Here is a 48245-nt window from a genome sequence, read left to right on the forward strand (position 1 = left end):
GCCGCGGCGGCCGACGCCGCCGCGCAGGCGCGCCGCATTGTGCGCCAACCGTGACGCGTCCGTGTTACCGCGGTGACTATTGCGCCTCACTGTTTCCGAAAGTGACTTCGCTCGGGGCTTGGAGGCTGCATGCGTATCCGCCCTTCGCGTGCGGCCCGGCTGCTCGCGGCCGGTTTGCTGATAGCTGCGCTGACGACTGACGCGTCGTCGGTCGTCGCCCCGCCCCGCGCGATGGCGGCGCCCACCGGGCCGACGCTGCCGCTGGGCCACGCCGGCCGCTGGATGACCGACGCCGACGGGCGCGTGGTGATCCTGCACGGGCTCAACCAGGTGTACAAGATTCCGCCGTACACGCCGTCGGCCGACGGGTTCGGCGACGACGACGCGGCCTTCCTGCAGGCCAACGGCTTCAACGCGATGCGGGTCGGTGTCATCTGGGCCGCCGTGGAGCCGCAGCCGCTCGTCTACGACGACAACTACCTCAACTCGATCGCCCAGACCGTGGCGACCCTGGCGTCGCATGGCATCGTCAGCCTGCTCGACTTCCATCAGGACCTCTACAACGAGGCGTTCCAGGGCGAGGGCGCCCCCGCGTGGGCCGTGGCGCAGGCGGGCCTGCCCAACCCGCAACTCGGCTTTCCCGGCAACTACTTCCTCAACCCCGCCGAGGAGTACGCCTGGAATGCCTTCTGGCGCAATGCCCCCGCGCCCGACGGAATCGGGCTGCAGGATCATTACGCGCGGGCGTGGGCGCACGTCGCGGGCTTCTTCCACGGCAACCCGGGGGTGTTCGGCTACGAGGTGTTGAACGAGCCGTGGCCCGGCTTCATCTGGGAGGGCTGCTTCGACTTCGTTCTGGGCTGCCCGGTGCAGGACCACAAGCTGACCGTGTTCTACCGGAAGGTGGTGCCGGTCATCCGCGCGGCCGACCCCACCACGCTCGTGTTCTTCGAGCCGAACACGCTGTCCGACGAGGGCGTCCACACCGACCTCGGCGGAGTGGTCGACCCGAGCACCGGCTTCTCCTTCCACGATTACTGCGCCATCGAATCGGTGCTGCACAAGAACATCACCTGCCGCTTCCAGGACGGCCTGACGATCACCAACGCGAACCTCTACGCGTTCTTCCACCACATCCCGCCGCTGCTGACCGAGTTCGGCGCCACCAACGACCTGAAGAACATCGCCGAGGTGATGCGCCACACCGACCGACAGCGGATGGGCTGGCTGGAATGGGCGTACACCGGCAACGACAAGACAAGCTCGTCGCCGACCGACCAGGCGCTGGTCTTTGACCCGAGCCAGCCGCCGACCGGCGCCAACGTCAACGCGGCCAAGCTGGCGGTGCTCGCCGCGCCGTACCCGCAGGTGGTGGCGGGCACGCCGCGGGAGTGGTCGTTCCAGTCGGGCGTCTTCCGGCTCTGCTACACCACTGAGCGGGCCGACCACGCGGGCAGCTTCGCGCCCGGCGCGCAGACGTTCATCTCGGTGCCGCCCGTCGAGTATCCGAACGGCTACCACGCGAATGTCACGGGCGGACAAGTTGTTTCGCCGCCCAACGCGCCCGTGCTGGCCGTCGTGGCGAACGCGGGCGCGGGCAGGGTCGACGTGGTCGTGACACCCTGACGCCCGCATCCTCCGCCGAGCGTCACGCTGGCGTGGCCGTCGGCGCCGAGCGTCACGCTAGTGCGACGCTCGAGCCGGTCCGTCAGCCGCCCAGGTAGCGCCGCAGCATCTCCACCGCGGCGGTGATGTTGGCGATGGGCACCCGCTCGTCGCGCGTGTGCGCCAGGTTCGGATCGCCCGGGCCGAAATTGACCGCCGGGATGCCCAGCGCGGCGAACCGCGCCACGTCGGTCCAGCCGTACTTCGCGCGCACCCGGCCGCCGGCGGCCTCGACCAGCGCCTTGGCCGCGGGCTGGGACAGGCCGGGCAGCGCGCCCGCCGCCGAGTCGGTCATCTCGATGCGAACGTCCAGCCCGTCGAACACCTCGTGCACGTGCTGCAGCGCCGTCTCGACCGACCGGTCCGGGGCGAAGCGGAAGTTGACGGTCACCGCGGCCGCGTCGGGGATCACGTTGCCGGCCACGCCGCCTTCGATGCGCACCGCCGACAATCCCTCGCGATACTCACAGCCGTCGATGTCCACGCTCCGCGCCCGATACGAAGCCAACCGGTCCAGAACGGCGCCCAGCTTGTGAATTGCGTTGTCGCCCAACCAGGATCGCGCCGAATGCGCGCGCGTCCCGGCGGCGCTGATCACCACCCGCAGCGTGCCCTGGCAACCCGCCTCGATGAAGCCGCCGGTCGGCTCGCCCAGGATCGCGACGTCGGCGGACAACCAGTCCGGCAGCTCGCGCTCGATGCGACCCAAACCGTTTGCCGCCGCGTCGATTTCCTCGCAGTCGTAGAAGACCAGCGTCAGGTCGTGCACCGGCTCGGCCACGGTGGCGGCCAGGTGCAGGAAGACCGCGTCGCCGGATTTCATGTCCGCGGTGCCGCAACCCCACAGTTCCCCGTCGTCCAACCGACTCGGCAGATTTTCCGCGATCGGCACGGTGTCGAGGTGCCCGGCCAGCAGCACCCGCGACGGCCGACCCTGCGAAGTGCGCGCCAGCACGGCGTCGCCGTTGCGGATGATCTCGAAGCCGTCGGTCTGGGCCCGCAGCGCGGCCTCCACCTCGTCGGCCAGGCGCGCCTCGTCCCGCGACTCGCTGGGGATGTCGACCAGCGCCGCGGTCAGCGCGATCGGGTCCCCGCGTAGGTCCAGCACGCCCCCAAGGGTAGTGGTTGGGCCCGGCAAGTAACCTGACCGCCGTGACTGGAGCTGTAGGTATTGGGCTGGCGACGCTGGCCCACGACGGGTCGGTGCTCGACACGTGGTTTCCCGCACCGGAACTGACGGAATCGGGCACCACTGACACCACTGCCACGTCGCGGCTGGCGTTGTCCGACGTTCCGCCGGAACTGGTCGCGCTGGTCGGCCGCGACGACGATCGCGGCACCGAGACCGTCGCGGTACGCACCGTCATCGGTTCGCTGGACGACGTGGCCGCCGACGCCTACGACGCCTACCTGCGGCTGCACCTGCTGTCGCACCGGTTGGTGGCGCCGCACGGGCTGAACGCCGGCGGCTTGTTCGGGGTGTTGACGAACGTCGTGTGGACTAATCGCGGTCCCTGCGCGATCGAAGGTTTCGAGGCGGTCCGGGCACGGCTGCGCCGGCACGGGCCGGTGACCGTCTACGGCATCGACAAGTTCCCGCGGATGGTCGACTACGTCCTGCCCACCGGGGTGCGCATCGCCGACGCCGACCGGGTGCGCCTGGGCGCGCACCTGGCGCCCGGCACGACGGTGATGCACGAGGGTTTCGTCAACTACAACGCCGGCACCCTGGGCGCGTCGATGGTGGAGGGGCGCATCTCCGCGGGGGTCGTGGTGGGCGACGGCTCGGACGTCGGCGGCGGGGCGTCGATCATGGGCACGCTGTCCGGCGGTGGCACGCAAGTGATTTCGATTGGCAAGCGGTGTCTGCTCGGCGCCAACGCGGGCCTGGGCATCTCGCTGGGCGACGACTGCGTCGTCGAGGCCGGCCTGTACGTCACCGCGGGCACCAAGGTGACAACGCCCGACGGCAAATCGGTCAAGGCCCGCGAGCTCTCGGGCGCCAACAACCTGTTGTTCCGGCGCAATTCGGTCACCGGGGCGGTTGAGGTGGTGGCCCGCGACGGTCAGGGCATCGCGCTGAACGAAGACCTGCACGCCAACTGAGTCAGACCGCCACGTCCTCCAGGCCCAGCGTCGTGCCGTTGGTTTCCGGAAGCAGGTAGGTGCAGACCAGGCCGACCGACGTCAGCGCGGCCAGCATGGCGCCGATCGCCCAGCTGCCGTAGGTCGCCAGGAGCGTCCCGGCGAGCAGCGGCGGCAGGGCCCCGCCGACGACCCCGGCGAGGTTGAGGGCCAGCGCCGACCCGCTGTAGCGGTACCGCGTGGCGAACAACTCCGGGATGAAGGCGGCGGTGGGTCCGGAGCCGATCGCTCCACCGATCGCCATCCCGACGACGGCAACCACGTACAGCGCCGGATTGCGGGTGTTCAGCAGCGGCATCACCACGAACGCCCAGGGCAACAGCAGCGACCAGCCCAGCAGCATCAGGCGGCGGCGCCCGACCAGGTCGGACAGGGTGGCCGAGGCCGCCACCGTCGCGATGCTGACCAGCCCGGACAGCGCGCCCACCGACCAGATGAAGCCGCGGGTGTATCCGAGGTGCGAGTTGGCGTAGATGAGCAGATAGGTGTGCCCCAGGTAGCCGAACCCGAAGCCGCCCAGCAGGGTGCCGCCGGCCAGCAGGATCTCGCGGCGCTGCAGGCGCCACAGCTCCCCGAGCGGCGCCTTGGGCACCAGGTCGCGCGCCTTCTCCTCGGCGAACACCGGGGTCTCGTCGATGTTGAGCCGCACATAGAGCGCGATCCCGATCAGCCCCGCGCTGAACAGGAACGGCAGCCGCCATCCCCACTGCATGAACGCGGCGCTGTGCTCCCCGATGCTGAAGTTGACGCCCAAGAAGGTCAGGCTGGCGAGCACCGCCGCGGTGCCGGCGCCGAGCAGGGTGAACATGCCGTAGCGGCCCCGCTTGCCGGGGGGCGCGTACTCGGCGCTCAGCAGCGCCGACCCCGCCCATTCACCGCCGACGGCGAACCCCTGCATGAGTCGCAACACGATCAGGATCAACGGGGCGGCCGCACCGATGGCGGCCGTGCTGGGCACCAGCCCGACGCTGACGGTCGAGACCGCCATGATCAGCAGCGTGGCGATCAGCGTCTTCTTGCGGCCCAGCCGGTCGCCGAAGTACCCGAACACGGCGGCGCCCAGCGGCCGGGACAGGAACGCCGTCGCGAACGTCGCCAGCGAGGCGACGACGCCCAGCGTCGAACCGAGGCGCGGGAAGAACACCGTCGGGAACACCAGCGCGGCCGCGGTGCCGTAGATGAGGAAGTCGTAGTACTCGATCGCCGAGCCGACGAGGCAGGCGGCCGCCACCCGCCGCATAGGCGTGTGGGCGCGCTCGGCCACAACCGTCGGCAGTTCCGTCACGACTACGACGGTAGGTGAAGGTGCGCTCTCACGCTCGATGGAAAACCTGGCAAAATGCTGCGTGTCTCGCCCGGGCCGATGGCCGCGAGCGCGCGTGTTTGCACAGCGACACGCCGTGAAGGACGTACATTTGCGCGCGCTCGAGCCAGACAGCCCGCGGCTCAGCCCTCGGACAGCAGCTGCTTCTTGAGCACCTTGCCCATCGCGTTGCGGGGCAGCGCCTCCACCAAGCGCACCTCGCGCGGGCGCTTGTGTATCGAAAGCTCTTGGGCGACGTAGTTGATCAGTTCGTCGGTGTTCAGGTCGGACGAGCCGACGACGAAGGCGACGATGCGCTGGCCCAGGTCCTCGTCGGGCAGCCCGACGACGGCCGCCTCCTGCACGCCGGGGTGCCCGAGCAGCGAGGTTTCGATTTCGCCGGCGCCGACGCGGTATCCGCCGGACTTGATCAGGTCGACCGACTCGCGTCCGACGATGCGATGCATGCCGGCGTCGTCGACGACCGCGACGTCGCCGGTGCGGTACCAGCCGTCGTCCCCGAACGCCTCGGCGGTGGCCTCGGGCCGGTTCAGGTAGCCGTCGAACATCATCGGGCCCCGAACCTGAAGCCGCCCAACGGTTTCCCCGTCGTGCGGCACCGGGTTGTCGTTGTCGTCGAGCAGCCTGGTCTGCACGCCGGCGACCGGCAGGCCGACCCAGCCCGCGCGGCGCTCGCCGTCGGCCCGGGTGGAGATGGTGATCAGCGATTCCGAGGCGCCGTAGCGTTCGATGGGCTGATGCCCGGTGAGCTGGGCCAGCCGGTCGAACACCGGCACCGGCAGCGGCGCGCTGCCGGACACCAGGAGCCGCGCCGGGCGGAGCGCCTCGGCCGCCGACGCGTCGCCGACCAAGCGCGACCACACGGTCGGCACCGCGAAGAACAGCGAGCCCCCCGACTCCGAGGCCGCTTTCGCATAGCCGGCCGGAGTGGGTCTGCCGGTGTGCACGAAGCGGTTTCCGATCCGCAGCGACCCGAGCAGGCCCAGCACCAGCCCGTGCACGTGGAACAGCGGCAGGCCGTGCACCAGGACGTCGTCGGCGGTCCACTGCCAGGCCTCGGCGAGCGCGTCGAGGTCCGCCGCGATCGCCCGGCGGCTCAGCACGACGCCCTTGGGCAGCCCGGTGGTGCCCGATGTGTAGATGATCATCGCGGTGGCATCGGGTGACGGCTCGGGATAGCGGTGCCAGGAGCGGGCGTGCAGTCGCACCGGAATGTGCGGCAGCCCTTCGGCTGCCGAGTCGTCGGCGGGTTCGGGCCCTAGCCAGGCCCGTGCGCCGGAGTCGGTGAGCATGTGCCGGCGCTCGGCTGCACCGACGTCGGAGGGCACCGGCACGAAGGGCACGCCCGCGATCAGGCAGCCGGTGATCGCCAGGACGGTCGCCGCGGACGGCGTGGCCAGGACCGCGACCCGTTCCGCGCCGGCCACCCGCTCGGCGACCGAGGTGGCGGCGCCGACCAGGTCGCTGCGACTCAGCGTGACGCCGTCGATGCTGACCGCGTCCGCGATGTCGGTGGTGGTAACGGCCGAGGGGTTCAGCGATGCCAGCAGCACGACTGCAGGCTACCCGGCCTTCTCGTCCCAGATCTTCATCAGGGTGGACAGGATCTCCTCGCCGCGGCCCAGCCCGGCCAGATGGCTTTCGCCGGGTAGCACGAACAGCTCCGCGTCGGGCAGCAGCGAGACGACGTGCTCACCGTGGGCGAACGGGACGATGTGGTCGCTGTCGCCGTGCCACCACCGGACCGGGACTTTGACCTCGTTGAGCCGGAATCCCCAGTCCCGGGTGAACAAGATCACGTCGTTGAACGGGGCCGCCAATTGCTTGCGGCTGCCGTTGAGCAGGTCGTCGAGGAACATCGCGGCGAACTCCGGCCGGGTAAGCAGGCGCCGGTCCCCTTCCGGCGATATCGCGGCGTAGAGGTACAGCGCGGGATTGGCGACCGGGCGGATCGCCCGGATCACCAGGCTGGCGCCGATCCGCAGCGGATCGCCCCCCAGCCGCAAGAACGGCGCCGCCCGCTTGCCCAGGTTCATCAGGCCGCTGGTGATCCCCTCGTCACCGAGGAACGGTGCGACGCCGCCGAGCACGCCGACCGCGACGACACGATCGGGCAGCACCGCACCGGACGCGAGCGCGTACGGTCCGCCGCCGGACAGGCCGATGACCGCCATCTTGTCGATGCCCAGCGTGTCGGCGATCGTGCGCAGGTCCTCGCCGAAGGCCCGGATGTTCTCGTACCGATGGGGCGTCGACGAACCGGTGCCCGGCCGGTCCATGCCGATCAGGCGGATGTCGTTCTGTTCGGCGTAGACGCGGGCTTCGACCGGGATCTGCCGGCGGGCGCCCGGCGTCCCGTGCAGCCAGAAGACCGCGCGACCCCACGGGGCGCCGAACTCGGCGAACCCGATCTGGCGGTCCTCACCGACCGCGATATTGCCTTCGAGCTTGGGGCGGGCGATCGCGATGGCCATGCCTGAAGCTTTTCATGTGACGCGCCGATTACGAAAGGCTCACGGCCTGCTGGACGAAGGACCGGAATCTCGACGTGCCGGCCTCCGCGAAATTAGCCGCGCTACGCCGGGACGCCGATGGCCTTCACCTCCATGTACTGGTGCAGTCCGCTGACGCCGCCGCTCTCCCGGCCGAACCCGCTGAGTTTGAAGCCGCCGAACGGGGCGTCGCCGGGGCCGACGCCGTTGACCGCGACCTGGCCGGTGCGAATGCGGCGGGCCACTCCTACGGCGCGGCCGACGTCGGCGCCCCACACGGCGCCCGACAGCCCGTAGCGCGAGTTGTTGGCGATCGCGACTGCGTCGTCGTCGTCACGGTAGCGAAGCACCGACAGCACGGGCCCGAACACTTCCTCCTGGGCGATCGTCGAATCCGGGTCGACGCCGGTGAGGATCGTCGGTTCGAAGTAGAAGCCGACGTCCAGGCCGGCCGGGCGCCCACCACCGGTCGCGAGTTTCGCGCCCTCGCGCACGGCGCCGTCGACGTGCGCCTGCACGCGGTCGCGCTGCGCCGCGCTGATGAGCGGACCCATTTGCGCCGCAGGGTCTTTCGGGTCACCGACCTTGACGTCGCGGGCAAGCGCGACCAGCCGGTCGACGACGTCGTCGTGCAGCGAATCGGGAAGCAGCAGCCGGCTGTGCAGGATGCAGGCCTGCCCCGCGTGCAGCGAGCAGCTGTCGAACAGCATCTGGCGCAGCATCTCGTCGGTCACCTCGGTGTCGTCGAGGACGATGCTCGCCGACTTCCCACCGCATTCCAGCAGCAGGCGCTTCATCGCGTCGCCGGCGGCGCGCATGACCTCGCAGCCGACCGCCGAGCTGCCCGTGAAGCTGATCATGTCGATGCGCGGATCCGTGGTGAGCAGCTTCGCGGCCTCGAGACCCGACGGCGTCACGACGTTGACCACGCCCGGCGGGATGTCAGTCTCCTCGTCGATGACGCGGGCGAGCGCCAGCCCGGCCAGCGGCGTCAGCGGCGACGGCTTGAGCACGACGGTGTTGCCCGCCGCCAGGGCGTTGTTCACCTTCATGACGTTGAGGCAGTGCGGGAAGTTCCACGGCGTCAGGATCGACACGACGCCGAGCGGCTCGCGACGCAGCAACGTCGTTCCCGCACCGATCCCGGTGACCGGCTCGTCGATCAGCTTCGTGGCGAGCTGGGCGGCGTGCATGGACATGTATCCGGTGCCGTCGATCTGCATCATGCGCTCGTTCGCGACGCAGCCCCACTCCCGTTGGGACAGCGCGAAGAACTCGTCGGCATGCCTGAGCAGGGCCTCGCCGAGCTGATTGAGGCAGCCGGCCCGGTCGCCGGGGCCCATCTGAGCCCATGGGCCGGCGTCGAAGGCCCGGCGCGCGGCCGCGATCGCCTCGCTGACCTGCGCGACGCTGGCATCGGGTGCGGTGCCCATGGTCTGTTCGGTGGCCGGGTCGATGTCGTCGTAGCGACCGCCCTCGGGATCGACCCATCTGCCGTCGATGTAGAGCAGGTAGGTGTCGACAAGGGACCGCGGAGTCTGTAGCTCGGTCATGCACTTCCTCACCCGAACGTCGGTCAACTAGACAGTCAGTGTTCACTCGCGCGGGCCGCCCGTCAATCACCAATACGGCGAATTAGCTGCTGTTTTCGGGGTTTCCGGTGTATTGACAGGGGCGGTTGGGCCGGGGTAGACACAACGGGCTGACACATTAGAAGGATGTGTCGGATTGCGCCCGAGGGAGGCTCGCCGTGCGGACTACCTTTCCCCTGCACTGCTCATAGATTGGAGAGCGAGTTAGTGACGGAAACAGAGAGCGAGGTTCGCGACAAGCTGCGGGCGCTCGTCGGCCAGGCCACCGGCGGTTCCGGAATGCCCTCGGTGGCACCGGATCCGGTCAACCAGCCGATGATCCGGCACTGGGCCCACGCGCTCAACGACATGAACCCGGTCTACCTCGACCCGGAGTTCGCGGCGTCGTCCCGGTTCGGCGGCATCGTGTCGCCTCCGGTCATGCTGCAAACCTGGATAATGCCGTCACCGAAACTCGAAGGCATCAAGGAGCGCGGCGGCGCCCCGGTCGAAATCGAGGGCAACCCAACCGCATTCCTCGACGAGGCCGGTTACACCAGCACCGTCGCGACCAACTCGGAATTCGAGATCGAGCGGTATCCGCGGCTGGGCGACGTCGTCAGCTCGACATCGATTTTCGAGCACGTCTCGGACCTGAAGCGCACGGCCCTGGGGACGGGGTACTTCCTGACGTGGGTGATCACCTACACCAACCAGGACGGTGAGGTGCTGGGGCGACAGCGATTCCGCGTGCTGCGTTTCAGGCCGGAACGCTGATGGCGCCCCGCCTGGCGCCGGCGATCAGCCCGGACACCGAGTTCTTCTGGAACGGACTGCGCGACCACAAGCTCCTGATCCAGCGCTGCGGCGGGTGCGGTGCGCTGCGCCACCCGCCCCGGCCCATGTGCCCCAACTGCCGCTCCCTGGACTGGGAAGCAATCGAGTCGTCGGGTCGCGGCGCCGTCTACAGCTACGTGATGCCGCACGAGCCCCGGTTCCCGTTCTTCGACTATCCCTACGTCGTCGCGCTGGTGGAGCTCGACGAGGGGGTGCGGCTCGTCTCGAACCTGTGCGGGATCGACCCGGCCGAGATCAAGGTCGGGATGCCCGTCGAGGTCTACTACCAGAACTTCGATAACGACCTTGTGCTGCACCAGTTCCGGCCTGCTTCGGAAGGACACCGATGACGATTGCCACGCTGAAATGGGCCGATATCGAGGTCGGCGACGAGGTGACGACGCTCGAAATCCCCGTCAGCACAACGACGATCGTCGCCGGCGCGATCGCGACGCGCGACTTCATGCCGGTGCATCACGACCGCGACTACGCCATCGAGCAGGGCTCGCCGAACTTGTTCATGAACATCCTGACCACCAACGGGTATTGCGTGCGCTTCCTCACCGACTGGGCCGGCCCCGAGGCGATGGTGAAGAACCTGTCGATTCGTCTTGGCGTGCCGTGCTTTCCCGACGATCCGCTGCGCTTCACCGGCAGCGTGACATCCAAGACGGAAGGTTCGGACGGTGAGAACTTCGTCGAGGTGACGTTCAAGGGCTCCAACAGCCTTGGCGATCACGTCTCGGGCACCGCCGTTCTGAGCCTGCTCGACGGGACTGGCGCATGAGCTCCTCGCTGCCCGGGAGTTGCGCCATCGTCGGCATCGGCCAGACCGAGTTCTCCAAGGAATCCGGACGCAGCGAGCTGCAATTGGCTTGTGAGGCGGTCAGCGCCGCGCTCGACGACGCCGGCCTGGCACCCGCCGACGTCGACGGCATGGTCACCTTCACCATGGACTCCAGCGACGAGATCGACATCGCCCGCAACGTCGGTATCGGCGACCTGAGCTTCTTCTCCCGCGTACACCACGGCGGCGGCGCGGCGGCCGGCACGGTCGTGCACGCGGCGATGGCCGTCGCGACCGGCGTCGCCGACGTAGTGGTGTGCTGGCGCGCCTTCAACGAGCGCTCCGGCTTCCGCTTCGGCGGCAGCGGGCGCGACATGAGCGCGACGCCGCTGTTCATGGCGCACTACGCGCCGTTCGGATTGCTCACCCCCGCGGCCTGGGTCGCGATGCACGCCCAGCGCTACATGTCCACCTACGGGGTGACCAACGAGGACTTCGGCCGCATCGCCGTCGTCGACCGGGCGCACGCGGCCAAGAACCCCGACGCGTGGTTCTACCAGCGCCCGATCACTCTTGAGGACCACCAGAACTCGCGCTGGATCGTCGAACCCGTGCTGCGGCTGCTGGATTGCTGCCAGGAGAGCGACGGCGGGGTCGCGCTGGTGGTGACGAGCGCCGAACGCGCCCGCGACCTGCGCCAGCCGCCGGCGGTGATCACCGCGGCTGCTCAGGGCGCGGCCGCCAACGGGGAGATGATGACCAGCTATTACCGCGACGACATCACCGGGCTCCCGGAGATGGGGGTGGTCGCGAACCAGCTGTGGCGCGATTCGGGCCTCAAGCCCCAAGACATCCAAACCGCCTTCATCTACGACCATTTCACCCCGTTCGTGTTCACGCAGCTCGAGGAGCTGGGCTTCTGTGGCCGCGGCGAGGCCAAGGACTTCGCCACCGTCGAGCGGCTATCGCTCGGCGGCGAACTGCCGATCAACACCAACGGCGGGCTGCTCGGGGAGGCCTACATTCACGGCATGAACGGCATCACGGAGGGGGTACGTCAGGTGCGTGGCACTTCACACAACCAGGTCGACAACGTCGAACACGTGCTGGTCACGTCGGGAACCGGGGTGCCGACTAGCGGGCTGATCCTCGCGCCGGCCGGATGACCCACCCGACCGCAACCGACACCCGCGAATTGATCGTCAACTCCGCGTATGAGTGTTTCAGCAGGCAAGGGCTGCAGAAGACGACGATCGTCGATATCGCCAAGGCCGCCAACGTATCTCGGAGCACGGTCTACGAGTACTTCAGCGACAAGGGCGCGATCGTCGAGGCGTGCGCCGAACACGCGTCCGAACGCTTCTACCGCGAGATGTCCAAGGCGATGGACCAGGGCAGCTCGCTCGAGGACAAGCTGAGCCGCGCGGCTGTGTTCGTCACCCAGGCGCGGCGCGCGATCGCATCGGAGAAGTACTTCGACGAGGACGCGACCAGCCTGCTGCTGACGAAGGACGCCGCGGTGTTGCTGCGTGAGTGCGTCGACTTCTTCGCGCCCTATCTCTCCGCGGCCAGGCTCACCGGCGAGGTCCGCAAGGACCTCGACATCGAGGCCGCCGCGGAATGGTTCGCCCGCATGCTCTTTTCGCTCTTCAGCACGCCGTCGTCGACGCTGGACATGGACGACCCCGAGGTGGTGGCGGAGTTCGTGCGCACACACGTGGTGCGGGGATTCGCCAGCGATCGCCCGTGGCCCCGCCGCGGTTAACGCTCAGCGGCGCTGTTGCGGCCAAACGGTTCCGGCATCGTGGACGGGTCGGCCGTGGCCGGGCAGCAGGTGCGCGACCGGTAGCTCCTCGAGGCGCTCGCGGGTGGCGGCGGCACTTGACGGGTCGACGATTTCCGGTGTGTGCCAGGCCTTGCCGCGAACGGTCAGCACGGCATCACCGGACAGCAGCGCCCGGGTGGTCGGATTCCACAGCGCCACGCTGTCGTCGGTGTGACCGCACGCGTTGACCACCGTCCACTCCGGCGCGCCGGGCAGCGGCCGGCCGTCGACGAGCGCACCGGCCGGCGGCGGGCCCGTCCAGCGCATGCCGAACGGGGTGCCGTACCCCGCCACCCGGGCGCCACCGACGAACCCGGCCAAGCCGATCCGATCGAGCGGCTGGTCGATCATGGTGGGCCAGATGGTCGCGGCCTTCGCCAGGGTTGGCGTGCGCGGCTTTGCCCCGTCGAGATAGGTAAGCGTGGTGTCGGGCAACCAGATTGGCGCGCCATGACGGGCGGCGAGGGCCGCCGCGCCGGCGACATGGTCGCTGTGCCCGTGCGTCGCCACCACGGCGTGCAGGGTTCCGCCCAGCCGATCCAGCACCGGCACCAGGTCTTCAGCGACCCGCGGCAGCCCCGCGTCCACCACCACCACGCCGTCGCCGGTCCGCAGGACGTAGCAGTTGAGGATCCAGCGCGACAGCCGGGTGATGCCGAGGTCGGGCATCTCATCGACAACCAGGCTCATGCCCGAGAGGCTACGCCCGGCGCTACATCGAGTGTGCACGCTGGGCGTTGCGTGTACGGCCAGGGCGGGATTTCGGCGATTTCTTCTGCCTGGGTTCACACTGAAGGCCCTGAGTTCACACTCGGTGCGTAGCCAACGCCCGCAGGAAGAACGCCAGGTTGGCCGGCCGCTCGGCGAGCCGCCGCATGAAGTATCCGTACCACTGGGTGCCGAACGGCACGTATACCCGCACACGGTTGCCCGCGTCGGCCAACCGTCGCTGCTCGCCGTCGCGGATGCCGTACAGCATCTGGTATTCGAAATCGCTCGCACCGCGCCCGGATTCGGCTGCCATGGCGGGCACTACGGAAATGATGGCCGGATCGTGCGTCGCGACCATCGGATAGCCCGACCCCGCCATCAGCACCCGAAGGCAACGCAGGTACGAGTCGGCGACGTCGGCGTCGTCCCGGTAGGCCACCGACGCCGGCTCGTCGTAGGCGCCCTTGCACAACCGGATCCGGGCACCGGACGCGGCGAATTCCTCGCAGTCGCCCAGCGTGCGCCGCAGGTAGGCCTGCAAAACCGTGCCCAGCCAAGGGAAGTCGGCGCGCAGGTCGCGCACGATCGTCAGCGTCGAATCGGTGGTGGTGTGGTCCTCGGCGTCCACCGTCACCCAGATACCCGCGCGCTGCGCGGCAGAGCAGATGGACCAGGCGTTCTCCCGTGCGATCTTCTCGCCGTCGCGCTCCAGCGACTGACCCAGCGCCGACAGCTTGAGCGACACCTCCAGCGGCCGACCGCCGTCATCGCCCAGGTCGCCGGAGCGGCCCAGCGCCTCGATCAAATCCAGGTAGGTCTGCGTCGCCGCGTCGGCGTCGTCGGCGTCGGTGACGTCCTCGCCGAGGTAGTCGACGCTGACCCAGCGGCCCGAATCACGCAGCGCAGCAACGCTATTGAGTGCCGACTCGATCGTCTCCCCCGGCACGAACCGGCGGACCACCCGGCGGGTGACCGGCAACCGCTCGGCGGCCCGGCGCAACCCCTCGCGCCGCCGGGCCGCCATGATGGCCGGTCGCACGGTGCGCGCGAACAGCCCGCCCATCAGTCGGCCGCCATGTGCGGATAGGTGTGGTCGGTGGCTGGGACGAACGTCTCCTTGATGGTGCGGGCCGACGTCCAGCGCAACAGGTTCAGCACCGATCCGGCCTTGTCGTTGGTGCCCGACCCGCGCGAACCGCCGAACGGCTGGCGCCCGACCACCGCCCCGGTCGGCTTGTCGTTGACATAGAAGTTCCCGGCGGCGAACCGCAGCCGCTCCTGCGCGGTCAGCACCGCGGCCCGGTCGTCGGCGATGACCGCGCCGGTCAACGCGTACCGCGAACCGGTGTCGACGACGTCGAGGATTCGTTCGTACTGGTCGTCGGGATAGACGTGCACCGACAGCAGCGGGCCGAAGTACTCGGTCGCGAACGACTCGTCGGTCGGGTCGTCGGACAGCAGCACGGTCGGCCGCACAAAATAGCCGACGGCGTCGTCGTATTCGCCGCCCACCGCGATGGTCATCCCGGGCGCGCCCTTCGCCCGCTCGATGGCATCGACGTTCTTGATGAAGGCGCGCCGGTCGATCAGGGCGCCGCCATAATTGGTCAGGTCGGTGATGTCGCCGTAGCGCAGGGCGGCCGTCTTGCCCAGGAAGTCGTCGCCCATGCGCTGCCACACCGAATGCGCGACGAACGCCCGCGACGCCGCCGAGCATTTCTGCCCCTGGTAGTCGAAGGCACCGCGAATCAGCGCCGTGCACAACACATCCGGGCGCGCCGAGGAGTGCGCGACGACGAAGTCCTTGCCGCCGGTCTCCCCGACCAGCCGCGGATAGCTGCGGTAGCGGCCGATGTTCGCGCCCACCCGCTGCCACAGGTGTTGGAAGGTGGCCGTCGACCCGGTGAAGTGGACGCCGGCCAGCCGCGGATCATCCAGCGCCACATCGGAAACCGCGAACCCGTCGCCGGTGACCAGGTTGATCACACCGGGCGGCAGGCCCGCGGCCTCCAACAGTTGCATGGTCAGATACGCCGACAGCGTCTGGGTGATGGACGGCTTCCAGACGACGGTGTTGCCCATCAGCGCGGGCGCGGTCGGCAGGTTGCCGGCGATCGAGGTGAAGTTGAACGGCGTGATCGCGTAGACAAAGCCGTCCAGCGGGCGGTATTCGCTGCGGTTCCACTCGCCGGGTCCGCTGATCGGCTGCTGCGCCAGGATCTGCCGGGCGAACGCCACGTTGAACCGCCAGAAGTCGACCTGCTCGCACGGCGAGTCGATCTCGGCCTGGTAGACGGACTTGGATTGGCCGAGCATCGTTGCGGCCGCAATCTTTTCCCGCCAGGGCCCAGCCAGCAGGTCGGCGGCCCGCAGGAACACCGCGGCCCGCTCGTCGAAGGGCATCGCCGCCCAGGCGTCCTTGGCGGCCATCGCGGCCTCTATGGCGGCCGTCGCGTCGGCGTGCCCGGCGTTGGTCAATGTGCCCAGCGTCGCGGCGTGCCGGTGCGGCTGGACGACGTCGATGCGCTCGCCGTCGCCCATCCGATGGTTGCCGCCGATGACATGCGGCAGGTCGATCGGGTTGTCGGCGAGTGCGCTGAGCTCGGTGAGCAGGCGCGCGCGTTCGGGAGATTTCGGGGCGTAGTCGTGGACCGGCTCGTTGGTCGGCAGCGGAACCTGGGTGATCGCGTCCATGCCGCTAAGGGTCCCCCGCGCGGGCGGCGATCCCGTTAGCCGATCGGACAAGAACTGCGGGGTCACGTAGTAAGATCAGACAACATGCAAACGGCGCGGGTCGGCCTGGGCCAGCTGCTGCTTGCGCTGGACGCGACGCTGGTCAGCCTGGTGGACGCCCCCCGCGGCCTCGATCTGCCGGTGGGATCGGCGGCGCTGATCGATTCCGACGACGTGCGGCTGGGCCTGGCCGCGGCGGCCGGTTCGGCCGACGTCTTCTTCCTGCTCGGGGTCCGCGACGACGAGGCGCTGCGATGGCTCGACCAGCAAGCGCGCGCGCCGGTCGCCATCTTCGCCAAGGAGCCGTCGGCCGCCCTGGTGGCGACGGCGGTCGCGGCCGGGTCGGCGGTGGTGGCCGTCGAACCGCGGGCGCGCTGGGAACGGCTCTACCAGTTGGTCAACCACGTCCTGGAACATCACGGCGACCGCGGCGATCCCGTCGACGATTCGGGCACCGACCTGTTCGGCCTGGCGCAGTCGCTGGCCGACCGCATCCACGGCATGGTCTCCATCGAGAACGCCCAGTCGCAGGTGCTCGCCTACTCGGCCTCCAACGACGAGGCCGACGAGCTGCGCCGCCTGTCCATCCTGGGGCGCGCCGGCCCGCCCGAGCATCTGGAGTGGATCGGCCAGTGGGGCATCTTCGATGCGCTGCGGTCCGGCGGCGAGGTGGTGCGCGTCGCCGAGCGCCCGGAGTTGGGACTGCGCCCGAGGCTGGCCATCGGGATCCATCAGCCACCGGCCGGTGCGCGCCGGCCGCCGACATTCGCCGGCACCATCTGGGTGCAGCAGGGCTCGCAGCCGCTGGCCGACGACGCCGACGAGATGTTGCGCGGGGCAGCGGTTTTGGCCGCCCGGATCATGGCCCGGCTGGCCGCCCGGCCGTCCACCCATGCGCGACGGGTGCAGCAACTCCTCGGCCTCACCGACGACGAGCCCGCCGACGTGCCCGCCATCGCCCGCGAACTCGGCGTCGCCGCCGACGGGGCCGCCGCGCTCATCGGCTGGGACACCCGGGCCCGGCATCCGCGGCTGGCCGACGTCCTGGCGTTGAGCGCCAGCGCCTTTCGCCGCGACGCTCAGGTCGCCGCGCGCGGCTCGCGCATCTATGTGCTGCTGCCGCAGACCGCTCCCACCCGGTCGGTCACCTCGTGGGTGCGCGGCACGATCGGCGCGCTGCGCACCGAACTCGGCGTCGAGCTACGCGCGGCCATCGCCGCGCCGGTCGTGGCCCTCACCGAGGTCGCCGCGGCGCGCGCGGAGGTGGACCGCGTGCTCGACAGCGCCGAGCGACACCCGATTCTCGGACAGGTGACCACGCTGGCCGAGGCGCGGACCACCGTCCTGCTCGACGAGATCGTCACCCTGGTCGGCGCCGACAAGCGCCTCGTCGATCCCCGGATCCGCGACCTGCGGGAGCGGGATCCCGTGCTGGCCGAGACGCTGCGCACCTATCTGGACAGCTTCGGCGACGTCGGCGCGGCCGCGCACGCGCTGCGGGTGCATCCCAACACCGTCCGCTACCGGGTGCGACGAATCGAAAAGTTGCTTGGCACCTCGCTTTCCGATCCCGAAGTGAGGCTCCTGTTTTCGCTGGGGCTGCGGGTGACCGAACGCCCGGCGTAGTTACCCACCGTTGGCAGTCTGTCCACAACTGAGCTTTTCGCTGCTGCCAGCCCCGGGGCGCACCGTACTAGATTCGAAAATTGTTCGATTCCCGCCGCCCGACGAAGTAGCTCCACCCCCCTTGCCCGGCAACCCACTGCCGGGCAAGCGTGGTCTAGGGGTCGTTACCCACCTGGCTGCTGCCGCGTGGACCCAAAAACCGAGTAGGCGAGTACTTACAACAAAGCGCAATAACCCATGCATTATTCGTGTCACCAACTGACGACTCCGGGCGGGAGGACAGACATGGCGTATGTGATCGCGGCCCCTGAAATGATGATGGCGGCGACAACGGATTTGGCAGCCATTGGCTCAAACGTCGACGCTGCCCATATGGTGGCGGCCGCCCGGACGACTGCTGTCACGCCCGCCGCCGCCGACGAGGTGTCGACGGCAATTGCGCAGGTGTTCTCCCAGCACGCCATGACCTATCAGGCGGCGGCCGGGCAGGCGGCCGCGTTCAGCGATCAGTTCGTGCAGGCCCTCAAGGCTGGCGGGGCCGCCTATGCGCTGGACGAGGCCATCAACGCCGCATCCCTGCAACTACAAATCGCGTTCTTCTCACTGTTGCCTCTGGTGATTCAAAACGGTCTGGCCGTGTACTCAGTGTTGCCTCCGGTGATTCAAAACGTTCTGGCCAACCTGGGCATCGCCATCTTCTTTTTGATCGTGGGGCTCATCCTCGCCTATTTCGTGCTCGCTATCCTGTCGGGCGCGGTCTTCAATGGGAGTTAGCTTTGGCCGGTGACCTTTTGGAGCTGATCACTGCGCCAACGACTTGCGCACGATTGGGCGACCGCGGCATCATGATGCCCACCCGCCGCAACCCTTCTAGCGCTTCATATTTCGTCGATGATCTGCCCGCGCTTGGCCGCGTATTCGGCGTCGGAGATCACACCCGAGGCGCGTAGCGTCTCGAGCTCCTGCAGGCGCTGGGCGGCCGAAGGTTGCGGAGGCGCGGGCTGCGCGCCGCCGGCCATCCCGCCCAGGATCTTGCCCCCGGTGATCACGGTCGGGGTGGTCGGCCGCAACTCGTCCACCACGCGCTGGCTCGGAGCGTCCCGCCCGACCATGAACTTGTGCGGGAACCCGGCGCCTGGGTTGTTGCGCGCCGCGGCCGACAGGTACCGGTTCCCACCACCTTCGATCGGCAGGAAAAGGATCAGGAGTTGACGATCGTCGGGCACCCCCATGCTGCGTTGCATCTGCGGGGTACCGCGGCTGGCGCGAAAGCCGCGCTCCCAAGTCTTCAGGATCCCGCCGGGGACGAGCTGTCCTCCGTTGCGCTTGTCCTCGAGCGCGTATACGTGGCCCGCCGTGATCGCGAGAATGAAGCTGTCCGGCAGACCGGCCATCTCCATGTACTTCGCCATCCCGCCGACGTTCGTCATGGCGGGCATCGCTCGATTGACTTTCCGGCTCATGCGCATCCCCCAGCGGGTGACCGCGCCGACACCGACCGCCTCGGCCGTCATGGCGTCCGTCACCTGCTCGCACCGGGTTGCCGCGACCACGGCTTCGGGGACGACCGACGCCGCGACACTCGCGGCCTGCTGGTTGATCAGCAGTTCTTCCTCGGATAACGCCTTCATGACCACTCCTGGGTTAGTCCCCCGAGTCTGCTCAGCGAATGGTCTCACGAAGAAGCCGCGCGGCGGCTAAGAATCGACAATGCCACCGCTACCGGATCCCGATGCGCGGCCGGTCTTTTCGGTCGGCTTGTGTCCTATTGCCAGTCGACCGGCAGATCGCCCGCATGGTTGGGGCAGACGTCAATGGTGGCGGCCTTCAGGACGTGCGCCGCATCCAGTGGCGGCATTTCCTTGGACAGCACCACGAAGGCGTACTGCCCCGCATACGACGAATACCCCTGGATCATCGCGTCGGCGTGATCGTCCATCAGCGCACACGCTTCCCGCTCGCGGTTGGTGTCGGACTGTGCGACGCCGGTGCCAAACCAGGCGGCCAGGCCGACGGCCGCGACGGTGGTGATGGCCTGGGTGGCGCTCCGGCCGGCGCCATAATACTGGCGTGTGTGTAATTTCTTAGGGGACATGTCGAGTTTTACCCGAGCGACCCAGAAATTAAACGAAATAAACCCGCCGAATTTCGACAGCTATTTGTCGCGACCGACAATTATTACATTAAAAAGACAGGCGTCGAATAACTCCGTCAGCCCAATTGATACGACTCGCGGGACACCCGGAAAAAGTGCCCGGTCCCGGCGTCGGTGCACGTCATCCCGTCGGGCTGGCTGCTGCACGTGATCGCGCCGAGCGATCTCGACTGACCTAAGCCGAGCGCCGGCCACGACCCCGCCCCCGAACCGAGCGCCGAGTACGTGCAGGTGACGTAGGGAGCCTGGCCCTGGTCGAGCCGAAAATCGCGACCCAGATCCGATCCGGGCGGACACGGCCCCCCGTTCTTGTCCCGGCCCACTCCCGGCGGGACCGGGTAGGTGTGGTCCCCGATCTGGCACGTGGCGATCGGCAGCGGAGCGTCCTCGCCGTTGAGAATGCATCGAATGTTTCCCGACGCGGACGCGAACTGCTGGTAATTGTCGTCGGCGTGCGCGCTCGCCGCGCCGAAAAGCAATAGGGCCGGGGCGGCAACGGCAACCGCCGCGGAGATCCTGTTCATTCGGTGCTCCTTTCCAGCGATGTTCGGGTGCGGCATGAACAAGCCGAAAGGCAAGTTTTGCACGCCGGCAATCATCGCATCCGGCACCGCCCGCCGCGCCACAATAGTTATCTTCACCATGAAGACAATTCCATGTCTTGCAGCGGGTTTCGATCCGGATAGGCTTCTTTGGTGACAGAAAAGCCGTCGTCATATTTGGTGTTGGCTTCCCAGCGCAGCGGCAGCACCCTGCTGGTCGAATCGCTGCGCGCGACCGGCGTAGCCGGCGAGCCGCAAGAGTTCTTTCAATACCTGCAAACCACCAGCCAAGCCCCGCAGCCGCGGGAGTGGTTCGCCGATGTGGACGACGCGTCGATCCTGAGCCTGCTCGATCCGCTCGACGAGGGGAAGCCGGACCTCGCGCCGGCCGAGGTCTGGCGCGACTACATCCGCACCGTCGGGCGAACCCCGAACGGCGTGTGGGGCGGCAAGCTGATGTGGAACCAGACACCGCTGCTGTTGAGCCGCGCCAAAGACCTCCCCGATCGGTCGGGCGACGGCCTGCGGGCAGCGATCCGCGACGTGATCGGCGAGGAACCCCTTTACGCGCACGTTTACCGGCCCGATGTGATCTCCCAAGCCGTGTCGTTCTGGCGGGCGGTGCAGACGCGGGTGTGGCGCGGGAGGCCCGATCCGGTCCGCGACGCGCGCGCCACCTATCACGCTGGGGCGATCGCCCACGTCGTCACCATGTTGCGCGCCCAGGAGGAGGGCTGGCGAAACTGGTTCGCCGAAGAGGATATAAAACCCATGGAGATTCCATATCCGGTCTTGTGGCGCAACCTGACTCAGGTCGTGGGCACCATCCTCGATGAACTGGGTCTCGATCCCCGATTGGCTCCGCAGCCGGTGCTGGAGCGCCAGGCCGACCAACGCTCCGACGAGTGGGTGGACCGATATCGTGCGGATGCCGAGCGAGAGGGGCTACCGACATGACCGCAGCGACCGAGACACGCCAAGTCGACGAATTGCGGCTGCTGGAAGCCGAAGCGGTGCACATCATCCGCGAGGTCGTCGCGGAGCTGGAGCGCCCCGTCCTGCTGTTTTCGGCGGGCAAGGACTCGATCGTACTGCTTCGGTTGGCGGAGAAGGCCTTTCGGCCGCTGCCGTTGCCGTTTCCGGTGCTGCACGTCGACACCGGCCACAACTTCCCCGAGGTGATCGAGTTCCGTGACCGCCGGGTCACCGGCCACGGGCACAAGCTGATCGTCGCCTCGGTGCAGGAATCAATCGACAACGGCCGAGTGCCCGACCCGGGCCCCGGCGCCTCGCGCAATCGGGCCCAAACCCGCACGCTGCTGGACGCCTTGGAGGCCGGCGGCTTCGACGCGGCCTTCGGCGGCGCGCGCCGCGACGAGGAACGCGCCCGCGCCAAGGAACGCATCCTGAGCTTCCGCGACGAGTTCGGCCAGTGGGATCCCCGCGCGCAGCGCCCCGAGCCGTGGTCGCTCTACAACGGGCGGATCAAGAAGGGCGAGCAGGTCCGGGTGTTCCCGCTGAGCAACTGGACCGAGCTCGACGTGTGGCGCTACATCGAGCTGGAAGGCCTTGAGATACCGTCGATTTACTACGCCCACGAGCGCGAGGTGTTCGAGCGCGACGGCATCCTGCTGGCGGTCTCGGAGTACGCCAGGCCGCAAAACGGCGAGACCGCGGCAACCGAGTGGGTGCGCTACCGCACGGTCGGCGACCTCACCATCACCGGGGCAGTCAGGTCCCGGGCCACCGACATCACCCGGGTCATCACTGAGATCTCCGCGGCCACCGTCTCCGAGCGCGGCGAGACCCGCGCGGACGACCGCACCTCGGCGGCCGCGATGGAGGACCGCAAGCGAGAGGGCTACTTCTGATGACCGCGACCGAGCACAGCGAAAAGTCCTCGCCGCCCAAGGGGATCACGCGTCAGCTGCTGCGGATCGCCACCGCGGGTTCGGTGGATGACGGTAAGAGCACCCTGATCGGCCGGCTGCTGCACGACACCGACAGCCTTCCGCTGGATCATTTGGAGGCGGTTACCGACGAAGAGGGCGTCGCGGACCTCGCGGCGCTGTCCGACGGCCTGCGCGCCGAACGCGAGCAGGGCATCACCATCGACGTCGCCTACCGCTTCTTCTCCACCGACGCCCGCAGCTACATCCTCGCCGACACGCCGGGCCACGAGCGCTACACCCGCAACATGTTCACCGGCGCCTCCAACGCGCACGTGGCGATCCTGCTGGTCGACGCGCGGGCCGGGGTGCTGCGCCAGACGCGCAGGCACGCCCGCATCGCAAAACTGTTGGGCATCAAGCACTTCGTCGCCACGGTGAACAAGATCGACCTGGTCGACTTCGATGAGGGAAAGTTCTCGGAAGTCAAGGACGAGCTGCGCCAGTTGGCGGCCCGGCTGGGCGGCGTGGACATCACGGTGATCCCGATCGCGGCCAAGCACGGCGACAACGTCGTGCACCGCTCCGAGCGGACCGCGTGGTATGACGGCCCGACACTGCTCGAGTACCTGGAAGGCGTCGAACTGGCCGCGCCGCAGGCCGAGTCGTCGCGGCTGCGGCTGCCGGTGCAGTGGGTGTCCCGGCCGACCGCCGAGGCCCGGCGCCGCTACACGGGCCGGCTCGCGGCGGGGACGCTGCGCGTCGGCGATCCAGTGGTCTCCCTGCCGGCCGGTACCCGCTCGACCGTGACCGCCCTGGACACCCTCGACGACGGCCGCACGACGGCCGTTGCACCGCTTTCGGTTTCGATCGAGCTGGCCGACGACATCGACGTGGGCCGCGGGGACGTGCTCGTCAGCGGCGCCGACGACGCGGCCTTGCCCGTGCTGGCCCGCGAGCTGCACGCGACCGTGTGCTGGTTCGTGGACTCGCCGCTGCGGGCCGGAGACCGCCTCGCGCTCAAACAGACCACCAAGACGGTGCGGGCGACCGTGCAGGAGCTGCACTCGCGGCTGGATCCGGAAACGCTCGACGAGCTCGACGGGCCGGTCGAGCTGGCGCTCAACGACATCGGCACGGTGACGCTGCGCACCAGCTCGACTGTCATCGCCGACAGCTACACCGACAACCGCGACAGCGGTGCGTTCATCCTGATCGACGAAACCACCAACGACACCGTCGGTGCCGGCACCATCATCGAGGCGCGGGAGATCAAGCCGGGCACGCACCCGCGCACCGACATCCGCTGGCATCCCTCGGCACTAGACCGCGGCCACCGCTGGCGGGCCACCGGACAGGCGGGTGCGACGGTCTGGTTCACCGGCCTGCCCGCCTCCGGCAAGTCGACCGTCGCGGTGGCAGTGGAGCGTGCGCTTGTCGAATCGGGGCGAGTGGCCTACCTGCTCGACGGCGACAATCTGCGCCACGGCCTGTCCGACGACCTGGGCTTCTCCCCCGGCGATCGCACCGAAAACATCAGGCGCGTCGGGCATCTGACCCGACTGTTCGCCGACGCCGGCGTCGTCGCGCTGGCGTCACTGGTGTCGCCGCTGCGCTCGGACCGTGAAACGGCTCGCGCGCTCAACGACGCCGCCAAACTGCCCTTCATCGAGGTGCACGTCGCCACGCCGTTGGCCGAATGCGAACGGCGCGACCCGAAGGGCCTCTACGCCCGTGCCCGCCGCGGCGAGCTGACCGGGCTGACCGGGGTCGACGCGCCCTACGAGCCGCCCGAGCACCCGGATCTCGTGCTCGACACCACCGGCGCCGACATCGACGCGCTCGCCGCGCAGGTCATCGCGCTGCTCGACGAACGCGCGCGGCACACCTAAATTCAGCGCGAGCCAATCGCTTGGTCGCCGCCGCTGGCCAGACAACGATGTCATCGTGAGTGAACAGGATTCGAAGCCGCTCGGTTGGCGCGAGCGGCTGGGCTCGGTGTCGGTGGACTGGTGGGCGACCTTGCTCGCCGGCGTGATCACCGCATTGGCGGTGGCCAACGTGCTGCCGAAGATTGCGTGGTGATCGCGTGAGCACCACCGACGTCCAATCCCCAGAATACGAAGATGCGCTCGACGAGCCCGCCTTCACCAGCCGGCGGCCGTTGGATTACGTGCCGGGCATCCTGCTGCTGATCGGCGTGGGCCTGCTCGGCAAGTACGCGCAGATCTGGTGGAACGCGCTGGCCAAGCACGAACACTGGCGCGTCCCCGACATCGAATACGTGTTGTGGGCCATCGTGATTGGCCTGCTGATCACCAACACCGTCGGCCTTCATCGGATTTTTCGCCCCGGCGTGCAGACCTACGAGTTCTGGCTCAAGGTCGGCATCGTCGTGCTGGGAGCCCGGTTCGTGCTGGGCGACATCGCCAAGCTGGGCGGGCTGAGCCTGATCCAGATCCTGGTCGACATGGCGGTCGCGGGAACCATCATCATCGTCGCCGCCCGCGCATTCGGGTTGTCCGGAAAGCTCGGCTCCCTGCTGGCGATCGGCACCTCGATCTGCGGGGTGTCGGCGATCATCGCCGCCAAGGGCGCGATCCGGGCCCGCAACTCCGACGTCAGCTACGCGATCGCGGCGATCCTGGCGCTGGGCGCGGTGGCGCTGTTCGTGCTGCCGCCGCTGGGACATTCGATCGGCCTGACGGATCGCGAGTTCGGCATCTGGGCGGGGCTGGCGGTGGACAACACCGCCGAGACCACCGCCACGGGTTACCTGTTCTCCGACCACGCCGGCAAGATCGCCGTGTTGGTCAAGTCGACCCGTAACGCGCTGATCGGGTTCGTCGTCCTGGGCTTCGCGCTGTATTGGGCCGCGCGCGGGCAGGCCGACGAGATCGCCCCCGGCTTCAAGGCCAAGGCCGTGTTCGTCTGGAAGAAGTTCCCGAAGTTCGTGCTGGGGTTCTTGGCCGTCTCGGCGATCGCCACCGCGCACTGGCTGACCAAGGGGCAAACCGCCAACCTGGCCAACGTGTCGAAATGGGCGTTCCTGCTCACGTTCGCCGGGGTGGGGCTCAACACCGACATCCGGCAGATCGCCCGCACCGGGTGGCGCCCGCTGGTCGTCGCGGTCATCGGACTCACCGTCGTCGCGACGGTGTCGCTCGGCATCGTCCTGCTCACCTCCCGCGTCTTGCATTGGGGCGTAACGGCCTAGCGGATACCCGGGCGGTAACCTGGCCCGCAATGTGGATCACCATCTTGGTGATGGCCGTCGCCGTCAGCCTCGAACCCTTCCGGGTCGGCATGACGGTGCTGATGTTGAACCGGCCACGGCCGATCCTGCAGCTGCTGGCGTTCCTCTGCGGCGGCTTCGCGATGGGCATGAGCGTGGGCCTGGTCGTGCTGTTCGTCTTGCGGCGCAGGCTGCTGTGGTCGACATATCTCACGCTGCCGAGGGTGCAGATCTGCATCGGCGTGCTGGCGCTGTTGGCCGCGGCCGCCGTCGTCCTGACCCGCAACCGGGTGGCCGTTCCGGAAACGGTGGCGACGCGCGCGCAGCGGCTGGTGACCGGGCGATCGCTGTGGGTGGCGGGCGCGGCCGGCCTCGGAATCGCGCTGCCGTCGGTCGACTATCTGGCCGCGCTGGCCGTCATCCTGGCGTCGGGTGCGGCGGCCGCCACGCAGGTCGGCGCGCTGCTGATGTTCAACGCCGTGGCCTTCGCCCTGGTGGAGATTCCCCTGGTGGTCTACCTGTTGGCGCCCCAAGCGACGCGCGACTCGATGGCGGCGCTGCACAACTGGATCCGATCGCGCCGACGCATCCAGGTCACCGCCCTGCTGGCCGCGGTCGGGTGCATCCTGATGGCGGTCGGCCTAGCCGGTATCTGAGGCCAACACCGAAACCAGCAGGGCCGCGAGTCGTTTCACGACCCGGCCGCCTTCGCGGGGTCCTCGATGATGTGATACGCGGGGTCGACCATCGCCATCGGTTGGGTGCCGCTCTGCCGGGGCTTGCCGGTGATCCGCAGCAGCTGACCGGGCTGGATGTCGGCGCCGCCGCGCCCATGCCGGAATGTCACGCAGATCTCGCCGCTGTTGTCGCCGACGACGACGCGCCGGACGGTGCGCCTGCGTTCGTTGACGTCCTCGACTTCGTTGACCCGCCCCTCAAAGGTGGCGCGCTGCCCCGGAATCAAGCCCCCGACGGTGATCACCGACGCCGAACGATCGGGGTGTTCGTAGGCTTCGACTTCCTTTTCCTCGTCCCTCGAGACCCACGCCTCGATCTTGTCGAGCTCGCGGGAGATTCGTTGCTCGAACCCTTCGGGGTACGCCTCCTTGATCCGCGACTCCACGTCGTAGGGCACGATTGTCGCCGCGGCGTCCGGGATCAGGCTGACCGCGCGGGCCACCTTGTCGGCGGTGCGGTCGTGCAGCAGGCGCCCCAACAGCGGGGCATAGGTCCGGCGCGGCAGCAGCACGGTGACGTTGGTATTCCGGTGTTCGTCGCGCGCCTTGGCGACCAGCACCTGCGCGGCGCGCGTGACCCGGCGGTCCGGGCAGTCGACCACCCGCAGCGGGGTGTCGAGATCGAAGTCGTCCCAACGCTTTCGCAACGCCTTCGCGTGGGCGTCGTCCACCATGAAGTGCACCGCGACCAATTCGTCGGCACGCAGCCCTCTGCCGTAGCGCAGCGCTTCGATGACCGCGAGGTCGAGGGAGTTCACGAACACGAACACCTTGTGCCGGGCGTACTTCACCAATTCGGGACGGTCGGTGCGGAACATCTCAAGGATGGCCGCCTCGGCGCGGTACTCCCGGTTCAGCCGCATCAGCGCGAACACCAGCACCGGAAAGACCACGACCACCAGCCACGCGCCCTCGGTGAACTTCGCCACCGCGAAGATGCCCACCACAATGGTCGACAGGATCGCCGACGACAGGTTGATCGCGAGCCGGCGCCGCCACCCCGGTTCCCGATGGGTGAGATGGTGTTTGGTCATCCCATAGCCGGCCATCGAGAAGCCGGTGAACACGCCGATCGCGTAGAACGGGACGAGCGCCGTGACCGAGCCGCCCGTCGTCAGCAGCAGCACCACCGACAGCGCGGTGAGCGTGATGATGCCGTTCGAAAACACCAGCCGGTGGCCGCGTTTCATCAGCTGGCGCGGCAGGAAGCGGTCTTCGGCGACGAAGCTCGCCAGCGCGGGGAACCCGTTGAAACTGGTGTTGGCGCCGGTGAACAGGATGGCCGCGGTCGATGCCTGGACCATGATGTAGAGGACGTTGCCGATCGTGCCGGTGCCGAAAACCGCGCGGGCAACCTGTGACAGCACCGACGGATATCCGGCCTCGAACGGCGTTGCGTGGGTGACGAACGTCAGGTAGGCGACGCCGGCCAGCAAGAACCCGAGGATGCATGCCATGATGGTGAGCACCCGACGGGCGTTGCGTCCCTGCGGTTTACGGAAGACGTTTACCGTGTTGGAGATCGCCTCGACCCCCGTCAGCGACGAACCGCCGTTGGCGAACGCGCGCAGCAACACCAGCACCGTCGCGCCCATCACCAGCCCGTCTCCCTGATGAACCGGCACCGCCCCCGCGATGTGCGCTGCGTCGTAAGTCGGTAAACCCCAGAATATTTCGCGGATGACGCCGACCACGATCGTCAGCGTGATCATGCTGACGAACAGGTATGTCGGGGCCGCGAATTGCACGCCGGCCTCCCGCAATCCACGCAGGTTCAAATAGCAGATGAGCAGCACCACGCCGACGGTGATCGCCAGGCTGTAGGGGCCCAGCGCCGGTATGGCCGACGCCACCGCGACCGTCCCCGCCGCCGCCTGCACCGCCACGGTGACCACATAGTCGATCAACAGCGCCGCGGCGGCGACCTGCGCCACCTTGGGTCCGAAATTCTCGCGCGCCACGATGTAGGAGCCGCCGGCCCGCGTGTAGGCCATGACGACCTGCCGGTACGACGCGGCCACCAACACCAGGATCACCAAAATCGCGGCGTTGATAGGCAGCAGCAAGGCGAAGGCCGCCAGCCCGGCATTGGGCAGCAGCTCGATCAGGATCTGTTCGGTGCCGTAGGCGGTGGACGAGATCGCATCCGGCGAAAGCGCGCCGAGCGCAATCCCGTTGGACAACTTCTCCGTGGACAGACTCTCGGTGATCAGCGGCTTCCCGAGAAACACGCGCTTGGCGATGTCCCCGACCGACGTCGGGATCGGGACCTTGCTCGTCGAAGTTGTCACGACCTGCATTCTGCCGCCCGGCCGGTCCGCGCGGCGGGCGGACGGGCTAAGTCAGCCGCGAGACCGCCGCGGCGATGCGCTCGTCGGTGGCGGTCAGCGCGACCCGCACGTGCCGGGCACCGCCCGGGCCGTAGAAGTCGCCGGGCGCCACCAGGATGCCGAGGGAGGCGAGCCGCGAGACGCTGTCCCGGCAGGGCTCGCCGCGGGTGGCCCAGAGATAGAGGCCGGCCTCGGAATGGTCGACGGCGAAACCGGCGGAGCGCAGCGCCGGCAACAGGGCGGCGCGCCGCCGTTCGTACCGCTCGCGCTGCACCCGCTCGTGGTCGTCGTCGTCGAGCGCGGCCACCATGGCGGCCTGCACCGGCGTCGGCACGATCATCCCGGCGTGTTTGCGCACCGCGAGCAGCTCGCCGACCAGGGCCGGATCCCCGGCGACCAGGCCGGCCCGATAACCGGCCAGCGACGAGCTCTTCGACAGCGAGTGGATCGCGAGCAGCCCGGTATGGTCGCCGTCGCACACCGAGGGATGCAACACCGACAGCGGTTCGGCGTCCCAGCCCAGGCCCAGATAGCACTCGTCGGAGGCGACGATCACCCCGCGCTCGCGCGCCCATCCGACGACCTTGCGCAGGTGGTCGACGCCCAGCACCCGCCCGGTCGGGTTGCTCGGCGAGTTCAGGTAGATCAGCGCCGGGGATTGCGGGCCCACCTGGGTCAGCGAGTCGGCGCGCAGCACCGAGGCCCCGGCCAGCCGCGCGCCCACGTCATACGTCGGGTAGGCCAGCTCCGGGACCGCGATCAGGGCCTCGCGGCCCAGGCCCAGCAGCGTCGGCAGCCAGGCGATGAGTTCCTTGCTGCCGATCACCGGCAGCACGGCCGCCTCGGTCAGCCCGGTGATCCCGAAACGGCGGCCCAGCGCGGCGACCGCCGATTCGCGCAGTCGCGCCGTGCCGGCGGTGGCGGGGTACCCGGGGGCTGAGCTGGCGGCCGCCAGCGCCTCCCGGATCAGCGGCGCGACCGGGTCTACCGGGGTGCCGACGGACAGGTCGACGATTCCGTCCGGATGCGCCGCGGCCCGCGCCTTCGCGTCGGCCAGCGTGTCCCAGGGAAACTCCGGCAGGGACGCCGACACCCTTCCGCTCAGTCGCCCTCGCCCTGGGGCGGCAGGTCCTTGACGACCTGCGGGTCGTTCTCGGTCAGACCGACCTTCGCAGCGCCACCCGGCGACCCCAGCTCGGCAAAGAAGTCGGCGTTGATCTGTGTGTACTGGCTCCACTGCTCCGGCACGTCGTCTTCGTAATAGATCGCTTCGACGGGGCAGACCGGCTCACAGGCCCCACAGTCGACGCACTCATCGGGGTGGATGTACAGCATCCGGGCACCCTCGTAGATGCAGTCGACCGGGCACTCCTCGATGCATGCCTTGTCCTTGATGTCGACGCAGGGTTCGGCGATCGTGTACGTCACAGACATCTCCTCCATGTACTGCGTGTGGGCTGCGGTTCGGCTCGCCGCGGCGCTCCGGCCGCGTCAGCGCAAGCATTCGGTTACTGATACTAGACGTTGCACATACACGTCAACCACTCGGCACCCCGGCGGTTCGCTGACGTCTCGGGGCTGGGCCGGGTGCGGCGGCCCCTGCGGCATTTCACCGAGGGCGAACACCCACGTATAACGCCCTGACCTGCGCATAGTTACGATTAGAACTTCCTGTGCGATAACGCTTGCGATAGAAGATTGCTCACGGGGCCTGGTAGCCTCGACCGCAGACGGCAACCGTTGGGCAATGTCGTCGCCGTTTATCGACGGTGCATTGAAATGGGGAAGGTCCACAAAATGGTGAAGCTGTCGTTGACCAAACTGGCCGCTGTTGCTGGGGGTGTTGCTTTTGCGTTGACCGCCGGCTCCGGGATCGCATCCGCCGATCCGCTGGATCCGGTCATCAACACGACGTGCAACTACGGGCAGGTGATGGCCGCGCTGAACGCGACGGATCCGGCTGCTGCGGCGCAGTTGACCGCGTCGCCGATCGCGGTGAGTTACTTGAACCAGTTCCTGGCCTCGCCGCCGCCGAAGCGCCTGCAGATGGCCCACCAGATCCAGGCCATGCCGCAGGCCGCGCCGTACTTCAACGACGTTTTGTCGGTTGCCGGCAGCTGCAACAACTACTGAGCCACCAGCGCGTCAGTAGCCGCTGAGCAGTCGGCGCACCTGGCCCAGCAGTTCGGGCCCGGCGTCGCTGCAAATCCGCGACGGGTTTCCGGGGCGGCGACCCCAGAGCAGTAAAACCCTTGCGGCGGAGTCGGTTTCGAGGATGGCCGGGCCTTCGGGCCCGGCCATTCCGATTGAGGTCTTTTCGGCGTCCGCGGTGACCACCACGTCGTCGCTGCCGAAGACGCGCAACCGCGCCTCGATTCGCTCGCCCGGTTCCAGCGACTTGGCGCCCTTGGCGAGCAGCGGGCGTCCCACCGCGACGACGCTGTGCGTCGTCATCCAGGGCTCGGCGAGCCGGGCGGCGAACCCGGTGTCGTCATCTCCGGTGATGTCCCAACCGTGCAGTACGAGCTCCTCCCGCATGTGCTCGGCGAACCAGGGCACCTTCATGGTGCGCCCGGTCCAGGCGACGTCGGTGTCGGCGGGAACGCTCTCGGCGGCGGCCGTGACCTCGTTCAGCGTGGCCATTCGGTCGTGCAGCGCGTCCCAGAGGTCTGAGTCGTTCATGGCGCGCAGCGGGGCCTCCCGTTCCTCGAAGCCGCGCGTGCCGACGGGTTCGCCCTCCAGGTGGGCTCCCAGCACCCGGGCGAGCTCCTCGGCGTTTCCGGCCTGATGGATGACGATGTCGCGCACCGTCCACGCTTCGCACCAGGTGCCCGACTCGGGGCGGCGCCGCTGCACCGCGTCCAGGAAGGGCTGCCATTCCGGGAACCGGTCTTGATCGATGTGTCGCTTCACGGGCTCGGGTATACCCGCGGCCACCGACACGTAGTCGTTGGCGAGCGCGCGCAAAATGCCGCGCTTCCCGGCGTGTCGCCGTACAAACGCGCGCCCTCGCGGCGGGAAGCTAAGCCAGCTATGCGGCGAGCGGGGCGTACGTGGTGGTGCGCTGGCGCGCCGGGCGGCCGATGCCCTCGGCGATCGCGGCCAGCTCCGCCGCGGTCTTCGACGACCCGTGTTCGGACCCGGCCATCCGCGAGATGGTCTCCTCCATCAGCGTCCCGCCCAGGTCGTTGGCCCCGCCGTTGAGCATCACCCGCGTGCGTTCGACCCCGAGCTTGACCCAGCTGGTCTGGATGTGAGAGATGCGGCCGTGCAACATGATTCGCGCCAGGGCATGCACCGCCCGGTTGTCGCGATGGCTCGGGCCCGGCCGCGCCGCGCCGGCCAGGTACAGCGGCGAGTTCTGGTGCACGAACGGCAACGGGACGAACTCGGTGAAACCGCCGGTGCGGTCCTGGATGTCCCGCAGCACGTTGAGGTGGCCCACCCAGTGCCGCGGGGTGTCGACGTGGCCGTACATCATCGTTGACGACGACCGTAGGCCCACCTCGTGCGCGGTGCTGACGATCTCGATCCACAACGACGTGGGCAGCTTGCCCTTGGTGAGCACCCAGCGCACCTCGTCGTCCAGGATCTCCGCGGCGGTGCCGGGGATGGTGTCCAGGCCGGCTTCGCGCAGGCTGATCAGCCACTCGCGAATGCTCAACCCGCTCTTGGTCACACCGTTGGCGATCTCCATCGGCGAGAACGCGTGCACGTGCATCGAGGGCACCCGGGCCTTGACGGCTCGCACCAGCTCGGCGTACCCGGTCACCGGCAGTTCGGGGTCGATTCCGCCCTGCATGCACACCTCGGTGGCACCCTCGACGTGCGCCTCCCAGGCGCGGTCGCCCACCTCCTCGGTGGACAGCGAATAGGCGTCGGCGTCGCCCTTGCGCTGGGCGAACGCGCAGAAGCGGCAGCCCGTGTAGCAGATGTTGGTGAAGTTGATGTTGCGGTTCACCACGAAGGTCACGTCGTCGCCGACGGCGTCGCGGCGCAGCGAATCGGCCAGCGCCGCAACCGCTTCCAGCGCCGGGCCCTCGGCGGTCGCCAGCGCGAGATACTCGTCGTCGGTGCAGCCCGCGGGGTCGCGCTCGGCCGAGCGCAGTGCGGCGAGCACGTCGGTGTCCAGGCGTTCCGGCGCTTTGGCGCCCTGCGCCGCCAGCTCGTGCACGTGCGCGCGGATCGATTCCCAATCGCCGAACGCGCTGTCGAGGTCGCTGCGGGCCGCGGTGTTGCGGCCTTCGGTGTCGATCGCCGCATTGAGGTCGACCCGGCCGGCGGACTCCACGTCGTCGGGCTCCTGCCACGGCATGCCCGCCGGGTTGACGTCGCGGGCCAAGCCGGTCGCCGGGTCCGCCAGCGCCAGAACGTGTCCGCGCACCCGCGGGTCGATCCACGCCGCGCCGGCCTGGACGTACTTGGGTTGCGCGGTCAGCCGCTGCACCAGGTCATAGCCGCCCTCGGCGGTGACCGCGGCCAGCTCGTCCAAGGCGGGCCAGGGACGTTCGGGATTGACGTGGTCGGGCGTCAACGGCGAGACGCCGCCCCAGTCGTCGACCCCGGCGCGGATCAGGGCCAGGCACTCCTCGCGCGACACTAGGTTGGGCGGCGCCTGGATGCGCATGCCCGGGCCGAGCACTAGCCGCGCGACCGCCACCGTCGCGAGGTAGTCCTCGATCCCGGCGTCGGGGAACGCCGCCATCGCGGTGTGCTCCTTGGCCCGGAAGTTCTGCACGATCACTTCCTGGACGTGCCCGAACTCCTTGTGCGACTTGCGAATCGCGTGCAGGGTGTCCGCGCGTTCGGCCAGCGTTTCGCCGATGCCGACCAGCAGCCCGGTGGTGAACGGAATGGACAGCCGCCCGGCGTCGGTCAGGGTGCGCAGCCGAACCGCCGGGTCCTTGTCCGGGCTGCCGTAGTGCGCAAGCCCTTTCGTCTCGAAGAGCCGCCGCGACGTCGTCTCGAGCATCATGCCCATCGACGGCGCCACCGGCTTGAGCCGCGACAACTCCGACCAGCTCATCACGCCGGGGTTCAGGTGCGGCAGCAGCCCGGTTTCCTCGAGGACCCGGATCGCCATCGCCCGCACGTAGGACAGCGTCGAGTCGTAGCCGCGCTGGGCGAGCCACTCCCGCGCCTCCGGCCACCGGTCCTCCGGCCGGTCACCGAGGGTGAATAGCGCTTCCTTGCAACCGAGTTCGGCCCCGCGGCGGGCAAGGTCGAGTATCTCGTCGGGCTCCAGGTACATGCCGGCGCCCCGCGCGCGCAGCTTGCCCGGGACGGTGACGAACGTGCAGTAATGGCAGCTGTCGCGGCACAGGTGGGTGACGGGGACGAACACCTTGCGCGAATAGCTGATCGGCAGCCGCCCGCCCGGCCCGCGCCGCCCCGCCGACTCGAGGCCCGCGTCGCGCACCCGCGCCGCGCTCGCGCACAGATCGGCGAGGTCCTCGCCGCGCGCGGTCATGGCGACGGCCGCCTCCTCGACGTTGAGCGCGACCCCGTCCCGGGCCCGCCGCAAAACGCGCCGCAATGCCGACGCGCTGGCCTTGGGCGGAACGACGGGGCTAGGCAGCGCGGTGGGCGCCGGAGGCTCCGGTGTCAGTGGCACGTTGGTGTAACTTCCCCACGTTCGAATTTCATCCGGCTCGGCCCAACCTGTGCAGCTCTGGGCGGCGGTGCCATATGCGCAACAGTAGCGCCAGGCTCTCGCCGGTCTGCGGTCGACATCCCGGCGTCGCGGCCACCGTGCGGGGCTCCTTAGTTAAGTGTTTGACGAACTTGCCCGCCGGCCAGCAGCGATCGAGATAGCATCCGTCGTATCCAGGGAGGTACCGAATGTCGTTCCTATTCGCCACCCCGGAGGCGCTGGCGGCAGCGGCTTCGGATTTGGCTGGCATTGGTTCGACCATCAACAGCGCCAGCGCGGCGGCAGCGGCCCCCACATCCGCGGTCGCGGCCTCGGCGGCCGACGCGGTGTCGGCCCAGGTCGCGGCGTTCCTCTCCGAGCACGGGCTGGGATATCAGCAGTTCAGCGCGCAGATCGCGCAGTTTCACGAGCAATTTGTCCAGACCTTGAGCTCCGGCGCGAACGCGTTCGCGGCGGCCGAGTCCAGTGCCGCGCAGAACCTCGCCGGTGCGGTCAACGCGCCCGCCGCGGCGCTGCCCGGCGCCGCGGAGACCCTCGCCAGCGCGGTGAACGCGCCCGCCGCGTCGCTGCTCGGCGGCGGTGGCGGCGGCGTCGCGGGCGTCGTCGGCGGCGCCGTGGCCAACGCGGTGAACCGCGTGGAGAGCGTCGTGGCCGGCTCCAACTTCCTGGGCGGCGCCGGACTGGTGGGCGGCGGCGGTGTCGCCGGCATGGTCGGCGGCGGCCTGTCCGCCGCGGTGAACCAGGTCGAAAGCGTGGTGGCCGGCTCGAACTTCCTCGGCGGCGCCGGCCTGCTGGGCTCCGGTTTACCGGGTGGCCTTTCGGCGCTCGCCAGTGAAGCCGGCACGCTGTTGCCGACCGGCGGCATCCGCGCCCTCACCGCGGCCAGCGCGCTCGTCACACCGGCCGCCATGACCAACGCCGCGGTCGTGCCGGCGGCGTCCGGGTCGATCGGCGACGCCATCAAGGCCGGGTACCTACTCGCCGAGCCGTATGTGCAGTACGGTTTCGACCTCGCCGCGTACGCGGTCGGTTACCTGCCCTACGTCGGCTGGCTGGCCCCCCAGATCTATTTCTTCTACGACCTTTTCGAGCCCATGGTGCAGGCCGGCCTGTTCAACACCATCGACTGGCTGCAGGGCAGCATCAACTTCGCGCAAGGGCTGGCCAACTTCTGGGATGCCACCACGGCGTCGATCAACCAGTTCATCAACACCGAGATCTACTGGGCGCTCAGCTTCCTCCCGCCGCTGCCGCCGCTGCCGCCCTTCTTCCCGTAACCCGGGCCGTCAGCCCCGCAGTCCGCGCCGGAACAGCACCCACACCGGGGGCGCGACACCCAGCGCGATCAGGACCAGGGCCCCGTACGCCATCAGTCCCCGGCCCCCCAGGATCACGTCGTCGCCGGGACCGCCCATGCTCAGCACGGCGACCGTCAGCAGCCACGTCCACAGCGGCAGCGCGGCCACCCGCGCGGAGCGGGTCCACAGGCCGGCGGCCCAGACCAGTGCCGCGTTGACGAGCCCGCTGACCAGCGCACTGATGGGGAACGGAATCGAACCTATATAGGACGGAAGCAGCATCGCGCCGGCCAGTGCCGAGAGGATCCCGTCCACAGCCAGCAGCGCCAAAACGACGAAACGAATCGCGGGATCCGTGGCGCCGCCGTCCTGGACGGACGCGGCGCGTGGCTTGGTTTCGGTCAGGTCGGGACGCTGTCGACGTTGGCGAGTATCGAGCCGATGACCCACTGCAGACTGTCGAGCCGGTCCTGCCAATGCTGCATATTGGGGTCCAGGTCGGGGTCCATGCGAATTCCTTCCGTGGCTGCCTGTTTGGCAGCCTACCGCGTTGCGGCCGCGGTCAAACCGAGTCCCGCGAGCAGGTCCGTCTCCCATCCGCGCCCGTCGCGCTCCCCCGCGGCGCCTTCCACCAGCACGTAGTGCTCGTCGGGCAGGATGGGCAGCGCGAAGTTGTTCGACAGCGCGAGGGCGCGGGCCGTCGGGCCGACGACGAGCTGGGTTTCGTGGGCGGCCAGGGCGGCGATCTTCGCCGCGAGCGCATCCGGGGCAGCCTGCACGACGGCGTCGATGTCGGCATCCGCGTATCCGAAGTCGAACTCCTCTTGCGGCGGGACCATCCAGTCGGGCAGCAGGTCTTTCCGATCGAGATCCCGCCAACCGGCCTGGAACGCGCTCGCGGCCAGGACCGTCCAGTAGAACTTGGGCACCGCCCAGGGCTCGCCCGGGTAATCGTCGGTGGCGGCGGCCGCGACCGCCGCGGTCGTGACGGTGTGGGTGTGGATGTGGTCGGGATGGCCGTAGCCGCCGTTGGGGTCGTAGGTCACGACGACGTGGGGGCGCTGCTCGCGGATGACCGCGACCAGTGCGCCGACGGCCTCGCGTTCGTCGGCGTCGATGAACCTCTGGCGACCCCGCGGCGGGGTGCCCTCCATTCCCGAGTCACGCCAGCGGCCCGCGCCGCCCAGATAGTGGGGCGCGTCGACGCCCAGCGCCCGCAACGCGGCCGTGAGCTCGCCGATCCGGTAGCCGCCCAGTTGGTCCGCGCGGTCGACGGCGAGCCCGGCCCATCGGTCGCCGATGACCTCGCCCTCCTCACCGAGCGTGCAGGTGACGACGCGGACATCCGCCCCGCGGGCGGTGTAATGCGCGATGGTGGCGCCGTTGGCGAGGCTCTCGTCATCGGGATGCGCGTGGACGAACAGCAGCCGTGGAGTCTCGGGCATGCAGGCACCCTACCCCCGTCTCGCCGAGGCTCGGCGAATAGGAACGCGGGCGGCTACTATCGAGAAATGCCGCAGCTAACCCAGGGCCGGAGCAGCGTCCGGAGCCGCCGACGTGGCGAGGTGCTCGAACGTGCGCTCTACGAGGCCACGCTGGTCGAGTTGGCCGAAGTCGGCTACGGCGGGCTGACGATGGAGGGCATCGCGGCGCGGGCGCACACCGGCAAGGCGGCGCTGTACCGGCGCTGGTGCAGCAAGCACGACCTGGTGCACGCCGCCCTGGTCTACGCCCTGCCGCCGACGCCCGAGCCGCGCTCCGGCCGGTCGGCCAGGGAGAACCTGCTGACTATGTTCACGTCGCACCGCGACATGTTGGCCGGAAAGACCACCTTTCCCGGCATGTACGTCGTCCAGCAGCTGCTTCACGAACCGGAGATGCGCACCATCTTCGCCGACGCCGTGGTTGCCCCGCGGCTGAAGGTGATCGAATCGATCCTGCAGGCGGCCGTCGAGGACGGCGACCTCGACCCCGCCACGATCACGCCGCTGACTGCGCGCGTCGGACCGGCGTTGATCAATCAGCACTTCCTGCTCACCGGGGATCCGCCGAACCGGCGCGAACTGGCGCTGGTGGTCGACACGGTGATCCCGCCGCGGGCGGCTCCTCAGACCTAGGCCATGAAAAGTCCGGCGAAGTCGGCACCGGCGGCCAGGGTCTGGTCGAAGATGCCTTCCAGCCCGCCGATGTTGCCGCCGTTGAACACCTGCGCACCGGTACCGGTCAGGACCGTGCCGACCGCCGGGTACTGCACACCGGCCACGAAGCTGTTGATCGTTTGCTCGCCGGTGAGCAGCAACAGGTTGGGGATGTTGAACAGCCGGTTCAGCCCGCCGTTGAAGGCGGTGTTGGTCCCGAATGTCGCTGTCTCCCAAGCCACTTCGTTGCTCACCAGGTTGGCGTTGAAAGCGGCCTCGGACGGAATCAGGTTGGACAGGAAGTTGATCTGACCCGACGCCAAACCCTGCAGACCCGCCGTCGGCGCCGCCACCAGCGCCACGCCGAGGTTTGGCACCCCGGCGAACAGCGACCCGTTCAGCGCCGCGTTCAGTGACGCCTGCAAGCCGGCCGCGTTGATCCCCGCTGTCAACGCGGCCTGCAGGGCGCCATTGCCGGTCAACGAGGTCGCCACCCCGCTGATGACGTTCAGGTCCCACAGGAACTTGGTGTCCAGGGCGCCGAGGAACCCGCCGAGCGTGCCGCCGGCGATCAGGTTGGCCGGCGCGCCGACGGCGAGGCTGGCCAGGATGGCGCCGCCGGTCGGCAGCTGCGCGCCCAAGATGCTGTCGAATGTCACCTCGCCGGTGCCCAGCAGCAGGTTCCAGAAGTTGAAGGCGCTGTCGAGCGCGCCACCCAGGGCACCCGTGCCGCCGAAGAGCGCCGTCTCGATCGCCGTCTCTTGGGCGACCAGGGACGCGTTGAGGCCGAGCTCGTTGGTGATCAGCGACGTGTTGAAGCCGACCTCCATCGCCTGCAGCTGGGTCAGGAACGCGGGCACGTTGGGCGCCGTCAGCAGCACCTGCCAGGGCGCGACCAGGTTGGCGAACAGCGTGGGAAGCCCGGCGAGCCCGAGGCTGAGGCCGCCGTTCAAGGCGAGGTTCAGCTGAGCGCTGAGCCCGTTGAGCCCGGCCATGATGTTCACGCCCAGGCTGGGGCTCAAGCCGAGCGCACCGCCCAGCGCGTTGAGCGCGACGGTCAGGTTGGCCGGCAGGGTGAGGCCGCCCGACAGGGCCGGCAGCCCGGCGCTCAGGTTGGCGATCAGCGACCCGCCGGTTTGCAAGGCACCGGACAGGGCGGCGCCGAGGCCCGACAGGCTGCCGCCGAAGCCGCCGGACAGCGCGGCGTTGATGGCGCCGTTCAGCCCAGCGAGCCCACCGGTGAGGCTGGCCTGCAGGCCGGGGAACCCGGCGGTCAGGCTCGTCACCAGCGCACCGCCCGTCTGGGCCAATCCCGACAGCCCGCTGCCGATGTCCGCCGCCAGGGTGGCGCCGAGTGGCCCGAGGCCCGAAAGGCCGCCGCCGAGGCCGGCCGACAGCGCGGCGTTGATCGAGGCGCTCAGGCCGCCAAGCCCGCCGCTCAGGCTGGCCACGAGGCCGGGCAACGCGAGGCTCAGTCCGCCGGCCAGCCCGGCGCCGAGGTTCGCCGCCAGCGTGTTGCCGGCCTGGATCAAGCTCGAGAGGCCGGTGTTGAAGCTGGTCGCCAAGGCCGCACCGAGCGGCACCAGGCCCGAAAGGCCGCCGCTCAAACTGCCCGACAGCGCGGCGTTCAGCGAAGCATTCAGCCCCGACAGCCCGCCGCTCAGGCTGGCCTGCAGCCCGGGCAGCGCGGCGTTGAAGCCGCCCGCCAGCCCCGACAGCCCGGTGCCGATGTTCGTCGCGATCGTGCCGCCGGTCTGCGCCAGCGCCGTCAGCCCGCTGTTCACGTTGGTAGCGATCGCCGCCCCGAGCGGCGCCAGGCCGCCCAGGCTGGCGCCCAAGCCCAAGTTGCCCGACAGCGCGGCGTTGATCGAAAGCCCGATCGCGTTGATGTCGGCGCTGAGGCTGGCCGCCAGCCCTGAGATCCCAGCGCTGAAGTCGATGCCGAGCGCGGGGACCGCGCTCGCCAGTGTCTGCACGACGTTTACCTCGGCGGCCGCATAGGCGCCTGCCCCCGCGCTCAAAGTTTGAACGAACTGCTGGTGGAATACCGCCGCCTGCGCACTGAGTTGCTGGTAGCCCGCGGCGTGCGAGGAGAACAATGCGGCAATTTCCGCCGAAACTTCATCGGCGGCCGCGGGTAGCAGTCCCGTCGTCGCCACCGCGGCCGCGTTGTTGGCCGAACCGATGGCGGCCGCAAGGTTCGCCAAATCCGTTGCGGCATCGGCAATCAGCTCTGGCGCTGCGATGAGAAATGACACTTCGACCTCCCCGATTCACCCCACGTGACCGCCGGCGACTGTTTTCCCGAGCAGCCGTTCAGCGATGGCCGCAGCGTATCGAAATGGTGTTGTGAAAACGTTTGTTTGCACGAACTGGCTTTGCAGGTATTGAATTCGGCGACCCGTAATTAATTCGTTACCTTTTTTGGGACGGCGGTATTAGATACCCATTTTTTGGAAAATGATTGTTTTCAATACCAAATAAATGGCGCTTAGGGCCCGGTTTTGATCCATTGGCCGGCGTCTCCGACGATGCCGACGGGGACCGCGCCGGACAGGCTGACGTTTTGCACGCTGGGGCCGGCCGCGACGATCGTCGTGTCCTGCAGGATCGGCAGCACCGTGGACATGTTCCACAGCCGCGGCTCCACCGCGGTGATCACGTCGTTGATGCTCTTGGTGCCGTTCAGCGCGGCGTCGATGTTCGACTGGATGCTGCGGTCGCAGATTCCGGTGAGGTTCGACGGCGCCTGCACCAGGGCGCCGGGCTCGGGTGGGCGGCTGGGCGGTGCCGACGTCGGCGTCGTGCCGGTGGTGGCGGGCGCGGTGGACGGCGTGGGCCCGGCCGCGGGGGTGGTCGTGGCCACGTTCGAGGTCGGGACCGTCGTCGTCTGCAGCGCGGGGCAGCCGTAGCGCGAGGCCAGCAGCGTCGCCAGGTTGCCCCCGGCCCGGTGCCAGCCGACGATCGCGTCGACAGAGTTGTTGTTCAGCGCGTCGCGGTACAGCGTCACCGGGTCCAGCGCCAGCACCGTCGCCGCGATGCCGACATTGCGCAGCTGGTCGGCGGCGGTGTTGGCCACCGCGACGGAGGTCGGGTCGTTCGCCGCCACCCCGATGATCAGCGACAGCTGCTGACCGTCCTTGCTGATGCGGCCGCGGGTGACCTCCGGCGGCCCGGTGCTCGCGGGTGTCGGCGCCGGCGACGTCGACGTGTTGGGCTCGACCTTGTATCCGGAGCTCTCCAACAACGCCAGCGCGGCGGGCGTGGTCATCGCGGGCGGCGCGGTCGGCTCATAGCCGGGGTCGCTCGGCGAGCGGATCTGGGCCTGGTCGAGCGTGACCGTGTTGTCGCTGCCCGCGCCGACGGCCGCCAGCAGATCGACGTCGAGCAGGCCCAGGATCGCCTTGCGGACCTGAGTGTCGGACAGCTTGGACTCGTTGGCGCGCAGCGTGAGCTGCATGACCCGCGGCGTCACGATCCGCGCGGTGCGCACGTCCGGGATGGCTGACAGCTGCGCGAAGGCCGCGGAGCCGCCGTGCACCTGGGCGACCTGGGTGTCGCCGTTGCGCACGGAATCGGCCAAGGCGGCCGGCGCGCCGGCCCGGCGGAACAGGATCAGGGCGGGCTTGGCCGGCGGTCCCCAGTAGCGGTCGTTGCGGGCGATCAGGATCTCGTCGCGCTGCGGGTCGATGCTCTCGACCCGGAACTGGCCGCCGGTGACCGGCAGGGCCCGTGCCAACCCGGCCGCGAATCCGCCCGGCACGTCCTTGACGATGTGGGCCGGCAGGATGTTGCTGAACAGCTCTTTCCACGCCGGGTACGGCTGCGCGAACGTGACGACGGCCTGCTTGCCGCCCTCGAGCGACTGCACCCCGGTGATGAGGTCGTATCCGGCCGGATCGACGACCCCGGGCTGGCTGACCATTTGGCGCCACAGGTACCAGAAGTCGTCGGCGGCGATGGGCGCGTTGTCGGTCCACTGCGCCTCGGGCCGGATCTTGTAGGTCACGGTGAACGGGTTTTGGTTGGTCACGTCCGCGGACACCAACAGGGTCGGGTCCATCTCCCAGCGCGACCCCGTCGGCGTGGCGGGATCCGGCACCGGCCGAAACGCGCTGGGCAGCACCAGAGCGCTGATCGCCGCGTTCACCGGCGACAGGTCGCTCAGCAGGTGCGGGTTGAACCCGGCGCCGATCGAATCGATGCCCATGATGATCTGGGTGGGCCGCTGCGGCGGCGGCGCCGAATTGTGCGGGGTGTCGGTGCTCTGCGGCGCCGGCGGCGGGTTGACCGTGCACGCCGCCAGCACCAGCCCGACCAGCGAGACCAGCACGCCGACCCTCAGGAACAGGCGGCTGGCTCGTCTCGGCACGCCCATCAGGGTATCGAGCAGCTGCTCAGCAACCCGGCCAACCACGCCCGTGACGCGGCCCGGCGCCAAGCCGCTAGCCCCGCGCCTTGGCCCGCGCCCGGCTGCGGGCCCGGGAGGTGGCATCGAGCTCGACCTTGCGCACCCGCACGATCTCGGGGGTCACCTCCACGCATTCGTCGGGCGCGCAGAACTCCATGGCCCGTTCCAGGTCGAGCTCCAGCGGCTTGGCCAGCGTCTCAATGACGTCCGCGGTCGACGACCGCATGTTCGTCAGCTTCTTCTCGCGCGTCACGTTGATGTCGAGATCCTCTGGGCGCGGGTTGATTCCGACGACCATGCCCTCGTAGGTGTCCTGCCCCGGCTCGACGAAGAACTGGCCCCGGTCGGCGAGCTGGATGAGGGCGAACGGCGTGATGGTGCCCGACCGGTCGGACACCAGCGAGCCGGTGTGGCGGGCGCGGATCTCCCCCGCCCACGGGCGGTAGCCGTCGAACACGGCGTTGGCGATGCCGGTGCCGCGGGTCAGGGTGAGGAAGTCGGTGCGGAAGCCGATCAGGCCGCGGCTGGGCACGACGAAATCCATCCGGACCCAGCCGGCCGCGTGGTTGGCCATCTCCTCCATGCGGCCCTTACGGCCGGCCATCAATTGGGTGATCGCGCCGACGAATTCCTCGGGGCAGTCGATCGTCATCGCCTCGAACGGCTCGTGCAGCTGACCGTCGATGGTCTTGGTGACCACCTGCGGCTTGCCGACGGTCAGTTCGAAGCCCTCGCGGCGCATCTGTTCGACCAGCACGGCCAGGGCGAGCTCCCCGCGGCCCTGCACCTCCCACGCGTCGGGCCGGCCGATGTCGACCACCCGGATCGACACGTTGCCGACCAACTCGGTATCCAGCCGGCTGCGGACCATCCGCGCGGTCAGCTTGTGGCCGGACACCTTGCCCGCCAGCGGCGAGGTGTTGGTGCCGACCGTCACCGAGATCGCCGGCTCGTCGACCGTGATGCGCGGCAGCGCGTGGGCGTGGTCGGGATCGGCCAGCGTGTCGCCGATCATGATCTCGGGGATGCCCGCCACCGCCACGATGTCGCCGGCGATCGCCTCGTCGGTGGGGCTGCGCTCGACGCCCTCAGTGGCCAGCAGCTCGGTGATCTTGGCGCTGGTGATCACCGGCACCCCGTCGACCTCGCGCATCCAGGCGACCTGCTGGCCCTTGCGCAGCTTGCCGTTGTAGATGCGGATCAGCGCGAGCCGGCCGAGGAAGGCCGACGCGTCGAGGTTGGTCACCAACGCCTGCAGCGGCGCCTCGGGGTCCCCCGACGGCGGCGGGATGTGCTCCATCAACACGTCGAACAGCGGGTCGAGGTTGTCGCCGGCGGGCACTTCGCCGTCGGCCGGCTGTTCGGTGCTCGCGATCCCCGCCCGCCCGGACGCGTACAGGGTCGGCAGGCCCAGGGCGTGTTCGGCGGCCTTGGCGGCCTCGTCGTCGAGGTCCGACGCGACGTCGAGCAGCAGGTCGTGGCTGGCGTCAACGACTTCGGCGATGCGGGCGTCGGGCCGGTCGGTCTTGTTGACGACCAGGATGACCGGAAGATGCGCGGTCAGCGCCTTGCGCAGCACGAACCGGGTCTGCGGCAACGGGCCCTCGGAGGCGTCGACCAGCAGCAGGACGCCGTCCACCATGGACAGCCCGCGCTCCACCTCGCCGCCGAAGTCGGCGTGCCCGGGGGTGTCGATCACGTTGATGACCGTGACCGTCCCGTCGCTGTTGTGGCGGTGCACGGCGGTGTTCTTGGCCAGGATGGTGATGCCCTTTTCCTTTTCCAGGTCACCGCTGTCCATGATGCGTTCCTGGGTGTCGTCGCCGCGGTGGTGCAGCGCCCCGGATTGCCGCAGCATCGCGTCGACCAGGGTGGTTTTCCCGTGGTCGACGTGGGCGACGATGGCGACGTTGCGGAATGGCACGTCGGTGATTCTGGCAGCGGGGGCCTCAGATAGCGAACCGGCCGCTTGACGGCACTGAGTGTGCGGTGGCGGCGTTGTGTGTGCGGTGGCGGCGCGTCGGGTCGGCGTGTCGTCACCGTCAGCGCACACACGACGCCCTGAGCGCACTTTCGATCACAGCGCTCGAACCAGGTCCGGTAGCCAGCCGCGATCGGCCGGGACCCAGTCGACGTCGTGCAGCTCCGCGGCGGTCACCCACCGCAGCGCCCGATGATCCCGCGGGTGTGGCTCACCACCAAGCAGCCGGACGTGATACGCCCGCAGTGTCATCGTTTCGTTCAGCGGAATGTCGGCGCCCAGGCGGTCGCCCACCACAAGGTCGCCGTTCTCTAGGCCCAACTCCTCCACCAACTCTCGGGCCAGCGCGTCCCGTTCGGTTTCGCCGGGTGCGACCTTGCCGCCGGGCAGTTCCCAGAGGCCGGCCAACTCGGGCGGCCGGACTCGCTGCGCCACCAAAACCTTGGAGCCGGAGATGATCGCTGCGGCGACGACGATCCGGGTCGGCATGGCCAGTGACGGTATACCGTGGGGCGCGGGTCGCCGGAGGGGGCACCGTCTCGGGAACTGCTTCATGTACCAGGCGCGCCGCCCAGAGCCGAATTCCCTTGGGGCACAACGCCTGTATTACGGTTTGAGCGCCAAAGTGGAATACTCGAATGCGTCGGTCACGAACTCTACCGGGCACTTTCTGAGAATCGGGGTTGGCAATGGTCACCGAACCCGCAACGACGTTCTCCCGCACGTTCAGGGGCTACGACCCTGCCGCGGTCGATGCCTACATCGAGAAGGTGCTCACCAAGCAGAAGTTGCTGATCGACGAGGTCCAGAACTTAAGAGCCCAGCGAAATGAATCCGGCGACGAAGCGGCTGCGCTGCGCATCGAAGTCGCCTGTCTCAACGATGAGGTCGCCATGCTGTCGGACACCTCACCGTCGCCCTACGCGATGCAACACCGGATGGCGAAGATGCTGCGGCGGGCGATCGATGAGGTTTCCCGGATGCACGCCGACGCGCGAGCCGAGGCGGACGCCCTGATCGCGGCGGCCGAGGCCGAGGCCCAGGCCGCGCAGCGAGAGCACCGAGAACTGTTGGCGGACATAGCCTTACAACAAAGTGCGCTAGAAGCGCAGTGCGCGGAAACCAAGAAGAATGTCGACGCCGAAGTCGCCGGGAGGCGCGCCGAAGCCCAATCGTCGATCGATCACGCGTGGCAGGAAGCCCAGCAGCAGCGTGAGCAGCTCCTCGCCGACGCAAGGCAACAAGCTCGTCTCATCCATGAGCAGGCCCGGCAAGCGGTGACCGAGGCGAACCAGCAGCGCATCATGATCCTGGAAGAACTGATGGGCATTGTCCGCGACCTGCAAGCGGTTCCGGCCAGCCTGGAGTCCGCCTATCAGGAACTGAAGAACCCGCCGGAGGCGAGCGTCGTGGTGCCCTTGGACCAGAGAAGTCAAGCGCCGGCCGGCCCCGCCGTAGCCTCGTAGGTGAGCACCGTTCCCATCCCAGACGAGAGGACGCCTCCGGCATGGCTGTGTTAACGGATGAACAAATAGACGCCGCACTGCCCGAGCTCAACGGATGGGAGCGTGCCGACGGCGTGCTGCGCCGGTCGATCAAGTTCCCGTCGTTTCTGGACGGCATCGACGCCGTGCGCCGGGTGGCTGAGCACGCCGAGAGCAAGGGTCATCATCCGGACATCGATATCCGTTGGCGGACAGTGACTTTCGCGCTGGTCACGCATTCCGAGGGTGGCATCACCCAGAACGACGTCGACATGGCGCGCGACATCGACGGGATCGTCGGGGGCTAAGCCGTCGGCTCGGCGCGTCGGCCGGATGCCGCGATCCAGATCAACGTCGCCACCGCCGCCACGATGTACACCAGCCCGGCCCAGGCCAGGTACCACGGCCGGCTGATCTGCCAGATCGTCGGCTGCGCGAAGCTCAGCAACCACGGCACCCCGACGATGGTGAGCGCCAACCAGCCCCAGCCGACGACGCGAGCGCCGCGCCGCTCGCGCGCCGGCCCGTGGATCGCCCAGATCATCAGCGGCACCAGCCACACCCAGTGGTGGGTCCACGAAATCGGCGAAAGCAGCAGCCCGAACAGCTCGACCACCAGCAACTTGCCCAGCCGATCGGTGGGGTCCAGCGCCCGCCAGGCCAGGACGGCCAGCACCGCCGTCACCGCGACCGCCGCCAGCACCAGCGGACCGAAGCCGGCGTCGTGGCCGAGGATCCGCGAGATGCCCCCGCGCCAGGATTGGTTGAACGACGTGGCGATCGGCCCGACCCGGTGCGCGTCGCCCAGCAGATCGGTGAAGTAGTAGCGGGCCTGATCGCCGACGACCAGGACCGACACGCCCACAGTGGCCAGGAAGACGAACGCGGAAAACACCGCCGCACCCCAGCGCCGAACGCCCAGCAGGTAGACGCCGGCGATCGCCGGCGTCAACTTGATCCCGGCCGCCACGCCGACCAGCAACCCCGATAGCCACCAGCGTGTCGTCCATGCCGCCCACAGCACCGCCAGCATGAGCAGCACGTTGATCTGGCCGTAGTCGAACGTGCTGCGCAGCGGCTCGATCCAGATGGTGACCGCCGTCCACAGCATCGCGACGCGGTGACCCGCCCCCGCCGGCACGCCCACCAGGCGCTGGCTCAGCCGGATCGCGCCGTACAACGCGGCGATCGTCGCCACCTGCCACAGGAAGGCCACCAGCCCAAACGGCAGCAGGTGCAGCGGGTAGAACACGACCGCCGCGAAGGGCGGATAGGTGAATGGCAGCGGGAAGTCCGGCGTCTGGTCGGCGTAGACGTAGCTGTACAGGGTGCCGGGATGGTCGAGGGCGGCGGCGCCGCCGAGGTAGACGTGCAGGTCGACGAAGTTCGCGCCGTTCGGCGCCAGGTACGTCCAGGCGAGTCGCGCCGCGATGCTCGCGATCAGCAGCGCCGGGGCCGCCGCCTGCCGCCGGGTGCTGGGTGCCGCCGGGGCGGCCGGGATGGTGTCTATCCGCCCGACTTTAGCCATCGCCCGGTGTTCTGTGGGCTGCCCGGTCACCGCCGTCACTCGTATCGGTAACGATCGAATAAATGCCACACGTGTCACTTGAGTCACACCAGTATCAACGTAACTTCGGGGCCGAACCCGTCATCGACAACCAGGGAGAGTCATGCCAACCATCTGGACCTATCTGCGAGCGGCCGCCGTCTTGGTCGGTTCGTCCGCCGCCCTACTGACGGGCGGGATCGCCCACGCTGACCCCGTCCCCGCGCCGCCGGTGCCGAACATTCCGCAGCAGCTGATCAGCTCGGCGGCCAACGCGCCTCAAATCCTGCAAAACCTCGCGACCGCCCTCGGCGCCACCCCGCCGGCGGCGCCCGCCTCGCCGGGCATCACCTTCCCGGGGATGCCCTCGGCGGCCTCGCCGGTCTCGCCTTCGGCGGGTCTCCCGTCCATTCCGGGGCTCACCCCGCAAACCGCGGCGACGGCCCCGGCGGCGACGACGCCGACGATCCCGGGCCTCGGCTCGCTCCCGGGCCTGGCCCAGACCACCCCGGCGGCGCCCGCCGCTCCGGCGGCCCCGTCGATTCCGGGCCTGCCCGCCATCCCCGGGCTGTCGGCGCCGGCGGTTCCCGCCGCCCCGGCGACACCACAGATCCCGCAGGCGAAGGTGGACATGCCGGCGCTGCCGTCCGGCCTGCCGGTCAGCGTGCCCGCGCAGCTGACGATTCCGCAGGATCTGCAGGCGCTGGCCACGGGTCAGGCCCCGGCGGCACCGGCGGCACCGGCCGCACCGGCGCCCGCCAGCCCGATGTCGCCGCTGCTTTCGGCCCTGCCCTGAGCAGCTCGATACCCAACTGAACCGCCACTAGCCAGGACCGGAGGACATCGTGGCAACCACTAGGAATCTGTCCAAGGGTTTGGCCGCTGTTGTCGTGGCGTCGGCTGCCGCGTTCGGGTTATGCCCGAGCGCGGCGGCCGACCCGGCGGCGCCGCAGCCGACACCGCAGCCGAACTCGACCCAGCAGCTTCCGGGCCTGCCCGCCCTCTCGGAGCTGAGCCCGATCATCCAGCAGGCGGCGAGCAATCCGGGGCAGGCGACGCAGCTGCTGATGGCCGCCGCCCAAGCGTTCACCCACAATCCGACGGCGCCCGCCGAGTCGAAAAACGTTGCG

Annotated in this window: 44 protein-coding genes and 1 pseudogene; 22 read left to right on the forward strand and 23 right to left on the reverse strand. The window is 69.0% G+C overall.

The window, feature by feature from the left end:
• Positions 1-129 precede the first annotated feature (129 nt).
• Positions 130-1626 carry a cellulase family glycosylhydrolase gene (locus N415_RS08865; RefSeq protein ID WP_081665139.1) on the forward strand — a complete coding sequence of 499 codons (1497 nt, stop codon included), beginning with the start codon at positions 130-132 and terminating at the stop codon, positions 1624-1626.
• A gap of 82 nt (positions 1627-1708) precedes the next feature.
• Here N415_RS08865 and dapE read toward each other — a convergent pair whose 3' ends face one another.
• Positions 1709-2773 carry a succinyl-diaminopimelate desuccinylase gene (gene dapE, locus N415_RS08870; RefSeq protein ID WP_068179761.1) on the reverse strand — a complete coding sequence of 355 codons (1065 nt, stop codon included), beginning with the start codon at positions 2771-2773 and terminating at the stop codon, positions 1709-1711.
• A 35-nt stretch (positions 2774-2808) separates the two neighbouring features.
• Between dapE and dapD the strand changes: the two genes are divergently transcribed.
• Positions 2809-3771 (forward strand): 2,3,4,5-tetrahydropyridine-2,6-dicarboxylate N-succinyltransferase, encoded by a 963-nt coding sequence (gene dapD, locus N415_RS08875; RefSeq protein ID WP_152531299.1) that lies wholly within the window; start codon positions 2809-2811, stop codon positions 3769-3771.
• 1 nt (position 3772) lies between these two features.
• On the opposite strand, the gene N415_RS08880 is transcribed toward dapD, so the two are convergent.
• The 4 genes from N415_RS08880 to N415_RS08895 form a co-directional block, all read right to left on the reverse strand.
• The gene (locus N415_RS08880) at positions 3773-5050 is read right to left on the reverse strand and encodes an MFS transporter (RefSeq protein WP_068179890.1); all 1278 of its coding nucleotides are present in this window, start codon (positions 5048-5050) and stop codon (positions 3773-3775) included.
• A 206-nt stretch (positions 5051-5256) separates the two neighbouring features.
• The gene (locus N415_RS08885; RefSeq protein WP_068179767.1) at positions 5257-6687 is read right to left on the reverse strand and encodes an acyl-CoA synthetase; all 1431 of its coding nucleotides are present in this window, start codon (positions 6685-6687) and stop codon (positions 5257-5259) included.
• Positions 6688-6696: 9 nt separating this feature from the next.
• Complete coding sequence (locus tag N415_RS08890) at positions 6697-7608, reverse strand: alpha/beta hydrolase (protein WP_068179770.1); 912 nt, start codon at positions 7606-7608, stop codon at positions 6697-6699.
• Between the two features lie 101 nt (positions 7609-7709).
• Positions 7710-9179: an aldehyde dehydrogenase family protein gene (locus N415_RS08895; RefSeq protein ID WP_068179782.1), complete on the reverse strand. Its 1470-nt coding sequence runs from the start codon at positions 9177-9179 to the stop codon at positions 7710-7712.
• Positions 9180-9425: 246 nt separating this feature from the next.
• Between N415_RS08895 and N415_RS08900 the strand changes: the two genes are divergently transcribed.
• The 5 genes from N415_RS08900 to N415_RS08920 are packed head-to-tail and all read left to right on the forward strand — an operon-like array spanning position 9426 to position 12586.
• A complete protein-coding gene (locus N415_RS08900) occupies positions 9426-9974 on the forward strand; it encodes a MaoC family dehydratase N-terminal domain-containing protein (RefSeq protein WP_068179784.1) in 549 nt (182 codons plus the stop codon).
• Positions 9974-10384: a Zn-ribbon domain-containing OB-fold protein gene (locus N415_RS08905; RefSeq protein WP_068179787.1), complete on the forward strand. Its 411-nt coding sequence runs from the start codon at positions 9974-9976 to the stop codon at positions 10382-10384. Before N415_RS08900 ends, N415_RS08905 begins: the two co-directional genes overlap by 1 nt.
• A complete protein-coding gene (locus N415_RS08910; RefSeq protein ID WP_068179789.1) occupies positions 10381-10821 on the forward strand; it encodes a MaoC family dehydratase in 441 nt (146 codons plus the stop codon). Before N415_RS08905 ends, N415_RS08910 begins: the two co-directional genes overlap by 4 nt.
• Positions 10818-11987, forward strand: coding sequence for a lipid-transfer protein (locus N415_RS08915; protein ID WP_068179790.1), 1170 nt, complete (start codon positions 10818-10820; stop codon positions 11985-11987). Before N415_RS08910 ends, N415_RS08915 begins: the two co-directional genes overlap by 4 nt.
• Entirely contained in the window at positions 11984-12586 is a 603-nt protein-coding gene (locus tag N415_RS08920) for a TetR/AcrR family transcriptional regulator (RefSeq protein ID WP_068179791.1), read from the forward strand. The genes N415_RS08915 and N415_RS08920 overlap by 4 nt, the downstream gene beginning before the upstream one ends.
• Before the next feature lie 3 nt (positions 12587-12589).
• Here N415_RS08920 and N415_RS08925 read toward each other — a convergent pair whose 3' ends face one another.
• The 3 genes from N415_RS08925 to pruA all read right to left on the reverse strand — a co-directional run bounded on the left by N415_RS08925 (position 12590) and on the right by pruA (position 16051).
• A complete protein-coding gene (locus N415_RS08925; protein ID WP_068179793.1) occupies positions 12590-13336 on the reverse strand; it encodes an MBL fold metallo-hydrolase in 747 nt (248 codons plus the stop codon).
• A 115-nt stretch (positions 13337-13451) separates the two neighbouring features.
• Positions 13452-14420, reverse strand: coding sequence for a proline dehydrogenase family protein (locus N415_RS08930; protein ID WP_068179799.1), 969 nt, complete (start codon positions 14418-14420; stop codon positions 13452-13454).
• Positions 14420-16051 (reverse strand): L-glutamate gamma-semialdehyde dehydrogenase, encoded by a 1632-nt coding sequence (gene pruA / locus N415_RS08935; RefSeq protein WP_068179804.1) that lies wholly within the window; start codon positions 16049-16051, stop codon positions 14420-14422. The genes N415_RS08930 and pruA overlap by 1 nt, the downstream gene beginning before the upstream one ends.
• An 84-nt stretch (positions 16052-16135) precedes the next feature.
• Here pruA and N415_RS08940 point away from each other — a divergent pair, with 84 nt between their 5' ends.
• Both N415_RS08940 and N415_RS08945 read left to right on the forward strand, forming a co-directional pair.
• Positions 16136-17716, forward strand: coding sequence for a helix-turn-helix domain-containing protein (locus tag N415_RS08940; RefSeq protein WP_068179807.1), 1581 nt, complete (start codon positions 16136-16138; stop codon positions 17714-17716).
• A 285-nt stretch (positions 17717-18001) separates the two neighbouring features.
• Positions 18002-18490 (forward strand): PE family protein, encoded by a 489-nt coding sequence (locus tag N415_RS08945; RefSeq protein ID WP_068179811.1) that lies wholly within the window; start codon positions 18002-18004, stop codon positions 18488-18490.
• A gap of 104 nt (positions 18491-18594) precedes the next feature.
• Here the strand turns inward: N415_RS08945 and N415_RS32585 are convergent, their stop codons facing one another.
• The 3 genes from N415_RS32585 to N415_RS08960 form a co-directional block, all read right to left on the reverse strand.
• Positions 18595-19347, reverse strand: a complete 753-nt coding sequence (locus N415_RS32585) for an SHOCT domain-containing protein (protein ID WP_068179821.1) — start codon at positions 19345-19347, stop codon at positions 18595-18597.
• A gap of 134 nt (positions 19348-19481) precedes the next feature.
• On the reverse strand, positions 19482-19811 hold the full coding sequence (locus N415_RS08955) for a hypothetical protein (protein ID WP_068179824.1): 330 nt from the start codon (positions 19809-19811) through the stop codon (positions 19482-19484).
• A 116-nt stretch (positions 19812-19927) separates the two neighbouring features.
• The gene (locus N415_RS08960; protein WP_152531296.1) at positions 19928-20395 is read right to left on the reverse strand and encodes a hypothetical protein; all 468 of its coding nucleotides are present in this window, start codon (positions 20393-20395) and stop codon (positions 19928-19930) included.
• Between the two features lie 171 nt (positions 20396-20566).
• Between N415_RS08960 and N415_RS08965 the strand changes: the two genes are divergently transcribed.
• From N415_RS08965 to N415_RS08985, 6 genes are read left to right on the forward strand one after another with little or no spacing between them, the layout of a single operon-like run.
• On the forward strand, positions 20567-21370 hold the full coding sequence (locus N415_RS08965; protein WP_068179833.1) for a Stf0 family sulfotransferase: 804 nt from the start codon (positions 20567-20569) through the stop codon (positions 21368-21370).
• Complete coding sequence (gene cysD, locus N415_RS08970; RefSeq protein ID WP_068179836.1) at positions 21367-22284, forward strand: sulfate adenylyltransferase subunit CysD; 918 nt, start codon at positions 21367-21369, stop codon at positions 22282-22284. The genes N415_RS08965 and cysD overlap by 4 nt, the downstream gene beginning before the upstream one ends.
• Positions 22284-24194: an adenylyl-sulfate kinase gene (gene cysC, locus N415_RS08975; protein WP_068179839.1), complete on the forward strand. Its 1911-nt coding sequence runs from the start codon at positions 22284-22286 to the stop codon at positions 24192-24194. Before cysD ends, cysC begins: the two co-directional genes overlap by 1 nt.
• Before the next feature lie 55 nt (positions 24195-24249).
• Entirely contained in the window at positions 24250-24387 is a 138-nt protein-coding gene (locus N415_RS32200) for a hypothetical protein (RefSeq protein ID WP_193376421.1), read from the forward strand.
• 4 nt (positions 24388-24391) lie between these two features.
• The gene (locus N415_RS08980) at positions 24392-25519 is read left to right on the forward strand and encodes a YeiH family protein (protein WP_152531297.1); all 1128 of its coding nucleotides are present in this window, start codon (positions 24392-24394) and stop codon (positions 25517-25519) included.
• A 29-nt stretch (positions 25520-25548) separates the two neighbouring features.
• Positions 25549-26193, forward strand: coding sequence for a GAP family protein (locus N415_RS08985; protein WP_068179845.1), 645 nt, complete (start codon positions 25549-25551; stop codon positions 26191-26193).
• A 35-nt stretch (positions 26194-26228) separates the two neighbouring features.
• Here the strand turns inward: N415_RS08985 and N415_RS08990 are convergent, their stop codons facing one another.
• The 3 genes from N415_RS08990 to fdxA are packed head-to-tail and all read right to left on the reverse strand — an operon-like array spanning position 26229 to position 30032.
• Entirely contained in the window at positions 26229-28565 is a 2337-nt protein-coding gene (locus tag N415_RS08990; RefSeq protein WP_068179894.1) for an APC family permease, read from the reverse strand.
• A gap of 46 nt (positions 28566-28611) precedes the next feature.
• Positions 28612-29697, reverse strand: coding sequence for a succinyldiaminopimelate transaminase (gene dapC, locus N415_RS08995; RefSeq protein ID WP_068179848.1), 1086 nt, complete (start codon positions 29695-29697; stop codon positions 28612-28614).
• A gap of 8 nt (positions 29698-29705) precedes the next feature.
• The gene (gene fdxA, locus N415_RS09000) at positions 29706-30032 is read right to left on the reverse strand and encodes a ferredoxin (protein ID WP_068132416.1); all 327 of its coding nucleotides are present in this window, start codon (positions 30030-30032) and stop codon (positions 29706-29708) included.
• 372 nt (positions 30033-30404) lie between these two features.
• Here fdxA and N415_RS09005 point away from each other — a divergent pair, with 372 nt between their 5' ends.
• Positions 30405-30737, forward strand: a complete 333-nt coding sequence (locus N415_RS09005; RefSeq protein WP_067151130.1) for a hemophore-related protein — start codon at positions 30405-30407, stop codon at positions 30735-30737.
• Between the two features lie 12 nt (positions 30738-30749).
• On the opposite strand, the gene N415_RS09010 is transcribed toward N415_RS09005, so the two are convergent.
• Together N415_RS09010 and N415_RS09015 are read right to left on the reverse strand one after the other, a co-directional pair.
• Complete coding sequence (locus N415_RS09010; RefSeq protein WP_068179897.1) at positions 30750-31517, reverse strand: maleylpyruvate isomerase N-terminal domain-containing protein; 768 nt, start codon at positions 31515-31517, stop codon at positions 30750-30752.
• 118 nt (positions 31518-31635) lie between these two features.
• Complete coding sequence (locus N415_RS09015; protein WP_161630284.1) at positions 31636-34212, reverse strand: bifunctional FO biosynthesis protein CofGH; 2577 nt, start codon at positions 34210-34212, stop codon at positions 31636-31638.
• A gap of 233 nt (positions 34213-34445) precedes the next feature.
• Here N415_RS09015 and N415_RS33200 point away from each other — a divergent pair, with 233 nt between their 5' ends.
• Entirely contained in the window at positions 34446-35534 is a 1089-nt protein-coding gene (locus N415_RS33200) for a PE family protein (RefSeq protein ID WP_068179854.1), read from the forward strand.
• Positions 35535-35543: 9 nt separating this feature from the next.
• On the opposite strand, the gene N415_RS09025 is transcribed toward N415_RS33200, so the two are convergent.
• Positions 35544-36005, reverse strand: coding sequence for a hypothetical protein (locus N415_RS09025; RefSeq protein ID WP_068179855.1), 462 nt, complete (start codon positions 36003-36005; stop codon positions 35544-35546).
• Between the two features lie 92 nt (positions 36006-36097).
• Positions 36098-37000, reverse strand: a complete 903-nt coding sequence (mshB, locus tag N415_RS09030; RefSeq protein ID WP_068179856.1) for an N-acetyl-1-D-myo-inositol-2-amino-2-deoxy-alpha-D-glucopyranoside deacetylase — start codon at positions 36998-37000, stop codon at positions 36098-36100.
• Between the two features lie 66 nt (positions 37001-37066).
• Here mshB and N415_RS09035 point away from each other — a divergent pair, with 66 nt between their 5' ends.
• On the forward strand, positions 37067-37672 hold the full coding sequence (locus tag N415_RS09035) for a TetR/AcrR family transcriptional regulator (RefSeq protein WP_068179857.1): 606 nt from the start codon (positions 37067-37069) through the stop codon (positions 37670-37672).
• Here N415_RS09035 and N415_RS33205 read toward each other — a convergent pair.
• The 4 genes from N415_RS33205 to N415_RS09055 all read right to left on the reverse strand — a co-directional run bounded on the left by N415_RS33205 (position 37669) and on the right by N415_RS09055 (position 44574).
• Entirely contained in the window at positions 37669-39951 is a 2283-nt protein-coding gene (locus tag N415_RS33205; protein WP_068179858.1) for a PE family protein, read from the reverse strand. The genes N415_RS09035 and N415_RS33205 overlap by 4 nt on opposite strands.
• 233 nt (positions 39952-40184) lie before the next feature.
• Positions 40185-42071 carry an ABC transporter family substrate-binding protein gene (locus tag N415_RS09045; protein ID WP_161630283.1) on the reverse strand — a complete coding sequence of 629 codons (1887 nt, stop codon included), beginning with the start codon at positions 42069-42071 and terminating at the stop codon, positions 40185-40187.
• A gap of 67 nt (positions 42072-42138) precedes the next feature.
• Positions 42139-44028 (reverse strand): translational GTPase TypA, encoded by a 1890-nt coding sequence (gene typA, locus N415_RS09050; protein ID WP_068103082.1) that lies wholly within the window; start codon positions 44026-44028, stop codon positions 42139-42141.
• 153 nt (positions 44029-44181) lie between these two features.
• Positions 44182-44574, reverse strand: a complete 393-nt coding sequence (locus N415_RS09055; RefSeq protein WP_068179864.1) for a (deoxy)nucleoside triphosphate pyrophosphohydrolase — start codon at positions 44572-44574, stop codon at positions 44182-44184.
• Positions 44575-44774: 200 nt separating this feature from the next.
• Here N415_RS09055 and N415_RS09060 point away from each other — a divergent pair, with 200 nt between their 5' ends.
• Positions 44775-45551: a DivIVA domain-containing protein gene (locus tag N415_RS09060; protein WP_068179867.1), complete on the forward strand. Its 777-nt coding sequence runs from the start codon at positions 44775-44777 to the stop codon at positions 45549-45551.
• A gap of 41 nt (positions 45552-45592) precedes the next feature.
• Positions 45593-45877: a 4a-hydroxytetrahydrobiopterin dehydratase gene (locus N415_RS09065; protein WP_068179880.1), complete on the forward strand. Its 285-nt coding sequence runs from the start codon at positions 45593-45595 to the stop codon at positions 45875-45877.
• Here the strand turns inward: N415_RS09065 and N415_RS09070 are convergent.
• Positions 45874-47097, reverse strand: coding sequence for a mannosyltransferase (locus N415_RS09070; protein ID WP_068179901.1), 1224 nt, complete (start codon positions 47095-47097; stop codon positions 45874-45876). The two genes, N415_RS09065 and N415_RS09070, sit on opposite strands and share 4 nt — an antisense overlap.
• A gap of 142 nt (positions 47098-47239) precedes the next feature.
• On the opposite strand from N415_RS09070, the gene N415_RS09075 reads away from it, so the two are divergent.
• Positions 47240-47911, forward strand: a complete 672-nt coding sequence (locus N415_RS09075; RefSeq protein ID WP_068179883.1) for a hypothetical protein — start codon at positions 47240-47242, stop codon at positions 47909-47911.
• Between the two features lie 49 nt (positions 47912-47960).
• Positions 47961-48245, forward strand: a pseudogene (locus N415_RS09080) (hypothetical protein); the annotation flags it as partial.

The organism is Mycobacterium sp. UM_CSW (assembly GCF_000455205.1).
Lineage (GTDB): Bacteria > Actinomycetota > Actinomycetes > Mycobacteriales > Mycobacteriaceae > Mycobacterium.

Coding starts and splice junctions, on each gene's coding strand:
- N415_RS08865 (WP_081665139.1), top strand. CDS start 130: ATGCGTATCCGCCCTTCGCGTGCGGCCCGGCTGCTCGCGGCCGGTTTG.
- N415_RS08880 (WP_068179890.1), bottom strand. CDS start 5,050: ATGCGGCGGGTGGCGGCCGCCTGCCTCGTCGGCTCGGCGATCGAGTAC.
- N415_RS08890 (WP_068179770.1), bottom strand. CDS start 7,608: ATGGCCATCGCGATCGCCCGCCCCAAGCTCGAAGGCAATATCGCGGTC.
- N415_RS08895 (WP_068179782.1), bottom strand. CDS start 9,179: ATGACCGAGCTACAGACTCCGCGGTCCCTTGTCGACACCTACCTGCTC.
- N415_RS08905 (WP_068179787.1), top strand. CDS start 9,974: ATGGCGCCCCGCCTGGCGCCGGCGATCAGCCCGGACACCGAGTTCTTC.
- N415_RS08910 (WP_068179789.1), top strand. CDS start 10,381: ATGACGATTGCCACGCTGAAATGGGCCGATATCGAGGTCGGCGACGAG.
- N415_RS08915 (WP_068179790.1), top strand. CDS start 10,818: ATGAGCTCCTCGCTGCCCGGGAGTTGCGCCATCGTCGGCATCGGCCAG.
- N415_RS08920 (WP_068179791.1), top strand. CDS start 11,984: ATGACCCACCCGACCGCAACCGACACCCGCGAATTGATCGTCAACTCC.
- N415_RS08925 (WP_068179793.1), bottom strand. CDS start 13,336: ATGAGCCTGGTTGTCGATGAGATGCCCGACCTCGGCATCACCCGGCTG.
- N415_RS08930 (WP_068179799.1), bottom strand. CDS start 14,420: ATGGGCGGGCTGTTCGCGCGCACCGTGCGACCGGCCATCATGGCGGCC.
- pruA (WP_068179804.1), bottom strand. CDS start 16,051: ATGGACGCGATCACCCAGGTTCCGCTGCCGACCAACGAGCCGGTCCAC.
- N415_RS08940 (WP_068179807.1), top strand. CDS start 16,136: ATGCAAACGGCGCGGGTCGGCCTGGGCCAGCTGCTGCTTGCGCTGGAC.
- N415_RS08945 (WP_068179811.1), top strand. CDS start 18,002: ATGGCGTATGTGATCGCGGCCCCTGAAATGATGATGGCGGCGACAACG.
- N415_RS32585 (WP_068179821.1), bottom strand. CDS start 19,347: ATGAAGGCGTTATCCGAGGAAGAACTGCTGATCAACCAGCAGGCCGCG.
- N415_RS08955 (WP_068179824.1), bottom strand. CDS start 19,811: ATGTCCCCTAAGAAATTACACACACGCCAGTATTATGGCGCCGGCCGG.
- N415_RS08960 (WP_152531296.1), bottom strand. CDS start 20,395: ATGAACAGGATCTCCGCGGCGGTTGCCGTTGCCGCCCCGGCCCTATTG.
- cysD (WP_068179836.1), top strand. CDS start 21,367: ATGACCGCAGCGACCGAGACACGCCAAGTCGACGAATTGCGGCTGCTG.
- cysC (WP_068179839.1), top strand. CDS start 22,284: ATGACCGCGACCGAGCACAGCGAAAAGTCCTCGCCGCCCAAGGGGATC.
- N415_RS08985 (WP_068179845.1), top strand. CDS start 25,549: ATGTGGATCACCATCTTGGTGATGGCCGTCGCCGTCAGCCTCGAACCC.
- N415_RS33200 (WP_068179854.1), top strand. CDS start 34,446: ATGTCGTTCCTATTCGCCACCCCGGAGGCGCTGGCGGCAGCGGCTTCG.
- mshB (WP_068179856.1), bottom strand. CDS start 37,000: ATGCCCGAGACTCCACGGCTGCTGTTCGTCCACGCGCATCCCGATGAC.
- N415_RS09035 (WP_068179857.1), top strand. CDS start 37,067: ATGCCGCAGCTAACCCAGGGCCGGAGCAGCGTCCGGAGCCGCCGACGT.
- N415_RS09045 (WP_161630283.1), bottom strand. CDS start 42,071: ATGGGCGTGCCGAGACGAGCCAGCCGCCTGTTCCTGAGGGTCGGCGTG.
- N415_RS09055 (WP_068179864.1), bottom strand. CDS start 44,574: ATGCCGACCCGGATCGTCGTCGCCGCAGCGATCATCTCCGGCTCCAAG.
- N415_RS09060 (WP_068179867.1), top strand. CDS start 44,775: ATGGTCACCGAACCCGCAACGACGTTCTCCCGCACGTTCAGGGGCTAC.
- N415_RS09065 (WP_068179880.1), top strand. CDS start 45,593: ATGGCTGTGTTAACGGATGAACAAATAGACGCCGCACTGCCCGAGCTC.
- N415_RS09070 (WP_068179901.1), bottom strand. CDS start 47,097: ATGGCTAAAGTCGGGCGGATAGACACCATCCCGGCCGCCCCGGCGGCA.
- N415_RS09075 (WP_068179883.1), top strand. CDS start 47,240: ATGCCAACCATCTGGACCTATCTGCGAGCGGCCGCCGTCTTGGTCGGT.